Source organism: Streptomyces sp. WP-1 (genome assembly GCF_030450125.1).
GTDB lineage: Bacteria > Actinomycetota > Actinomycetes > Streptomycetales > Streptomycetaceae > Streptomyces > Streptomyces incarnatus.
The window spans coordinates 287,413-345,083 of sequence record NZ_CP123923.1 but is presented as its reverse complement, the minus strand read 5'-3'; the positions used below and the strand labels follow the sequence as shown (position 1 = coordinate 345,083).

The 57,671-nt window shown below is 74.8% G+C and carries 18 protein-coding genes (1 of these 18 running past the window's edge); 15 read left to right on the top strand and 3 right to left on the bottom strand.

What is annotated here, in order from left to right; translation table 11 throughout:
* Positions 1 to 102: 102 nt before the first annotated feature.
* Complete coding sequence (locus tag QHG49_RS01065; protein ID WP_301486916.1) at positions 103 to 495, bottom strand: VOC family protein; 393 nt, start codon at positions 493 to 495, stop codon at positions 103 to 105.
* Positions 496 to 593: 98 nt separating this feature from the next.
* A complete protein-coding gene (locus tag QHG49_RS01060) occupies positions 594 to 1,433 on the bottom strand; it encodes an SDR family oxidoreductase (RefSeq protein ID WP_301486913.1) in 840 nt (279 codons plus the stop codon).
* Between the two features lie 93 nt (positions 1,434 to 1,526).
* Between QHG49_RS01060 and QHG49_RS01055 the strand changes: the two genes are divergently transcribed.
* A complete protein-coding gene (locus QHG49_RS01055; protein ID WP_159697729.1) occupies positions 1,527 to 1,910 on the top strand; it encodes a helix-turn-helix domain-containing protein in 384 nt (127 codons plus the stop codon).
* A gap of 118 nt (positions 1,911 to 2,028) precedes the next feature.
* Here the strand turns inward: QHG49_RS01055 and QHG49_RS01050 are convergent, their stop codons facing one another.
* Positions 2,029 to 3,633, bottom strand: a complete 1,605-nt coding sequence (locus tag QHG49_RS01050) for an FAD-binding oxidoreductase (protein ID WP_301486909.1) — start codon at positions 3,631 to 3,633, stop codon at positions 2,029 to 2,031.
* Positions 3,634 to 3,707: 74 nt separating this feature from the next.
* On the opposite strand from QHG49_RS01050, the gene QHG49_RS01045 reads away from it, so the two are divergent.
* From QHG49_RS01045 to QHG49_RS00980, 14 genes are all read left to right on the top strand, one after another.
* Positions 3,708 to 4,346: a TetR/AcrR family transcriptional regulator gene (locus QHG49_RS01045; protein WP_301486907.1), complete on the top strand. Its 639-nt coding sequence runs from the start codon at positions 3,708 to 3,710 to the stop codon at positions 4,344 to 4,346.
* A 504-nt stretch (positions 4,347 to 4,850) separates the two neighbouring features.
* Positions 4,851 to 5,084, top strand: coding sequence for a hypothetical protein (locus tag QHG49_RS01040; RefSeq protein WP_301486905.1), 234 nt, complete (start codon positions 4,851 to 4,853; stop codon positions 5,082 to 5,084).
* Positions 5,085 to 5,219: 135 nt separating this feature from the next.
* Positions 5,220 to 6,218 carry a LacI family DNA-binding transcriptional regulator gene (locus tag QHG49_RS01035; protein ID WP_186337912.1) on the top strand — a complete coding sequence of 333 codons (999 nt, stop codon included), beginning with the start codon at positions 5,220 to 5,222 and terminating at the stop codon, positions 6,216 to 6,218.
* A 131-nt stretch (positions 6,219 to 6,349) separates the two neighbouring features.
* Complete coding sequence (locus QHG49_RS01030) at positions 6,350 to 7,699, top strand: ABC transporter substrate-binding protein (RefSeq protein ID WP_301486900.1); 1,350 nt, start codon at positions 6,350 to 6,352, stop codon at positions 7,697 to 7,699.
* A gap of 5 nt (positions 7,700 to 7,704) precedes the next feature.
* Positions 7,705 to 8,658 carry a carbohydrate ABC transporter permease gene (locus tag QHG49_RS01025; RefSeq protein WP_301486898.1) on the top strand — a complete coding sequence of 318 codons (954 nt, stop codon included), beginning with the start codon at positions 7,705 to 7,707 and terminating at the stop codon, positions 8,656 to 8,658.
* A complete protein-coding gene (locus tag QHG49_RS01020) occupies positions 8,655 to 9,533 on the top strand; it encodes a carbohydrate ABC transporter permease (protein WP_301486896.1) in 879 nt (292 codons plus the stop codon). Before QHG49_RS01025 ends, QHG49_RS01020 begins: the two co-directional genes overlap by 4 nt.
* A gap of 49 nt (positions 9,534 to 9,582) precedes the next feature.
* The gene (locus QHG49_RS01015; protein ID WP_301486894.1) at positions 9,583 to 11,190 is read left to right on the top strand and encodes a glycoside hydrolase family 13 protein; all 1,608 of its coding nucleotides are present in this window, start codon (positions 9,583 to 9,585) and stop codon (positions 11,188 to 11,190) included.
* A 50-nt stretch (positions 11,191 to 11,240) separates the two neighbouring features.
* Positions 11,241 to 13,418 carry a discoidin domain-containing protein gene (locus QHG49_RS01010; RefSeq protein WP_301486892.1) on the top strand — a complete coding sequence of 726 codons (2,178 nt, stop codon included), beginning with the start codon at positions 11,241 to 11,243 and terminating at the stop codon, positions 13,416 to 13,418.
* Between the two features lie 1,153 nt (positions 13,419 to 14,571).
* Positions 14,572 to 15,780, top strand: a complete 1,209-nt coding sequence (locus tag QHG49_RS01005; protein ID WP_301486889.1) for a cytochrome P450 — start codon at positions 14,572 to 14,574, stop codon at positions 15,778 to 15,780.
* Positions 15,781 to 15,887: 107 nt separating this feature from the next.
* Positions 15,888 to 17,240: a serine hydrolase gene (locus tag QHG49_RS01000; RefSeq protein ID WP_301486887.1), complete on the top strand. Its 1,353-nt coding sequence runs from the start codon at positions 15,888 to 15,890 to the stop codon at positions 17,238 to 17,240.
* A gap of 559 nt (positions 17,241 to 17,799) precedes the next feature.
* Positions 17,800 to 36,534, top strand: a complete 18,735-nt coding sequence (locus tag QHG49_RS00995) for a non-ribosomal peptide synthetase (RefSeq protein ID WP_301486885.1) — start codon at positions 17,800 to 17,802, stop codon at positions 36,532 to 36,534.
* Between the two features lie 13 nt (positions 36,535 to 36,547).
* Entirely contained in the window at positions 36,548 to 56,446 is a 19,899-nt protein-coding gene (locus tag QHG49_RS00990; protein ID WP_301486883.1) for a non-ribosomal peptide synthase/polyketide synthase, read from the top strand.
* Positions 56,447 to 56,601: 155 nt separating this feature from the next.
* Positions 56,602 to 56,805 carry an MbtH family NRPS accessory protein gene (locus tag QHG49_RS00985; protein ID WP_046421857.1) on the top strand — a complete coding sequence of 68 codons (204 nt, stop codon included), beginning with the start codon at positions 56,602 to 56,604 and terminating at the stop codon, positions 56,803 to 56,805.
* 223 nt (positions 56,806 to 57,028) lie between these two features.
* Positions 57,029 to 57,671, top strand: the 5' portion of a protein-coding gene (locus tag QHG49_RS00980; protein ID WP_301486876.1) for a GNAT family N-acetyltransferase. The gene runs 119 nt beyond the window's last position; 643 of the gene's 762 nt are visible here — the first part of the coding sequence; it begins with the start codon at positions 57,029 to 57,031; the stop codon falls past the right edge of the window.

Sequence of the window (57,671 nt, the reverse complement as noted above, 5' to 3'; positions counted from 1 at the left end):
ACCCGGGACGGTGCTTCGAGCCGGTCCGGCCCGGCGTCGTGGCCGACCCCCGTGACGGCCCGCGCGCGGGGCATGTGCCCGAGTGCGCGCGGGCCTTGGTGTTCAGCCCTGTTTGGGTGCGGTGATGGGCACCAGGCGCAGGGTGAAGGAGTGGCCGGCCGGGTCGGTGTAGCCGCGTTCCTCGTACGGCCCCGCCGGGTCCTTCGTCTCGATCGGGCGGCCGCCGAGCCCCACCACTCGCCGCTCGGCCGCGTCCAAGTCCTCGACGAGGAAGAGCAGATGGGACTGGAGGGAGTTCTCCGGGCGGGGCCAGCTGGGCGAAACGGCGTTCACGTCACGGCGGAAGCCCAGCCGCATGCCGTCGGCGCTGCGGATCTCCACGAGGTTGGCGGAGGCGTGCGTCTGCTCGGCCTCCAGGAACTCCTTGTAGAACACGGCCAGTTTCTCGGGCTCGGCGCAGTCGAGGACCACGACGCCCGCCTTCACCAATGTCATGCTTCCTCCCGGGGGGTGACCTCTTCTGCGGATATCCCCAGCCGCTCGATTCAGTCGGCGCGCGGTGGTGCGAGCCGTCGGCAACGGCCGTGCCCGCCTCAGCGGAAAGCGGCGATGTTACGGGCGACCCAGTCCGCGAAGGGCCTCGGGGCGCGGCCGAGGACTCGCTCGACGTCCGGACTGATGCGCAGTTCGGCGGGGTTCGGGGCGCCGATGATGTCCAGGGTGTCGTCGGCGAGTTCCGCCGGCACGAAGCGGGTCATCGCGGCCTTGGCCTCCTCGCGGGTGAGTTCGTGGAACCGGACCGGCGAGCCCAGCTCTGCGGCGATGACTTCCGCCTGCCGACGGGGCGTGATCACCTCGGGCCCGGTCAGTTCGAAGACCCCGCCGGTGTGCCGGTCGTCCAGCAGGCAGGCCGCCGCGACCTCGGCGATGTCCGCCGGGTCGACGACCGGGACCCCGACGTCGCCGAAGGGCGCGGCGACCACCCTCCGCGTGCGGACGGACTCCGCCCAGGCGAAGGCGTTGGAGGCGAAGCCGCCCGGTCGCAGGACGGCCCAGTCGACGCCGGACTCCTTCAACGCGTCCTCCAGCGCGCGCATCGCGATCCGCGACGGGCCGAGCGGCCTGGTCGCCACGCCCTGCGAGGACAGCAGGACGATCCGGCGGACCCCGCTCGCCGCGGCCAGAGCGATGATGTCGGCGGGCCTGGCCTCGGGGGCGTGCAGGTCGCCGGACAGCAGGAGGAACAGTGCCTTCGCCCCGTCCAGTACGGGGGCGAGGCCCTGCGGCTCGGCCAGGTCGGCCGGTACGTGCCGGACCCCCTCCGGCACCGCCGCCGTGTGCCGCGACACCGCCGTCACCCGTTCGCCCGCCTCGGCCAGGGCCTGTGTCAGAGCCCGGCCCACGTTCCCGGTAGCCCCGGTCACCACGATCATGTTCAGCTCCTAGTCCGTTGTGCGCTAAGGCCGTTGACGCTAGGAGCCAGGGCTTACTTTCCGTAAGAACATACCCAGAGGTAAGCTCCGGACATGGGGGAAGGCGCGCAGCTGAAACAGGCCGGGACGGGCAAGCGGTATGACGTGTTTCACACCGACTGCCCCGCGCGTGACATGGTCGACCATGTCACCAGCAGGTGGGGCATCTGGGTGCTGATCTCCTTGCGGAGCAACGCCCTTCGGTTCTACGAGCTGCGGGACAGCATCCAGGGCATCAGCGAGAAGATGCTCGCCCAGACCTTGCGCGCGCTGGTCCAGGACGGCCTGGTCTGGCGAGAGGTCGAGCCGACGACGCCGCCCCAGGTCACCTACGGGCTCACCGAGTTCGGCCAGGACATCGGCGAGCCGCTGACGGACCTGTTCGACCGGATCACGAAGCGGCTCCCGGCGGATCGACGCCCGCCGCGCGGTAGCTGATCGCGGCAGGGTCGCTGGGCGGGCGTCACTTTGGCCACGGCTCCCTAGCCGGTGGCGGCTGCCGGGCCGCGCCATGGCCGGCGGCCGCCGGCCTCCCGGGGACACCACGGGCGTCCGGTCAGTCGAGCAGAACGCCCGGGTTGAGGATGCGGTGGGGGTCCAGGGCGTCCTTGGCGGCGCGCAGCGCCAGTGCGAAGGGATCCGGGCGCTGGCGGTCGTAGCCGGGGCGGTGGTCGCGGCCGACGGCGTGGTGGTGCGTGATGGTGGCGCGGTGGCGGTGCAGGACATCGGTCGCGACGGCCTTGATGTCGTCCCAGACCTCGACCTCGTCGCCGGGACGGCCGGCGACGGCCACGGTGAAGTAGGGGGCGGCGCCGTCCGGATAGACGTGGGTGAGGCGGCAGTTGATGGTGGCGGGGTGGCCGGTGGCCTTCGTGGCGGCGGCGCCGACCTCGGTGCGGACGGCGTCGATCAGGGCGGGGATCCGGTCCCAGGTGGCGGCGGTCTCGAACGTCTCGACGACGGCCCCCATGCGGGCCAGACCGTCGCGCAGGTACGGCATCCGCAGGAACGCCGAGCGCCAGGCGCCCACCGCCGCGTCCGGCGGGGCGTCCCGGTCCGCCGCAGTGGCCTCGCCGCGACCGCCGTGGGCACGGGCCAGCTCCACGGCGGCCGCGAGCCGGCCGTCGACGGGGGCGGTGGCGGACTCGAAGCCCAGGACCAGGACGGCCGAGCCGTCGTGGGAGGCGCCGGACAGCAGGGCCTCGCCCGGGTCGAGCAGACGGCAGTTGGCCGGGGCCAAGTCGGACCGGGCGACGGCCCGCACCGCGTCCAGCGCGCGCTGGAAGTCGGCGAAGGCCACGGAGGCGGAGGCCTTGTGCCGGGGGCGCTCCTGGAGGCGCATCCACGCCTCCGTGATGACGCCGAGCGTGCCCTCGGAACCGAGGAAGAACCGGTCCGGCGACGGTCCGGCGCCGGATGCGGGCAGTCGCCAGGACGTGCCGGTCCCGGCGGGCGTGATCACCCGCAGGGACTGCACGAAGTCGTCGATGCGGGTGTGGCCGGTGGCGTAGTGGCCGCCCGCCCGGGTGGCCAGCCAGCCGCCGAGCGTGGAGAACTCGAAGCTCTGCGGGAAGTGGCGCAACGTCAGCCCGTGGGGCCGCAGTTGGGCCTCCAGCGCGGGGCCGAGGGCACCGGCCTGGATACGGGCCGAGCGGCCGGCGGTGTCGATCTCCAGGACCCGGTCCATCGAGGTCAGGTCGAGGGAGAGTACGGCGCGATGGGTGTCGCCCCGGTACTCCACGCCGCCGACCACCGAGGAGCCGCCGCCGAAGGGGATGACGGCCACGCCGTGCTCGCCGGCCCAGTGCAGCAGGTCCGCCACGTCCCGGTCGCGGGCCGGACGGGCGACGAGATCGGGGATCCGGCCGGGGCGGCCGCGCAGGGCGCGGATGACATCGCGGTACGCCTTGCCCATGGCGTGGGCGGCGCGCGCCCGCGGGTCGGCCGTGACCAGGTGGGCCAGGGCGGCCGGGGGCGTCGCGGCGGGGCGGCCGATGGGCAGGTCAGCGACGCGGGGGACCGGCAGCGGGCGGGCGAGCGTGCCCGGCAACAAGGCCCCGGTCGCGACGCATTCGGCGTCGTCGGGGTGGGCGTCGGCATAGCCCCAGCCCCACCAGGAGCGGGTGCGGGAGCTGTGCGGGTCGGTCGCGGTGGCAGGCATGGGCGCGCTCCAACGGGGTCCGGGGGACAGGAATTTACCCGACGGTAAATTACCTTAGGGTAAGCTCAGGTCCCATGACAACGCTCTCCTCCAGGGCCGGTACCAAGGGCGTGCCGAGGGCCGCGCGCGAACGACAGGTTTTGGCCGCGGCCACCGAGGAGTTCGGCCGGCACGGGTACGAGGCCACCACCGTGGCCGCCGTCGCCGCCCGGGTCGGCGTCACCAAGCCGCTCGTGCACCAGTACTTCGGCAGCAAGCAGGACCTCTACCTCGCCTGCCTCGACCCGGTCGGCGACCTGCTGCTGGGCGCGATCCGCGCCGCCATGGCCGCACAGGGCACCGGCGCGCCGTCCACGCCCCTGCGTGTGCTGCACGCCCTGTTCACGGCTCTCGACGGGCGGCGCGAGGCATGGTTCGTCCTCTACGATCCTTCGCTGCCGCCCGGCAGTGAGGCCGCCCGCCGCGCGGCCAGCTACCGCGACGCCGTCGACGACCTCGCCGCGACCGGCACCGCCGACCTCCTGCGCGCCGCCGGGACCAGCGACCCGCTCGACGCCGACGCCCTCAAGTACGCCTGGCGCGGCCTGTGCACCGCGCTGGTCCGCTGGTGGATCAACCACCCCGACCAGTCGGCCGAGGCCATGACCGAGCGCTGCGCGCGGCTCTTGGGCGCCGCCCGCACCGCCTTCGCGGACGGCGACGACAGCGCGTGAACCGGGCCGACGCCCGCACCGCTCGGCTCAACTCCTGCGGTCGGTCACGGGGTGTCGGAGTCGGACGGTACCTTCGGGGCAGCACTGCGCCGACGGTCCTCGTCCCGGCCACGTGGACCGGTCCGTGACGGCTGTCGATAGGGTGGCCGGATGTATGCACAGGGGCGGGGACTCAAGGTCACAGCGGTGCCGGCGATGGTCGTGCCGGCACTGACGGGGTTCTCGTCGGGCCATGGTCACGGGAGCCGGGGCCGGCACGGTGATGACGGCGGCGGTTGCGGCAATTCCCGCCGGGACCACGACAGTTCGTCGGCGTCGTCGCCGGGCGGCGGCGCGTCCGACAACGGCTCGTCCGCCGCCACCGACTCGGACGGGTCCGCGAGGAGTGCCGGTGGCGTCGGCGGATCGTCCCGGCCACGGTCCACCGGCCCCGCCACCCCCACGGAGTCCGCCACTCCCCGGCCTCTCAAGAACGGCACCGCGGTGCTTGTACGGTGCGCGAGCGTGGCGGATCCCCACGCGATCATCGAGGTCAGGAATCCGAACGGACGCGACGCCGTCTTCTCCGTGAACATGACCTTCAAGAACGGGCGCGGCCTCGCCCTCGTGGACTCGGGCGGCCAGGTGCCGGTCCCCGCGAAGGGCAGGACGACCTACCGGATATCCGCCATCGGCGGTGGGCGCGTCGAAAAGATCGCGCACTGCGAGGTCGAACCCGTAGCCGTCGCCGACTGGTGACCGCCCGTCAGGGGCCCGCTCCGCAGTCCTGTCCTGTTCGGCCGGCCGCGAGTCCCGTCAGGCCGGCCGCGCGCCCGGTCGCCTCCCCGCAACCTTACGCAAGCCGCTTACGTAAGCCGCGCTATTCTTGCGCGCATGACGCGACGACTTGCGGAAGTGGCGAAGAAGGTCGGGGTCAGCGAGGCCACGGTCAGCCGGGTGCTCAACGGCAGGCCCGGGGTCTCCGACGCCACCCGGCAGGCGGTGCTGACGGCCCTCGACGTCCTGGGCTACGAGCGCCCCACCCAGCTGCGCGGTGAACGCGCCCGGCTCGTGGGGCTGGTGCTGCCGGAGTTGCAGAACCCCATCTTCCCCGCGTTCGCCGAGGTCATCGGCGGTGCGCTCGCCCAGCTCGGGCTCACCCCGGTGCTGTGCACCCAGACCAAGGGTGGCGTCTCGGAGGCGGACTACGTCGAACTGCTGCTCCAGCAGCAGGTGTCCGGCGTCGTCTTCGCCGGCGGTCTCTACGCCCAGGCCGACGCCCCGCACGACCACTACCGGCGGCTCGCCGACCGCAACATCCCCGTCGTCCTGGTCAACGCGGCCATCGACCACCTCGGCTTCCCGGGCGTGTCCTGCGACGACGCGGTCGCCGTCGAACAGGCCTGGCGGCACCTCGCCTCGCTCGGCCACGAGCGCATCGGGCTGGTCCTCGGCCCCGGCGACCACATGCCCTCCGCCCGCAAACTGGCCGCCGCGCACGCCCTGACCGGCGGCCTTGCGGACGAGCGGGTCGCGCGGGCCATCTTCTCCATCGAGGGCGGCCACGCCGCCGCCTCGCGGCTGATCGACCGGGGCGTCACCGGCATCATCTGCGCCAGCGACCCCCTCGCCCTCGGCGCGATCCGGGCCGCCCGGCGCAAGGGCCGCGACGTCCCGGGCCGGATCTCCGTCGTCGGCTACGACGACTCGGCGTTCATGAACTGCACCGAGCCCCCGCTCACCACCGTCCGCCAGCCCATCGAGGCCATGGGCCGCGCGGCCGTGGAACTGCTGAACGCGCAGATCGGCGGCACCGCCGTACCCGCCGAGGAGCTTCTGTTCGAACCCGAACTGGTGGTGCGCGGATCGACCGGGCAGGCCCCGCACGACTGAGGCGCAGGTACATCCGGGCAGCTGTCAAATAATTACAGAAGTCGCGCGACATCTTGCGGACCCTTGTCGGCGGTGCTTGAGTGTGCCGCGCCCGCAGCTCCCGCCATGAGTGCCACCGAGGGGTCCAACGAATGACCAGTACCGGGTTCCGCCGCACCTTCGTCGCGATCGGCCTCTGCTCCTCCCTCGCCCTCGCCGCCACCGCCTGCGGGTCGGGCGGCGGCTCGGCGAGCGGCAAGACACGCATCACCGTCAACTGCGAGCCGCCGAAGAGCTCCAGAACCGACCGGAAGTTCTTCGACGCGGACGTCGCCTCCTTCGAGCGGCAGAACCCGGACATCGACGTCGTCACCCACGACGCCTTCCCCTGCGAGGACCCCAAGACCTTCGACGCCAAGCTCGCCGGCGGCCAGATGGAGGACGTGTTCTACACGTACTTCACCGACGCCGGGCATGTCGTGGACATCAACCAGGCCGCCGATCTCACGCCGTACCTCAAAGGGATGAAGAGCTACGGCACCCTCCAGAAGCAGCTGCGGGACATCTACACGGTGAACGGGAAGGTCTACGGCATACCGCGCACCGGATACAGCATGGGGCTGATCTACAACCGCGCCCTGTTCGAGAGGGCCGGCCTCGACCCCGACCAGCCCCCCACCACCTGGGACGAGGTCCGCGCCGACGCCAAGAAGATCGCCGCCCTCGGCGACGGCACCGTCGGGTACGCCGACTACAGCGCCCAGAACCAGGGCGGCTGGCACTTCACTGCCGAGCTGTACTCCCAGGGCGGCGACGTCGTCAGCGCCGCCGGCAAGAAGGCGACCGTCGACACCCCCGCGGGCCACGCCGTCCTGGAGAACCTGCACGACATGCGGTGGGACGACGACTCCATGGGCAGCAAGCAGCTCCTCGTCATCAACGACGCGCAGCAGATGATGGGCGCCGGGAAGCTCGGCATGTACCTCGCCGCCCCCGACAACATCCCGATCCTCGTCAAGGAGAAGGGTGCCGACTACGACGACATCGCCATCGGCCCGATGCCCGGCGGCCAGGGCACCCTGATCGGCGGCGACGGCTACATGTTCAACAAGCACGACACGCCCGCCCAGATCCGCGCCGGCCTCAAGTGGCTGGAGTACATGTACCTCACCCCCGGCAAGGGCTTCCTCGGCGACTACGCCCGCGCGAAGCGGAACAACGCCCCCGTCGGCCTGCCCGAGCCGCGCCTGTTCACCGGCGCCGCCGACGCCGAGGACCAGAAGATCAAGAAGGCCAACGCCAACGTCCCGGTGGAGAACTACCAGAGCTTTCTCGACGGCAACGCCAAGCTCCGGATGAAGATCGAGCCGCCGGACGCGCAGCAGATCTACTCCGTCCTCGACGGCACCGTCTCCGCCGTGCTCACCAAGAAGGACGCCGACATCGACGGCCTCCTGAAGGACGCGTCCGGCAAGATCGACAGCATTCTGGCCCGGAGCTGACCGCCATGACGAAGACGGCCGAGCGGCAGCGGACGGCCACCGCCGTCCTCCCGGTCCCGGCGCCGGCCCCGGCAGGGGACCGGGGCCGGCGCCGCCTGATCGACCAGCTGCGCGCCTACGCCTTCCTCCTCGGCGGGCTGCTCTGCTTCGTGCTGTTCTCCTGGTACCCGGCGATCCGCGCCGTCGTGATCGCCTTCCAGAAGTACACCCCCGGCTCCCCGCCCCGGTGGGTCGGCACCGCCAACTTCACCCGCGTCTGGCACGACCCGGACTTCGCCGCCGCCTGGCGCAACACCTTCTCCTTCACCGTGCTCGCCCTGCTCATCGGCTTCGCCGTCCCCTTCCTGCTGGCCCTCGTCCTCAATGAACTGCGGCACGCCAAGGCCTTCTTCAGGGTCGTGGTCTACCTGCCGGTGATGATCCCGCCGGTGGTCAGCGCCCTGCTGTGGAAGTGGTTCTACGACCCCGGGGCCGGACTCGCCAACGAGGCGCTGCGCTTCGCCCACCTGCCCACCTCGAACTGGTCCAACGGCACCGACACCGCACTCGTCTCCCTGGTGATCGTGGCGACCTGGGCCAACATGGGCGGCACCGTCCTCGTCTATCTGGCCGCCCTCCAGTCCATCCCCGGCGAGCTGTACGAGGCCGCCGAACTCGACGGCGCGAACCTCCTCCAGCGCATCCGGCACGTCACGGTCCCGCAGACCCGCTTCGTGATCATGATGCTGATGCTCCTTCAGATCATCGCCACCATGCAGGTGTTCACCGAGCCGTTCGTCATCACCGGCGGCGGCCCCGAGAGCGCCACCGTCACCGTGCTCTACCTCATCTACAAATACGCCTTCCTCTACAACGACTTCGGCGGCGCCTGCGCCCTCAGCGTCATGCTCCTGCTGCTGCTCGGTGTCTTCTCCGCCGGCTACCTGCGGCTCACCCGGAGCGAGGGGGACACCGCATGACCGCCACCCGCACCCTGATCTCCCCGGCCACCCTCGCCCGCCCACGCGGCCGAGCGATCTACTGGACGGTGTTCACCGCCGTCGTCGTCCTCTTCGCGCTCGCCTTCCTCTTCCCGGTGTACTGGATGGTCACCGGCGCGATGAAGTCCCCCGACGAGGTGGCCCGGACCCCGCCGACACTCCTGCCCGAGCACTGGCACACCGGTGCCTACAGCGACGCCTGGGACCTGATGCAGCTGCCGCAGCACCTGTGGAACACCGTCGTCCAGGCGGCCGGCGCCTGGGCCCTCCAGCTGGTGTTCTGCACGGCCGCCGCCTACGCCCTGTCCAAGCTGCGGCCCGCCTTCGGCAAGGTGATCCTCGGCGGCATCCTCGCCACCCTCATGGTGCCGGCCCAGGCGCTCGTCGTACCCAAGTACCTCACCGTCGCCGATCTGCCGCTGCTGCACACCAGCCTGCTCAACGACCCCCTCGCCATCTGGCTCCCGGCGGTCGCCAACGCCTTCAACCTCTATCTGCTCAAGCGGTTCTTCGACCAGCTGCCCCGCGATGTCCTGGAGGCCGCCGAGATCGACGGGGCGGGCAAGCTGCGCACCCTGTGGTCCGTCGTGCTGCCCATGTCCCGGCCGGTGCTCGGCGTCGTGTCCATCTTCGCGCTGGTCGCCGTCTGGCAGGACTTCCTGTGGCCGCTGATGGTCTTCTCCGACACCGACAAACAGCCGATCAGCGTGGCCCTGGTCCAGCTGTCGCAGAACATCCAGCTCACCGTGCTCCTCGCCGCGATGGTGATCGCCGGCATCCCCATGGTGGCGCTGTTCCTCGTCTTCCAGCGGCACATCATCGCCGGGATCAGCGCGGGCAGCACCAAGGGCTGACGCCGACCGCACGTCCGCCGACCGCCCGTCTACAGAAAGGCAGAGCCCAGTGGGACAGCCCACCCATGCCTTCAGCGACCACGAGTGGTGGCGCTCCGCCGTCATCTACCAGGTCTACGTCCGCAGCTTCGCCGACGGCGACGGCGACGGCACCGGAGACCTCGCGGGCGTCCGCTCCCGGCTGCCCTACCTGGCCGAACTCGGCGTGGACGCACTGTGGTTCAACCCCTGGTACCGGTCACCGATGAAGGACGGCGGCTACGACGTCGCCGACTACCGCGCCGTCGACCCGGCGTTCGGCACCCTCGCCGAGGCGGAGAAACTCATCGACGAGGCCCGCTCACTGGGCATCCGGACCATCATCGACATCGTCCCCAACCACGTCTCCGACCAGCACCCGTGGTTCCGGGCCGCCCTCGCCGCGGGCCCCGGCAGCCCCGAGCGGGACCTGTTCCACTTCCGGCCCGGACGCGGCGCCCACGGTGAACTCCCGCCGAACGACTGGCCGTCACAGTTCGCCGGCACCACCGAACCGGTGTGGACCCGGCTGCCCGACGGCGACTGGTACCTGCACCTGTTCACCCCCGAGCAGCCCGACCTCAACTGGGCCCACCCGGCCGTCCGCCAGGAACACGAGGACATCCTCCGCTTCTGGTTCGACCGGGGGGTCGCCGGTGTCCGCATCGACTCCGCGGCCCTGCTCGCCAAGGACCCCGGCCTCCCGGACCTCGCCACGCGCCCGCAGCCGCACCCGTTCGTCGACCGCGACGAACTCCACGACATCTACCGCTCCTGGCGCGCCGTCGCCGACGCCTACGGCGGTGTCTTCGTCGGCGAGGTCTGGCTCCCCGACGCCGAACGCTTCGCCCGCTATCTGCGCCCCGACGAACTCCACACCGCCTTCAACTTCTCCTTCCTGTCCTGCCCCTGGCACCCCGGGCGGCTGCGCGCCGCCATCGACACCACGCTCGCCGAGCACGCCCCGGTCGGGGCCCCCGCCACCTGGGTGCTGTGCAACCACGACGTCACCCGCACGGTCACCCGCTACGGCCGCGAGGACACCGCCTTCGACTTCGCCACCAAGGCCTTCGGCACCCCGACCGACCCGGCGCTCGGCACCCGCAGGGCACGGGCCGCCGCCCTGCTGTCCCTCGCGCTGCCCGGTTCGGTGTACCTGTACCAGGGCGAGGAACTGGGGCTGCCGGAGGCGGAGATCCCGGCCGGGCACATCCAGGATCCGATGTACCACCGCTCGGGCGGCGCCGACCCTGGCCGCGACGGCTGCCGGGTGCCGCTGCCGTGGGCCGCCGGAACGCCGTACGCGGGCTTCGGCTCACGGGGCGAGCCGTGGCTGCCGCAGCCCGACGGCTGGCCGTCGTACGCGGCCGATCTCCAGGAGGACGACCCCGGCTCCATGCTGACCCTCTACCGCAGGGCGATCGCCCTGCGCCCCCGCTTCGGCACCGGCCCCCTCACCTGGCTCCCCGCCCCGGGCGGCGTCCTCGCCTTCGCCCGCGCGGGCGGCGCGATCTGCGCGGTCAACTTCTCCGCCACCCCCGCCGACCTCCCCGCGCACTCCGAACTCCTGCTCGGCAGCGGACCCTTGGACGAATCCGGCCAGCTGCCGCAGGACACCGCGGTCTGGCTGGACGCCTGAGCCGCGGCGCACCGCTGTCCCGCGCACCCCCACCACGAAGGGAACAGCTCATGCACAGCAGCACCGTCAGATATGTCAGGAGCATGCCAGTAATCGGGGCGGTCGTGGCCCTCGCCGCCGGCATGCTCGTCGCCCTGGCGCCCGCCGCGCACGCGGCCGCGGGCGCCACCCTGCCCTTCACCTCGGTCGAGGCCGAGTCGGCCACCACCACCGGCACGAAGATCGGGCCGGACTACACCCAGGGCACGCTCGCCTCGGAGGCGTCCGGCCGCCAGGCCGTCCAGCTGTCCTCCGGCCAGCGGGTGGAGTTCACCGTGCCGCGCGCGGCCAACGCGGTGAACGTCTCCTACAGCGTCCCGGACGGCCAGTCCGGCTCGCTCGACGTGTACGTCAACGGCACCAAGCTGGCCAAGACCCTTCCGGTGACGTCCAAGTACTCCTACGTCGACACCGGTTGGATCGCCGGCAGCAGGACGCACCACTTCTTCGACGACGCCCGGCTGCTGCTGGGGCAGAACGTCCAGGCCGGTGACAAGGTCGCGTTCGTCGCGACCGGTACCCAAGTCACCGTGGACGTCGCCGACTTCGAGCAGGTCGCGGCGGCCACCGCCCAGCCGGCCGGTTCGGTGTCCGTCGTCTCCAAGGGCGCCGACCCCAGCGGCAACGGCGACTCCACCCAGGCCTTCCGGGACGCCGTCTCCGCCGCCCAGGGCGGAACCGTGTGGATCCCGCCGGGCGACTACAAGCTCACCTCCTCCCTCAACGGCGTGCACAACGTGACCCTTCAGGGGGCGGGCGGCTGGTACTCGGTCGTGCACACCTCCCGCTTCATCGACCAGTCCAGCTCCGCGGGCAACGTCCACATCAAGGACTTCGCGGTGATCGGCGAGGTCACCGAACGCGTCGACTCCAACCCGGACAACTTCGTCAACGGCTCCCTCGGACCGGGCTCGTCCGTCTCCGGCATGTGGATCCAGCACCTGAAGTGCGGCCTGTGGCTGACCGGCACCAACGACAACCTGGTCGTGGAGAACAACCGCATCCTCGACACCACCGCCGACGGCATCAACCTCAACGGCACCGCCAAGGGGGTCCGGGTCAGCAACAACTTCCTGCGCAACCAGGGCGACGACTCCCTCGCCATGTGGTCGCTGTACGGCCCGGACACGGGCTCCAGCTTCGAGAACAACACCGTCTCCCAGCCCAACCTGGCCAACGGCATCGCCATCTACGGCGGCACCGACATCACCGTGCGGAACAACCTGGTCTCCGACACCAACGCCCTGGGCAGCGGCATCGCCATCTCCAACCAGAAGTTCCTGGACCCGTTCTCGCCGCTGTCCGGCACCATCACGGTCGACGGCAACACACTGGTGCGCACCGGCGCGCTGAACCCCAACTGGAACCACCCGATGGGCGCGCTGCGCGTCGACTCGTACGACAGCGCCATCAACGCCACCGTGAACATCACCGATACGACGATCACCGACAGCCCGTACAGCGCCTTCGAGTTCGTCTCCGGCGGCGGGCAGGGCTATCCGGTGCGGAACGTCGACGTGACCGGCGCGACGGTGCGGAACACCGGCACGGTCGTGGTGCAGGGGGAGGCGCAGGGGGCGGCCACGTTCAAGAACGTCACCGCCACCGGTGTCGGCTCGGCCGGGGTGTACAACTGCCCGTACCCGGCGAACTCCGGGCCCTTCGCCCTCACCGACGGCGGTGGCAACTCCGGCTGGTCCAGCACCTGGTCGGACTGCTCCAGCTGGCCCCAGCCCGGCCAGGGCAACCCGGCGCCCGATCCCGGCCGCAACCTGGCCAAGGGCCGGCCGGCCACCGCGACCGGTTCCCAGGACGTCTACACGCCGGGCAAGGCGGTCGACGGTGACGCCAACTCGTACTGGGAGTCCACCAACAACGCCTTCCCGCAGTCCCTGACGGTCGACCTCGGTTCGTCGTACGCGGTGCGCCGGCTGGTGCTGAAGCTGCCGCCGTCCCCGGCGTGGGGCGCCCGCACCCAGACCGTCACCGTGCTCGGCAGCACCGACGGCTCCGCCTACTCCACCGTGGTCGGCTCCCAGGGCTACCGCTTCGACCCGGCCACCGGCAACACCGCCACGGTCTCCCTGCCGAGCGGCACGAACCTGCGGTACCTGCGGCTGACCGTCAGCGCCAACACGGGCTGGCCGGCCGGGCAGTTCAGCGAGGTGGAGGCATACCTCACGTCCTGACGTCCCGCTCCGAACGGGGCGGCTCGCCGGAGCCGTCTCCAGGTGCCGGTGCCCGGGGGGAAACCCCGGGCACCGGCATCACCCGCGACCGGACCGCGGAGCCCCCGCGTGTCGGACGGCGCGCGGTCGGACACGCCGGGGGAGTGCGGGTGGTGAGTGGGATCACGAAGTGCGCCCCCGACGCGCCATGTTGGCTGAAATCGAGCGTTCCGGCCGGAACCTTTGCTTCCTCCGTCCGGAGGCTGTCAAGAGATGCGGCAGGGGCGCGCGGGGTGGGGTGGCGTGTCGGACAGATGTGGGAGGTGCCTCCGGCATATCTCGCGTCATCTCCGAAGAGGCGTGCGAGGGATCCTCTCTGTCAGATAATCAGCCCAGATCAGGGCCGGATTCGGCCGGCGGGCCCCGGCGTGTCGCGCGGCGCCGGGTCGCGGAGCCGGAGCGGCGCGCGGCGCTCCGACCTGGGTCCGGACGGAGAATTTTTCGCCGGGCCGGTTTGCGGTCGGGGCGTCCGGGCACCCGCGCGGGCGACGATCCGGCCGCGATTCCGTGGGCGCGCACGGCCCGTCGGAGATTGCCCCACGGTGACGCAAAAACACCGGCAGAGTACTCTCCGTTCAACTTCAGGGGGTTGCTTACGTGTGACTCACCGTGAAGACTGTGGCCGAGATCCATCGAAACGAAGGCGTGACGGGCTGCGCATCATGCCATTCGTGGGGCGGCATGCTCCGCGATTGCGTATCGTCACATCGCGTTCCGAGTAGTCGGGGCCCTCGGGCCCTGCTGTCCGTATACGAACCGGGAGGGTCCCGCGCCGTCACCGCGCGGGAGGTTTCGCCAAGGGGGATGGGCTATGTCGGGTTGGTGCGCCGTACGACCGGGCTCGCCGCGGGGCCGCGGCCGGCCGCGCAGCCGCCGCGTCCTGCGCCGTATGTGTTGACGGTCCCCGGTCCATACCGGCGGCGGGCCGACGGCATCTGACCGTCCCGCCGCTCCACGGCAAGTCATCAGCACGCCACACGGGTCACGCGCCGCTTCCGTCCGGACGGTCGCGCGGCGGTGCCCGGGATCTTCGGCCGGCCGGCCCGTGCCGGTTCGCGCCCTTTCCCCGTGTGTGTGGCTCCCCTGTGCCCGCACGCGCTAGCAAGGAGACAAGGTGATCAGCAGGCAACCGACGGACGGCCGGCTCCTCCTGGAGGAACTGCCCGACCGCTGGCGGGATCTACGCGAGGCCGGCCCGGTACGGCACGACGAGGTCCTGGGCACCTGGCAGGTGCTCGACCACGAGAACGTCGCCGCCGTGCTCGCCGACCCGGCGACGTACTCCTCGGACCTCTCCGCCCTCAGCCCCACCCAGCCCGACTTCGAGACCTTCACCCAGGGCAACTTCGTCGCCATGGACCCCCCGGAGCACCGCAAGCTGCGCACCCTGGTCAGCCAGGCGTTCACCCCCCGGGTCGTCCAGGGGCTCGAACCCCGGATCGAGGCCATCTGCGCCCGGCTGCTGGACGACGTCGCCGACCAGGACCGGTTCGACCTCGTCGACGCGCTGGCCTATCCGCTGCCGATCATCGTGATCGCCGAACTGCTCGGCATCCCCGCCGAGGAACACCGGCTCTTCCAGGAGTGGGCGAGCGTCCTGTTCGGCGGCGACCAGCTCGGCGAGGCGCCGGACATGGCCGACCTGGAACGGGCGCTGGAGGCCATCGCCCCGACCGTGCGCGAGATGAACAGCTACATGCTGGACTACATACGCGCCCGGCGCGCCACCCCCGGTGACGACCTGACCAGCAGACTCATCGGCGCCGAGGTGGACGGAGTGCGCCTGCGCGACCAGGAGATGGTCGGCTTCGTGGCGCTGCTGCTGGTCGCCGGGCACATCACCACCACCGCGCTGCTGGGCAACGCCGTCGTCACCTTCGACCGCTACCCCGAGACCGACGCGGCGCTGCGCGCCGATCCGCTGCGCATCCCGGCCGCCGTCGAGGAGGTGCTGCGCTGGCTGCCCCCCTTCCCCGAACTGGGCCGCCGGGTGACCAGGCCCGTCGTCCTCGGCGGCCACGAGATCCCCGCCGACACCCTGCTCATGGCACATCTGGGCGCCGCCAACCGGGACCCCGCCCGCTTCGACGCGCCCGACGTCTTCGACGTGACCCGCTCACCCAATCCCCATCTGACCTTCGGACACGGCATCCACTTCTGTTTCGGCGCGCCGCTGGCCCGGCTGGAGGCACGGATCGCTCTGCGTATGTTGCATGAACGATTCCGCATGCTGGTGATCCCGTCTCACAAGGACATCACCTACCAGAACCCGGCCGTGATCGTCGGCGTGCGGCATCTGCCCGTCGAGGTCACCGAAGCGTAAGCCCCGGCGCACACGAAGCGCCCCGGCCGGCCCCCGTACCGCTCACACCCGGGCCGGACCGGAAGAACACCCGCACATGAGACCCATCCAACGGGAGTCCCCTTCTCATGCCGTACACCATCCCCGCCGCTCCGCCCGTCTCCCGGACGCCCTCGCTGTTACGCCGGGAACTGCGGGACCGCCTCGACGCGCTCGCCCGGACCCACCGGGTGCCCGGCGCCCAACTGGTCCTCGACATTGGTACGGACCTCATATCCATACACACCGGCACCGCCGACGTCTCCGCCGCCACCCTCCTCACCCAGGAGACGGCAGTCCCCCTGGGCTCGCTCACCAAGCCCTTCACCGCGGCCCTCGTCATGCTGCTGGCCGACGACGGTGACCTGGACCTCGACGAGCCCGCCGCCGTACACCTCCAGGAGCTGCGCTCCGTCCCCGAGGTGACCATCCGCCAGCTGCTCAGCCACACCGGCGGGCTGCCCACCGGGCCGGACTCCGACACCGCCGCTGCCACCAGCGCCGCCCGCTATCTCGCATCGGTGTGCACCGCCCGTGACCTGCTCTTCCCGCCGGGCACCGACTTCTCCTACTCCAACGCCGGTTACGTCGCCGCCGGACGGCTGGTGGAGGCCGTCACCGGGATGCCGTGGGCCGAGGCGGTCCGGTCGCTGCTGCTCGAACCGCTCGGTGTCGTACCGGCGTTCATCGGCGAGGCGGCGCCCGGCCGGCCCGTGGCCGCGGGACACGCGGTCAACACCGCCACCGGACAGGCCCTCGCGGCCCGGCAGAACCTGGCACCGCTGGAGGCGCCGGCCGGCGCGCTGCTCGCGAGCGCCGCGGACCTGGCCGCGTTCGGCAACGCGCTGATCGGCCGCAGCGACCTGCTGCCGCCCGCCGTCGCCAAGGACATGCGCCGCCCCGAGCCCGCCGCCCGGCCCGGCACCCTGGCGGACGGCTGGAGCCCCGGACTCGCCCTGTACCAGCAGGGCGACCGCGCCTGGTTCGGCCACGACGGCAACGCCCAGGGCACGTCCTGCCATCTGCGCACCGACCCGGAGGGCGGGGTGGTGGTCGCCTTCACGGGCAATGCCGGTGGCGCGACCGCGCTGTGGCGCGACCTCACCGGGGAGATCGCCCGGCTGACCGGCATCCGGGTGCCCGCCGGCGGACGCCCCGTGGACGGCGGACGACGCGCCGCGCTGCCCGACTGCGTGGGCACGTACCGCAACGGCGGCACGACCTACCGGGTCACGGCCGGTCCGGACGGCGAGCCCGCCCTGTCCGTGGACGGCGACCTGGCGCTCCCGCTGGTCTGCTACGCCGACCTGTCGTGCGACCTGCGCGATCCGGCCACCGGAAGCCTGGAGCCCGGCGGCCGTTTCCACCGCGATCCGGTCACCGGGAGCATCGACCGAATACAGATATCCGGCCGCACGGCGCGCCGCACCGACGACGGCTGACAGCCGGGGCCGACGGGGCGGCCCGGACCGCGTGTCGGTCTCGGCTCCGGACCCCGAGCGGGCCGGGCCGGTCACCGGTCCCGACCCGCCGGTCCGGTCCTGTTCGGGGCCCGGTCCCCGGTCATGACCCGGGTGGGTCCGGTCCGGTCGGGGTGCCGATGTCCGGTTCCGGCCCGGGTAGGGCAGATGTCCGGCCCGGACCCCGTCGCCCCGACCGCCCGGCACCGCCCTGTCATCCGCTCAAGCCGGGGCGCCCGCACCCGGTACGCGCGGTCCGCCCGACGGCGCGTACCCGGCCCGCGTCCCGCCGTGCCACCCGGTGCGGCGGGCCGGCCGTCGCCCTGCCGGCGGACGCGTGTCAGTCGTCAACGCACCGGTGTCGCCTCACCGTTCGCCACACCCCGGGACCGGTCACCCCGACCGGCCCCGGCAGCCCGTTCGTCCAGCACCGTCGTCCCCGCCCGGTGCGCCCCCCGTTCCAGCGCGCCGCCCCCGCGGTGGGCCCGGGTCGCCCTCATGGCCCGTGCCCCATCGTCCCGCTCTCCAAAGGACTACACCCATGACGGACCCGCACGACAAGCCCGCATCGGCGCCCTCCCTGCCGCACCCCGGCCCCGCCGGTGCGGTCGAGAGCGGCACGACCGGGGCGCACCCGATGCTCGGCGCGCTGTTCGCCGCCTGGGTGGACCGCACCCCGGACGCGCCGGCCCTCACGGACGGCCGCCGGACCTGGACCTACCGCCAACTGGCCGATCGGGCCGACCGGTTGGCCGCACACCTGATACGCCGGGGCGCCGGGCCCGACCGGGTGGTCGCCCTGGTCCTGCCGCGCTCCATGGAACTCATCGCCGCCGAACTGGCCGTCGCCCGAGCCGGTGCCGCCTTCCTGCCCGTGGACCCCGCCTACCCCGCCGAGCGCCGGGCCCTGATGCTCGCCGACGCCGCACCCGCCGTCACCCTCGACGACGCGGGCCGGGTCGGCGCGCTGCTCGACACCGACGGCGCGGCGCCCGCGGGGGAGCGCGACGGTGAGCCGACCGCCGGGGTCCTCGCCGGGGCCGACAGTGCGGCGTACGTCATCTACACCTCCGGTTCCACCGGCACCCCCAAGGGCGTGACGGTCACCCACCGCGGCATCGGCGGCTTCGTCACCGCCGCGGCCGAGCGGTACGCCGTGGGTCCCGGCGACCGTGTGCTCCAGTTCTCCTCGCCGAGCTTCGACGCCTCCGTGCTGGAGCTGTTCATCTCGGTGCTGTCCGGCGCCACCCTCGTCGTACCGCCGCACGGCCCCTGGCTGGGCGACGAACTCGCCGGTGTCCTGGACGAGCACCGCATCACCCACGCCCTCATCCCGCCGGCCGCCCTCGCCACCCTGCCACGGCCCGAGACCGGCACGGGGCGTCATCTGCGCACGCTGATCGTGGGCGCCGAGGCCTGCCCGGGCGGGCTCGTCGACACCTGGGCACCCGGCCGCCGCATGATCAACTCCTATGGTCCGACCGAGGCCACCATCGTCGCCACCTGGACCGGACCGCTCACCGCGGGCCGGGGCACCCCGACGATCGGCGACGCCCTGCCGCACACCCGGGCGTACGTGCTCGACGCCGCGATGCGGCCCGTACCGCCCGGCACGGACGGCGAGTTGTTCGTCGGCGGCGACGCGGTGGCCCGCGGCTACCTCGGCCGCCCCGGACTGACCGCCACCCGCTTCGTGCCCGACCCCTTCGGCCCGGCCGGGGCCCGGCTGTACCGCACCGGGGACCGGGTGCGCCGAACCCCCGAGGGTGAACTGGAGTTCCTGGGCCGCCTCGACCGGCAGGTGAAGATCCGCGGCTTCCGGATCGAGCCCGGCGAGATCGAGGCCGCCCTGCGCCGGGCCGGGGCCGTCGGCGAGGCCGTGGTCGTCGTACGCGAGGACGAGCCGGGGCACCAGCGCCTCGTCGGCTACGTCACCCCGGCCGGGCCGGTGCCCGCCACCGCCCCGGACCCGGCGGGCCCCGCGCCCCGGGCGGATCGCCCCCTGGACCCCGCGGCGCTGCGGGCCGCCGTGGCCGCGCGGTTGCCCGCGCACATGGTGCCGGCCGCCGTCGTGGTGCTGGACCGGATGCCGCTCACCCCGCAGAACAAGATCGACCGGCGGGCCCTGCCCGCGCCGGAGCGCACGGCCGCGGCCGGCCACCTGGCACCGCGCACCGACGAGGAACGGGCACTCGCGGCGATCTGGGCGGACGTCCTGGGCGTGGCCGAGGTCGGCGTGACGGACGACTTCTTCGACCTCGGCGGCGAATCCATCCTCGCCGCCCGCGCCCTGTCCCGGATCCGCGACGAACTGGGTGTCCGGCTGACCGTGCGGGACATCTTCTCGGCGCGCACCGTCGCCGCGCTCGCCCCGCTCCTCGCCGACCCCTCGGCCGCCGCGCCCACCGAGCCGATAGCCCCGGCCCCGCACGCGGACGGTCTGCCGCTGTCCAGCGCGCAACGGCGGCTGTGGTACCTGGACGAACTCAGCGCGGGCGGCACCGAGTACAACACCGGTGTCTCCCTGCGGCTGCGCGGCGCCCTGGACCCGGACGCGCTGCGCCGCTCCCTGCACCGCCTCGCCGCCCGGCACGCCGCCCTGCGCACCACCTTCGCCACCGCGGACGGGCAGGCCCTCCAGCGGATCGCGGCGGAACCGGACCTGCCCCTGCGCACGGCCGACGTCGGCGACCTGCCCGCGGAGCGCCGCGCCGAAGCCGCCGAGGACCTGCTCACCGAGGAACTGGGCCGGCCCCACGACCTGGCGGCCGGGCCGCTCACCCGCGCCCTGCTGGTCCGGCTCACCGACGAGGACCACCTGCTCCTGCTCGCCCAGCACCACATCGTCACCGACGGCTGGTCGGTGGGCATCCTGACCCGCGAACTCGCCGCCCTCTACCACGCCGAGACCACCGGCGAACCGGACGGCCTCCCGCAACCGGGCGTGCAGTACCCGGACTTCGCGGTGTGGGAACGGCGGCAGCGGACCTCCGGCGCGGACGCGGCCGACCTCGCCTACTGGAAGCGGCACCTCGCCGGACTCCAGCACCTGGACCTGCCCGCCGACCGGACGCGCCCGGCCGTGCGCACCACCGCCGGAGCCGCCCACCGGCACGCGCTGCCCGCCGAACTGGTGTCCCGGCTGCGGCAGCTGGCCACGGGACGCGGCACCACCGTGTTCACCCTGTACGCGGGCGCCGCCGCGCTGCTGTTCGCCCGCTACTCGGGCCAGCGGGACGTCGCGTTCGGCACCGTCACCACCGGACGCGGCCGGCGTGACCTGGAGGACGTGGCGGGCTTCTTCGCCAACACCGTGGTGCTGCGCGGCGAAGTGGACGAACGGGCCACCGTCGACCGGTTCGTGGAGACCATGCGCACGACGGTGCTGGACGCCTTCGCCCACGACGGGGTGCCGTTCGACCGGGTCGTGGAGGAACTGGCCCCGCCCCGCGACCCCAGCCGCACCCCGCTGGTCCAGGTGCTCGTCGTGCAGCAGACCGCGCTGCCCGTCCCGCCGTCCGCCGGTGCGCTGCGCCTGGCGGAGCACCCGCTGCCCCGCCCGGCCGCCCGCTTCGACCTGGTCCTGGAGTTCACCCCGGACGCGGACGGCGGCTGCGTGCTGACCGCCGAGTTCAACACGGACCTGTTCGAGGCGGCGACCGTGGCCCGCCTGACCGCACACCTGCACCATCTGCTGGAGGGCATGGCCGACGGCCCCGGCCGCCCGCTCGCCGAGCTGTCCATGCTCTCGGCCGAGGAGCAGCGCACGCTGGTGGACACCTGGAACCCGCCCGCCCGCCGCTCCGCGAGCACCGGACACGGCACGCTGCCCGAGCTGTTCCACGCGCAGGCGGCCCGCACCCCGGACCGTACCGCCGTCGCCTGCGGCGCCACCCGGCTCGACTACGCCGAGGTCGCCCGGCGCGCCAACCGGCTGGCCCGGCTGCTCGTCGCGCGCGGCGCGGGACCCGAGACCCTGGTCGCGCTCTGCCTGCCGCGCTCCGCCGACCTCGTACCCGTGCTGTGGGCCGTGCTCACCTCGGGCGCCGCCTACCTCCCCGTCGACCCCGGCTATCCGGTCGAGCGCATCCGGCTGATGCTCGGCGACGCCCGGCCCGCCCTGGTCCTCGCCACCCGCGAGACCGCCGCCGCCCTGCCCGACGACTGCGCGCCGCTGCTGCTGGACGAGTGCGACGACGCCGCACGGGCCGACGGCACGGTGTGGGCCGATACGGATCTCACCGACGCCGACCGGCTGCGGCCGCTGCTCCCGGACCATCCCGCGTACGTCATCTACACCTCCGGTTCCACCGGCCGGCCCAAGGGCGTGGTGGTGACCCACCGCAGCGTCGCCGCCCTGTCCGCCTGGGCGGGCGAGCGGTTCGCGGACGCCGGACTCGGCCATGTGATCGCCTCCACCTCCCTCAACTTCGACGTCTCGGTCTTCGAGCTGCTGTGCCCCCTGACGGCCGGCGGCACGGTCGAGGTGGTCGCCGATCTCCCCGCCCTCGCCGACGGCTCGGGCCCCCGGCACGCCGGGCTGCTCAGCGGGGTGCCCTCCGTCGTCTCCCGCCTGATCGCGGGCGGTACGGCGCCGCTGGCCGCGGACACCGTCGTCCTCGCCGGTGAGGCCCTCCCCGCGCAGACCGTGCAGGATCTGCGCGCCGCCATGCCCGCGGCCCGTATCGCCAACATCTACGGCCCCACCGAGGCCACCGTCTACGCCACCGCCTGGTTCGCCGGCGACCGGCTGCCCGACCAGGCCCCGCCCATCGGCGAACCGGTCGCGCTCACCCGGGCCTACGTCCTCGACGGCTGCCTGCGGCCCCAGCCGGCCGGCGTCACCGGCGAGCTGTACCTCGGCGGCGCCGGTCTGGCCCGCGGCTATCTGCGCCGCCCCGGACTGACCGCCGCCCGGTTCGTCGCCGACCCGTTCGGCGCGCCGGGGGAGCGCATGTACCGCACCGGCGACCTGGTGCGCCGCGCCGCCGACGGCGGGCTCGAATACGTGGGCCGGATCGACCAGCAGGTCAAGGTGCGCGGCTTCCGCATCGAACTGGGCGAGGTGGAGGAGGCGCTGCGCGGCTGCGCGGGCGTCGCCGAGGCCGCCGCCACCGCCGTCACCGGCGAGGGCGAGAACCACCGGCGCCTGGTCGGCTACGTCGTCCCGGCCGCCGGCGAGCCGGTGGAACCGGAGGCCGTACGCCGGGAACTCGGCCGCACCCTGCCCGACTACATGGTCCCCTCGACGGTCGTCGTACTGGACGGCCTGCCGCTCAGCCCGAACGGCAAGGTCGACCGCGCCAAGCTCCCCGATCCGGGCCCCGCCGTGCGCGCCGTACGGCATGTCGCGCCCCGCACGCCCACCGAGCGCGCCCTCGCCGCGATCTGGGCGGAGGTGCTGCGCGCGGAACGCATCGGCGTGGACGACAACTTCTTCGAGCTCGGCGGCGACTCGATCCTCAGCATCCAGGTCGTGGCCCGCGCCCGGCAGGACGGCCTGCCGCTGACCTCGCGGGACATCTACCAGCACCAGACGGTCGCCGCCCTGGCCCGCTGCGCGGATGCCGCGGGGCGGCTCGGCGAGGCCGCCCCCGCGCCGGAGGAGGCCACCGGCACGGCCCCGCTGACGCCCATCCAGCACTGGCTGTTCGGCTCCGCCGTGCGCGACGCCGGGCACTTCTCCCAGGCGCTGTCCCTCCAGATGCCCGACGACCTGGACGCGGCCGCGCTGGAGGACGCGCTGAACGACCTCGCCGGGCACCATGACGCCCTGCGCTCCCGGTTCGCCGACACCGGCGGGCAGGGGCGCGAGGCCGTCTGGTTCATCGACGAGCGGACGCCCCGGATCCGGCTGGCCCGGCACACCGGCCCGGACACGGACACCCCCCACTTCGGGCCCTTCGACCTCGCCCGGGGGCCGCTGCTGCGCGCCGTGCTGCACGACAGCGGATCCGGCCGTCCGGCCGTACTGCATCTCGCGGTCCACCACCTGGTGGTCGACGGCGTGTCCTGGCGCGTGCTGCTGGAGGACCTCGACCGCGCCTACCGGGCCCGCCGCACCGGCGCCGACGGCGCGGCGGCACTGCCCGCGAAGTCCTCACCGCTGCGGCAGTGGGCCCGCCGGCTGGCCGCCCACGCGGCGGACGGCGGCTTCGAGGACGAGCGGGAGTACTGGACCCGCGCGGTCCCGGACACCGAACCGCTCGTACCGGCGGGTCCGGAGCAGGGCGCCAACACCTACGCCGCCCAGCGGGCGTTCACCGTACGGCTGGCCCCCGAGGACACCTCGGTCCTGCTGCACACCCTGCCCGACACCTACCGCACCCAGGTCAACGACGTCCTGCTCAGCGCCCTCGGCCGGGCCCTGTGCGGCTGGAGCGGCAGGGACCGGGTGGTGGTGGACGTCGAGGGACACGGCCGCGAGGAACTCTTCCCCGAGCTGGACATCAGCCGCACGGTCGGCTGGTTCACCACCCGCTACCCGGTCGCCCTCACCGTCGCCGGTGCGGACGGCTGGGACGCCGTACTCAAGCGCGTCAAGGAGCAGTTGCGCGCGATACCCCGGCACGGCCTGGGCCATGACGCGCTGCGCCACCTGGCCGGACCCGGCGGCGATCCCGGCACGCCACCGGCGCAGATCAGCTTCAACTACCTGGGCCGGATGGGGGCGTCGGCCGCGCCCGACGGGCTGTACCGGGGCACCGTCCGGCCGCTGGAGCTGGACGCCGACCCGGCGGCCGAGCGCCCGCACGCCCTGGAGGTCGTCGGCCAACTCGTGGACGACCAGCTGGAGTTCACCTGGTTCTACTCGGACCGGCTGCACGCCGAGGACACGATCGGGGAGCTGGCCGCGGGCTTCTCCGACGCGCTCGCGGACCTCGCCCGGTTCGCCGCCGGGGCCGGGGCCGCCGGGCGCACCCCCTCCGACTTCCCGCTGGCCCGGCTCGACCAGGACGCCGTGGACCGCCTCACCGGCACCGACCCGGCGGCCGTCGCGGACATCCTGCCGCTCACCCCGACCCAGGCGGGCATGCTCTTCCACGGCCTGTCCCAGGACGACCGGGGCGTCTACTTCCAGCAGCTCACCTTCGTCCTCGACGGCGTGCCCGACCCGGCGGCCCTCGCCGCCGCCTGGCAGGAGGTGACCGACCGCGCCGAGGTGCTGCGCGGCGGCGTCGTCTGGCAGGACGTGCCCGAGCCGCTGCTCGTGGTGCGGCGGCACGCGCCCGTGCCCGTCACCCACCTGGACTGGCGGGACCTGACGGAGCAGGAGCGGCGCACCCGGCTCGACGACGTCCTGGACCGCGACCGCGCCGAGGGCATCGACCTCGGGCGGGCCCCGCTCCAGCGGCTGCTCCTCGCCCGGGTCTCCGACACCGCGGTGCGCGTGGTGTGGTCCTTCCACCACCTGCTCCTCGACGGCTGGAGCCTGTTCCAGGTCCTCTCGGACGTCTTCGCCCTGCACGGCGGCGACGGCCCCGACGCCCTCCCGGACCGCCCGCCGTACCGGGACTACGTCGCCTGGCTGCGCGCCCGCGACACCGCGGAGGCCGAACGGCACTGGCGGCGCCGGCTCGCCCACCTGACCGAGGCCACCCCGCTGCCGTACGACCGCGAGCCGCGCGAGAGCCACCGCGCCGAGTCCACCCACGCCGTACGGGCCACCCTGCCCGAGGCCGCGGGCCGGGCGCTGGAAGAGCTGGCCCGGACCTCCGGACTGACCCTCAACACCCTGGTGCAGGGCGCCTGGGCGCTGCTGCTGGCCCGGCTGTCCGGCCGGGACGAGGTGGTGTTCGGCACCACCGTGTCCGGCCGCCCGCCCGAGCTGCCCGGCGCCGACGCCATGACCGGCCTGTTCATCACCACCCTGCCGACCCGGGCCGCCGTACCCGGCCACGGGAACCTGCTCGACTGGCTGCGCGCCCTCCAGCAGGACCAGAGCGAGGACCGGCGGTTCGACCACGTACCGCTCACCCGGCTGCGCGCCCTCACCGGACTCCCGGAGCGCGTCGGCCTGTTCGACAGCATCGTCGTCTTCGAGAACTACCCGGTGGACGACGACCTCGCCGCCGCCCACGGACTGCGCCTGAGCGGCCTGGAGGGCATCGAGACCACCAACTACCCGCTGAGCCTGACCGCTTACCCCGGCGAGGAACTGACCCTGCGCGTGGGCTACGACCCCGACCTGTTCGACGCGGGGACCGCCGAGCGGCTGGCCGAGTACCTGACCGTGCTGCTCACCGGGATGCCCGACGGCGCCACGCGCCCGCCCGCCCGGCTCCCGCTGCTCGCCCCGGACCGCCGCGAACAGGTGCTGCGCGCCTGGAACGACACCACCACCGACCGGCCCGCCACGACCGTCGCGGACCTCTTCGCCGCCCAGGTGCGCCGCACCCCCGACGCCGTGGCCCTGGAAGCCGCCGGCGAACACCTCACCTACGGCGAACTCGACGCCCGCGCCGCCCGGTTGGCCGCCCGGCTGACCGGCCTCGGCGTACGGCCCGAACGCCCCGTCGGCGTGCTGATGGACCGGTCCGTGGCACTGGTCGTCGCCCAGCTGGCCCTCGTCCGCACCGGCGGGGTGTACGTGCCGCTGGACGGCAGGGCGCCCGCCGAACGGCTGCGCCGGATGCTGGCCGAGGCCGGCGCCGGCCTGCTGCTCACCGACGCCGCCTGGGAGGAGACCGCCCGGGAGGTGCTGCCCGGCGACGGTGTGCTGCGCGCCGACGGCGCCCCGGACGCGGACGGCCCCGTACCCGCTCCCTCCCTCCCCGCGGTCCACCCCGACAACGCCCAGTACCTGATGTTCACTTCGGGCTCCACCGGCACCCCCAAGGGCGTCGCGGTGCGCCAGCGGGACGTCGCCGCCCTCGCCCTGGACCGGGCCTTCGAAGGCCACGACCGGGTCCTCGTGCACTCGCCGCACGCCTTCGACGCCGCCACCTACGAGGTGTGGGTGCCGCTGCTGCGCGGCGGCACCGCCGTGCTCGCCCCGCCCGCCGACCTGGACACCGCCCTCGTCCGCAGGGCCGTCACGCAGTGGCGGGTGAGCTGCCTGTGGCTGACCGCGGGACTGTTCCGGCTCCTCGCCCAGGAGGACCCCGGCTGCCTGCGCGGCGCGCGCGAGGTGTGGACGGGCGGCGAGGCGGTGCCGGGCGCGGTCGTGCGCCGGGTGCTGGACGCCTGCCCCGGCCTGACCGTCGTGGACGGCTACGGCCCCACCGAGACGACCACCTTCGCCACCCGCCGCGCCTTCCGCGCCGGTGACGCACTGCCCGCCGTACTGCCCATCGGCCGCCCGCTGGACGACACCCGCGTCTACGTCCTGGACGCCGCCCTCCGGCCGCAGCCGCCGGGCATCCCCGGCGAGCTGTACGTCGCGGGCGCCGGACTGGCCCGGGGCTACGCGGGCCGGCCCGGCGCGACCGCCGCCCGCTATCTCGCCGACCCCTTCGGCCCGGCCGGGGAACGGATGTACCGCACCGGCGACATCGTGCGCTGGAGCGCCGACGGCGAACTGCACTTCGTCGGCCGCGCGGACGACCAGATCAAGATCCGCGGCTTCCGCGTCGAACCCGCCGAGATCGAGGCCCGGCTCACCGCCCACCCCGCCGTCGCCGAGGCCGTCGTCTCCCTCTACCAGGACGCCGGACGCAAGCGGCTCGCCGCCCACCTCGTCCCGGCCCCCGGCGCCGAGGTGCCGGCCGCCGCCGAGCTGCGCGCCCACCTCGCGGACGGCCTGCCCGACTACATGCTGCCCGCCGCCTTCGTCACCGTCTGTGAGCTGCCGCTGACCGTCAACGGCAAGGTCGACCGGCGGCGGCTGCCCGCACCCGACTGGGGAGCCGGCGCCGAGTCGGCCCACCGGGCCCCGAGCACCGACACCGAACGGCTGCTCGCCGGGATCTGGGCGGAGCTGCTGGGCGTGGAACGGGTCGGCGTCGACGACAACTTCTTCATGCTGGGCGGCGACTCGATCCTCAGCATCCAGGTCGTCTCCCGCGCCCGTGCCGCCGGACTCACCCTCACCCCGCGCGACCTCTTCCGGCACCCCACGGTCGCCGAACTGGCCGCCGCCGACGGCTCGTCCGCGCCCGCCGTCACCGGCACCGCGCCGGTCAGCGGGGCGGTGGACCTCACCCCGATCCAGCACTGGTTCCTCGACCCCCGGCCGCCGCACGCCGACTTCTTCGACCAGTCCGTCGTCATCGAGGCGGCGGGACCGGTGGACGAGGACGCGCTGCGCCACGCCCTCACCGCCCTGTGGGCGCAGCACGACGCCCTGCGCGCCCGGTTCACCGCCGACGCCGACGGCACCTGGCGGCAGGACGTCCCCGCCGCCGACGCCCCGGCGCCCGAACTGCTCCAGGTCCACGGCCCGGGGGCCGAGCAGTCCGTCACGGCGGCGGCCCACGCCGGACTCCGGCTGGCGACCGGACCGCTGTTCACCGCCCGCCTGTTCACGGCCGACGGCACCCGGCCCGCCCGGCTGCTCCTCGTCGCCCACCACCTGGTGGTCGACGGCGTCTCCTGGCGCATCCTGCTGGAGGACCTGGAGACCGCCTACCGGCAGGCCCTGGCCCGAGAGCCCGTACGACTGCCCGCCCGCACCACCTCCGTCGACGCGTGGGTCGGCCGGCTGCGCGAGCACGCCGACGCCTTCGCCGCCCGGCTGGACCACTGGGAGCGGGCCGCCCGGCACTGCGCCGACCCGCTGCCCGTGGACGGCACCGGCGGCAACACCATGGCCGACGTCCGCGAGGTCACCGTACGACTGGACCGTGACCACACCGACGCCCTGCTGCGCCGCGTCCCCGGTGTCTACCGCACCCGCGTCGACGACGTCCTGCTCACCGCGCTCGGCCGGGTCCTCGCCGACTGGACCGGCCACGGCACCGTCGCCGTCGGCCTGGAGGGCCACGGCCGCGAGGACCAGCTGTTCGAGGACGTCGACCTGTCCCGCACCGTCGGCTGGTTCACCTCGCTCTTCCCGGTCGCCCTGACCGTCCCCGACGGCGACTGGGGCACCGCCCTGAAGACCGTCAAGGAGCAGCTGCGCGCCGTGCCCGACCGGGGCCTCGGCTACGGCGTCCTGCGCCACCTCGTCCGCGAGCCCCGGCTCACCGGCGCGCCCGAGCCCGCCATCAGCTTCAACTACCTGGGCCGCTTCGACTGGTCCGGGCCCGGGGGCACCCTGGTCGGGGCGGTGCCCGGCGGCCTGGGCGGCGCCGAGGCGCCCGGCACCGAACGCCCGCACCTGCTGGACGTGGTGGCCCGGGTCGAGGACGACCGGCTGGAGATCACCTGGTACTACAGCGCCGGACGGCACCACGAGGAGACCGTCACCGCGCTCGCCGAGGGCGTGCTGCGGGCGCTGGGCGACATCGTCGCGCACTGCGCCCGGCCCGAGGCGGGCGGCCGTACCCCCTCGGACTTCCCGCTGGCCCGCCTGGACCAGACCGCCGTCGACCGCGTCGCCGGGACCGGCCGGGACGTCGCGGACATCTACCCGCTCACCCCGATGCAGGCCGGGATGCTCTTCCACAGCCTGCTCGACCCGGCCGGACGCACCTACGTCAACCAGGTGCAGCTGGTGCTGAACGGGGTCACCGACCCGGGGGCGCTCGCCGAGGCGTGGCAGCACACCGCGGACGCCAACCCGGTGCTGTGCACCCACCTGGTGTGGCAGGAGACCCCGGAACCGCTCCAGGTCGTCCGGCACCGCGCCACCGTGCCCGTCACCCAGCACGACTGGTCCGGCCGGCCCGCCGACCAGTGCACGGACGACCTGGAACGACTGCTCGCCGAGGACCGGGAGCAGGGCATCGACCTGGGCGCCGCGCCCCTGATGCGGCTGACCCTGATCCGGCTGGCCCCCGACCGGGTCCGCCTGGTGTGGACGTTCCACCACGTCCTGCTCGACGGCTGGAGCGCCGCCCAGGTCTTCGACGAGGTCTGCGAGCGCTACGCCGCGCTGACCTCCGGGCGCCGCCCGCGGCCGACCGAGCGCAGGCCGTTCGCCGAGTATCTGCGCTGGCTCGCCGGACAGGACACCGAACGGGCCGAACGGCACTGGCGGGCCGCCCTCGCCGGCTTCCAGGCCCCCACCGAACTGCCCCGCGACCGGCGGCCCGCCGAGGCCCACCGCGCCTCCTCCTGCGGAACCGTGCGGATGACGCTGGCCCCGGACGTCTCGGCACGGCTGCGCGAGACCGCCCAGCGCTCCGGGCTCACCCTGAACACCGTCCTCCAGGGCGCCTGGGCGCTGCTGCTGGCCCGCTACGGCGGCGGCACCGACGTGGTGTTCGGCACCACCGTCTCCGGGCGGCCCGCCGAACTGCCCGGCGTCACCTCGATGGTGGGCCTGTTCATCAACACCCTGCCCACCCGGGCCCGCGTCGACGGGGAGCGCCCGCTGCTGGACTGGCTGCGCGAACTCCAGGCCGCGCAGTCCGAGGCCCGCCGCCACGACTTCGTCTCCCTCGCGCAGTTGCAGTCCTGGAGCGAAGTGCCCGGCGGCACCGGCCTGTTCGACTCCATCGTGGTCTTCGAGAACTACCCGTTCGACGAGAACGCGCTGGCCCGGCACGGCCTGTCCATGGAGCAGGAACGGGACCTGGAACCGACCAACTACGCGCTGAGCGTGGTCGTCGCGCCCGGCGAGACCCTGGCCGTGAACCTGGACTACGACCCGGACGCCTTCGACGCCGAGACCGTACGGGTGCTCGGCGAGAGCCTGCGCACCCTGCTGACCGGCATGGCCGACGACCCCGGCCGCACCCTCGCCGAACTGCCCCTGCTCGACGCGGCCGGGGCACGGACGCTGGTGGACCGCCTGAGCGGGCCCGTGGCCGCGCTGCCGCACGGCACCCTGCCGGAGGCGTTCCGACGGCAGGCCGAGCGCACCCCGGACGCCATCGCCGTCCGCCACGGCGACCAGTGCCTCACCTACGCCGAACTCGACGCCCGCGCCGACCGGCTGGCCCGCCGGCTCATCGCCGCCGGCGCCGGACCCGAGCGGTTCGTCGCCCTGTGCCTGCCGCGCACCGCCGACCTGATCGTGGCCCTCCTCGCGGTGCTCAAGAGCGGCGCCGCATACCTGCCGGTCGACCCCCAGTACCCGGCCGAGCGCGTCGCGTTCCTCTTCGAGGACGTACGGCCCGACGCCGTGATCACCGCCGAGGCGACCGCCGGACGGCTGCCCGAGGGACCGTTCACCCGCATCCTGCTGGACGAGGAACCGGACCCCCGGGTACCGGACACCCCGGTCGGCGACGGCGACCGCCGTACCGCCCTGCTGCCCGGCCACCCCGCCTACGTGATCCACACCTCCGGCTCGACCGGCCGCCCCAAGGGCGTCGTCGTCAGCCACGCCTCCGTCCTCGCCCTGACCGACTGGGCGGCGGCCGAGTTCAGCGGCCGGGGGCTCTCCCATGTGATCGCCTCCACCTCGCTCAACTTCGACGTGTCGGTCTTCGAGATCTTCTCCCCGCTGCTCTCCGGCGGCTGCGTCGAGGTCGTCCGCGACCTGCTGGCCCTCGCCGAACGCCCCGGGCCCTGGCGGGCCGGACTGCTCAGCGCGGTGCCCTCCGCCCTCGACCGGCTGCTCGCCGAGGACGCCGTACAGCTCACCGCCGACACCGTCGTCCTCGCGGGGGAGGGGCTGCCCGCCCGGACCGTGCGCCGGGTCCGCGACGCCGTCCCCGGCAGCGAGGTGCGCAACATCTACGGGCCCACCGAGGCCACCGTCTACGCCACCGCCTTCACCTGCGACCCGGCCGACCCCGACCGGGACCCGCCCATCGGCCGGCCCCTCGGCGGCGCCCGCGCCTATGTGCTGGACGAGCGGATGCGCCCGGTGCCCGTCGGCGCGCCCGGCGAGCTGTTCCTCGCCGGGACCGGTGTCGCCCGCGGCTATCTGCGCCGCCCCGGCCTGACCGCGTCCCGCTTCCTGCCCGACCCGTTCGGCCCCGCCGGCAGCCGCATGTACCGCACCGGCGACCGGGTCCGCTGGACGGCCGACGGCGACCTGGTCTACCTCGGGCGCGGCGACGACCAGGTGAAGGTGCGCGGCTTCCGCATCGAACTCGGCGAGGTGGAGGCCGCGCTGGCCCGCCACCCGGCCGTGGCGGCGGCAGCGGCCCGGGTGGTGGAGCAGGACGGCCACCGCCGCCTCATCGGCTACGCGGTACCCCGCGCGGCCGGTCTGCCGGACCCCGCCGAACTGCGCGCCTTCCTCGCCGGCAGCCTCCCCGACCACCTGGTCCCCGCCCTCGTCCTGCCGCTGGAGCGGCTGCCGCTCGGCGCCACCGGCAAGCTCGACCGGCGCGCCCTGCCCGCCCCCGAGCGGGCCGCACCGGGCGCCGGTACGGGAGCGGGCCGCCCGCCGCGCACCGAGGCGGAGCACACCCTCGCGGCCATCTGGTCCGATGTGCTGGGCGTGCCCGAAGTGGGAGCCGACGACAACTACTTCATGCTCGGCGGCGACTCCATCCTCGGCATCCAGATCGTCTCCGCCGCCCGCCGGGCCGGGCTCGCCCTGAACCCCCGGCACCTGTTCACCCACCAGACCCTCGCCGAACTCGCCGCCGCGGCCGAGCGGTTGCCGGACGGCGCCGCGTCCGCCGGTGCCGAGCAGGGCCCGGTGACCGGCGAGGTCCCGCTCACCCCCGTACAGCACTGGCTGCTCGACACGCTCACCGGGGACCCCGCGCACTTCAGCCAGACCGTCTCCTACGAACTGGCCGAGGACCCCGACGAGACGGTGCTGCGGGCCGCGCTGGCCGCCGTACTGGAGCACCACGACGCGCTGCGGCACCGCTTCGAGGCGGCCGGGGACGGCCGGTGGCGGCAGTACGGCACCGCGCCCGGCGACACCGTCCCGCACCTGGAGGTGCACCGGGACGCGGAGCCCCGCGAGGTGGCCGCCGCCCTCGGCGCCGGGTTCGACCTGGCCCACGGGCCGCTGCTGCGCGCCGCCCTGTGCCGGACGGGCGGCGCCGGACGGCCGGTGCTGCTGCTCGCCGCCCACCACCTCGTCGTGGACGCCGTGTCCTGGCGGCTGGTCCTGGAGGACCTGGAGAGCGCCTACCGTGCCCTGCGGGACGGGGAACGGCCCGGACTCGGCGCCAAGAGCACCTCGTTCCAGGCGTGGGCCAGGCGGCTCGCCGAGCACACCGAGGCGGGCGGCTTCGACGCCGAACTCGGCCACTGGCGGGGCGTCGACACCGGGACCACCCTGCCGGCCGACCACACCGGCGGCGCGAACACCGTCGCCGTCGAGGAGAGCCTGACCGCCGGACTCGACGCCGAGGAGACCCGCCGCCTGCTCCAGGACGTCCCGGACGTCTACCGCACCCGCGTCAACGACGTCCTGCTCACCGCGCTGGGCCGGGTCCTGGCCCGCTGGACCGGCCGGGACCGGGTGGCGGTCACCCTGGAGGGCCACGGCCGCGAGGAACTCTTCGCCGGCACGGACCTCGCCCGCACCACGGGCTGGTTCACGACCGTGTACCCGGTCGCCCTGGACGTGCCCCGGGACGCCGGTACCGGCGCCGTGCTGAAGTCCGTCAAGGAGAACCTGCGGGCCGTACCGAACGGTGGCCTCGGCTACGGCGCGCTGCGCCATCTGCACCCGACGGCGGGCGCCGGACTGCCCGGTCTGCCGCAGGTGTGCTTCAACTACCTCGGCCGGCAGGACCGCACCGCCGCACCCGGCGGCCTGCTGGGCGCGCCCCACGGCGACGGCCTCTCCGGCGGCATGGACCGCACGGCGGACCGCCCCCACCTGCTGGACGTCCTCGGCCGGGTCACCGGCGACCGGCTGGAGTTCACCTGGTCGTACTCCCGCGAGGTGCACCGGCCGCAGACCGTCGCCCGGCTCGCGGCCGAACTGGCCGACGAACTGCGCGCGATCGTCCGGCACTGCGCCGAACCCGGCGCGGGCGGCCGTACACCCTCCGACTTCCCGCTCGCGCCATTGGACCAGACCGCTGTCGACCGCCTGGTCGGCAGCGGGGCGGACGTCACGGACGTGTACCCGCTCACACCCACCCAGACCGGCATGGTGATGCACGGCCTGGACGAGGCCGAACACGGCCTGTACGTCGAGCAGATCACCTTCGTGGCCGACGGCGCCCGCGACCCGGGCACCCTGGCCGCCGCCTGGCAGCACGTCGTCGACCGCACCCCCGTGCTGCGCACCTCCGTCGCCCTGCACGGCGTGCCCGTACCGCTCCAGCTCGTCCACCGGGACGCGACCCTGCCGGTCACCGAGCACGACTGGAGCACACTGCCGAAGGACCGGCGGGAGGCGGAGCTGGAGCGGCTGCTCGCCGACGAACGGGCCCGGGGCCTCGCCCTGGAGCACGCCCCGCTGCTGCGGCTCGCCCTGGTCCGGCTCGGTCCGGACGCGGTACGGGTCGTGTGGACCTTCCACCACGTCCTGCTGGACGGCTGGAGCGTCTTCCACGTCCTGGCCGACGTGATGGCCGCGCACGAGGCCCTGGTCCGGGGCGAGCGGCCCCGGCTGCCCGAGCGCCGCCCGTTCGCCGACTACGCCGCCTGGCTGGCCGCCCGGGGCTCCGGCCCCGCCGAGGACCACTGGCGGGCCGTCCTGTCCGGCCTGCGCACACCGACCCCGCTGCCGTACGACCGCAGGCCCGCCCCCGGCACCACGGCCCGCTCGGGCACCTGGCTGTCGCAGCGGCTCGGCACCGAGGAGACCCGCAGGCTCCAGGAGTTCGCGCGCCGGCACCGGCTCACCCTGAACACCCTGGTGCAGGGCGTCTGGGCGCTGCTGCTGGCCCGGTGGAGCGGGGAGGCGGAGGTGTGCTTCGGCACCACCGTCTCCGGACGGCCCGCCGACCTGCCCGGCGCCGACACCATCACCGGCCTGTTCATCACCACGCTGCCCGCCCGGATCGCCGTCGACGGCGGCGCGCCCGCGGCCGGCTGGCTGCGCGCGGTGCAGGAGGCGCGGGCGGAGGACCGGCGCCACGACCACCTGCCCCTCAACGCACTGCGCTCCCTCACCGAACTGCCGTCCGGCACCGGCCTGTTCGACAGCCTGGTGGTCTTCGAGAACTATCCGGTCGGCGACGCGACCGCGGGCGCCCACGGGCTCGCCCTGCGCGACCTGGACGCCCGGGAGGCCACCAACTACCCGCTCACCGTGGTCGTCTCGCCCGGCGACCGGCTCGCCGTCGAACTCGGTTACGACCCGCGGTGCTTCGACGCGGACACCGCCGACTCGCTCGCCGCGCAGCTGCTGCACACCCTGCACACCCTGGCCGGCACGGACGGCGCCGTCCGCCTCGACGATGTCGACGTACTGCCGCCCGCCCAGCGCGAGCGGCTGCTGCGCGGGCCCTCCCGCCCGGCCTGCGGCGCGGTGCCCGCCGTCACCCTGCCCGCCCTCGTGGAGGCCGCCGTCGACCGCCGCCCGGACGCCCCGGCGCTCGCCGCGTCCGGCTCCCTGCTCACCTTCGCCGAGGCGGAGGCGCGGGCCAACCGGCTGGCGCACCGGCTCATCGCCCGGGGCGCCGGACCCGGCGACGTCGTCGCGCTGCTGCTGCCCCGCTCCGTGGACATGGTGCTGGCCCAGCTGGCGGTGACCAAGGCGGGTGCCGCGTTCCTGCCCGTGGACCCCGCCTACCCCGAGGAGCGGATCGCGCTGATGCTGCGCGACGCGGCCCCCGCCCTCACCCTCGACGCCAAGGAGATCGCCGGGCTGCTCGCCGCGCCGCCGGACGAGGTCCCCGGACACCGGCCCGGCGACGCCGACCGGACCCGCCCGCTGGACCTGGACGACCCGGCCTACGTCATCTACACCTCCGGCTCCACCGGCACCCCGAAGGGGGTCGTGGTCACCCATCGCGGGCTCGCCGCGTTCGCCGCCGCCGAGGCCGCCCACTACCAGGTGGCCGAGGGCGACCGGGTGCTGGCCTTCGCCACCCCCAGCTTCGACGCCTCCGTGCTGGAGCTGTGCATGTCCCTGCCGCACGGCGCCAGGCTCGTCGTCCCCCGGCCCGGACCGCTGCTCGGCGCCGAACTGGCCGACGTCCTGCGGGCCGAGCGCATCACCCACACCCTGCTGCCCCCGGCCGCGCTCGCCACCCTGCCCGCCGGCACGCCCGGCACCCTGCCGGACCTCAAGACCCTCATCGTCGGCGCCGAGGCGTGCGGCGCCGACCTCGTGGCCCGCTGGGCGCCGCACCACCGCATGGTCAACTCCTACGGCCCCACCGAGGCCACCGTCGTCGCCACCTGGTCGGCACCGCTGACGGCGGACGGCGGCGCACCCCCCATCGGGCGCCCGCTGCCCGCCACCGGCGCCTACGTCCTCGACGCCCGGCTGCGGCCGGTCCCCGACGGTGTCGCGGGCGAACTCTGGCTGTCCGGACCGGTGCTGGCCCGCGGCTACCTCGGCCGCCCGGGACTGACCGCCGCCCGGTTCCGCGCCGACCCGTTCGGGCCGCCCGGCAGCCGCATGTACCGCACCGGCGACCTGGTGCGCCGCGACAGCGGGGGCGAACTGCACTACCTGGGGCGCACCGACCACCAGCTCAAGCTGCGCGGCCACCGCATCGAGGCGGGCGAGGTGGAGGCGACCCTGGTACGCCACCCGGACGTGCTGGACGCCGTGGTGACCGTACGCGAGGACGAACCCGGCCTGCCGCGCCTGGTCGCCCACCTGCTCACGGCCCCCGGCGCCGAACCCCCGGCCCCGGCCGAACTGCGGGCGCTGGCCGCCCGGTTCCTGCCCGGCCACATGGTCCCGTCGGCGTTCGTGGCGCTGGAGCGCTTCCCGCTCACCGAGAACGGCAAGACCGACCGGGCGGCCCTGCCCGCACCGGCACCGGACACCGAGGAACGGGACCGGCCCGAGTACGTGGCACCGCGCACCCCCACCGAGGAGGCACTGGCGGACATCTGGGAGGAGACCCTGGGGACGTCCGTCGGCGCCGAGGACGACTACTTCCTGCTCGGCGGCGACTCCATGCGCGCCCTGCTCATCGCCTCCCGCGCCAACGACGCGTTCGCCATCACGCTGACCCCCCGGGACGTCCTGGTCTCCCGCACCGTCGCCGCCCTGGCGCTCCTGGTGGAGGAGCAGATCCTCAGCGAGTTCGAGGACGCCGCGTACGGCGACGACGACCACGGCACCGGATACGACGGCGCCGACGGCCAGGGCACCGGCCACGAGGACGCCGCGTTCGGCGGCCACGACGACGAAGACGCCGCGCTCGGCGGCAACGACCACGAACGGTGAGGATCCGACGACCATGACGTCTTCGACCCCTTCGAACCCCTCCGGCCCCGCCCGTCCCTCCCGGCGGGACCGCGCCGAGGCACTGCCCGAGCAGATGCGGGAGGCACTGCGCCGCCGACTCGCCGGGCGGGCCGGCGGCACCGCCCCGGCCGCCCGGCAGGGCATCCCGCGCGCCGACCGGGACCGCCCGCTGCCGCTGTCCTTCGCCCAGCAGCGCCTGTGGTTCCTGGACCGGCTCACGCCCGGCGACCCCCGCTACAACAGCGCGGTCGCGGTCCGCTTCACCGGCCCGCTGGACCGGGCGGCCCTGGAGGCCGCCCTGGCCGCCGTCGTGGCCCGGCACGAGGGGCTGCGCACCACCTTCGAGGAGACCGACGGCCGTCCGGCCCAGCGGGTGCACCCGGCGGGCCCGGTGCCGCTCCCGGTCCGGGACACCGCCGACCTGGACGCGGACCTGAGGGCGGAGTACGCCCGCCCCTTCGACCTGCGGCAGGGTCCGCTGCTGCGCGCCCTGCTGCTGCGCGAGTCCGCCACCGCGCATGTCCTGCTGCTGACGGCTCATCACATCGTCACCGACGGCTGGTCCATGGGCGTCGTCCTGGACGAGCTGTGCACCGCCTACGACGCCCTCGCCCGGGGTGCCGCACCGCAGCTGCCGCCGGTGGCCACGCAGTACCCGGACTTCGCCGTATGGCAGCGCGAACAGCTCTCGGGCGCCCGGCTCGACGACCAACTCGCGCACTGGAAGAAGCGGTTGACCGGCGCGGTGGCACCGGAACTGCCCCTGGACCGGCCCCGGCGCGGCGAGGAGGCGGGCACCGGCGCCGTCCACACCTTCACCGTCCCCGCCGCGCTCACCACCCGGCTGCGCGCCCTCGCCCGGGAGCAGCACAGCACCCTGCACACCGCCCTGGTCGCGGCGACGCAGGCCCTGCTGGCCCGCTGGTCGGGGCAGGACGACATCACCGTCGGCTCCCTGACCCCCGGCCGCTCCCGCACCGAACTGGAACGCACGGTCGGCTTCTTCGTGAACACCGTCGTGCTGCGCACCGCGGTGGACCGCTCCGGCTCGTTCCGGGCGCTGCTGGAGCGGGCCGCCGACACCGTCAACGACGCCTTCGCGCACGGCGACACGCCGTTCGAACGGGTCGTGGAGGCGGTCGGCGCACCCCGCGAGGCCGGCCGCAACCCGCTGTTCGACGTCCTCGTCCTGCTGCACCCCGACCCGCCCGCCGCGACCGCCCCGCACGGCCTCGCCACCAGCCCGGTCGACGTGCCCCGGCAGGCGGCCACCTTCGACCTCAGCGTGGAGTTCGTACCGGACGGCGAAGGCCTGACCGGACTGCTGGAGTACCGCACCGACCTGTTCGACGCGGCCACGGCCGAACGGCTGGCCGGACAGCTGCTGCGCCTGCTGGAGGGCGCCACCGCCACCCCGGACCGCCCGCTGGGCACCCTGCCGCTCCTGTCCGAGGCCGGGATACGCCAGGTCCTCGCCTTCGGGAACCCCGGCCCGCACCAGCCCGAGCCCGACGCCCTCCACGCGGAGCTGTTCGAACGCCGTGCCGCCCGCACCCCGGGCGCCCTCGCCCTCGTCGCGGGCGGCGAACGGCTCGACTACGGCACGCTCAACGCCCGCGCCAACCGGCTCGCCCACCACCTCATCGCACGCGGCGCCGGACCGGAGCGGCTGGTCGCGCTGCGGCTGCCGCGCACCGCCGACATGATCACCGCGATCCTCGCCGTCTGGAAGTCCGGCGCCGGCTACCTCCCGCTCGACACCGCCCTGCCCGAGGAACGCGTCCGGTACCTGCTGGACGACGCCCGTCCGGCCCTGGTGCTGGACGAGGCCGCCCTGCGCGCCGTACCCGCGACCGCCCCGGACACCGACCCGACCGACGCCGACCGGCGCGCCCCGCTGGACCCGGACCACACCGCGTACGTCATCCACACCTCCGGCTCCACCGGCCGCCCCAAGGGCGTCGCCGTGTCCCACCGCTCGGCGGCGCACCTGCTCGCGGCGCACCGGGCGGGCTTCGTCGCCGAGGCGGGCGGCGGCCCGCTCAGGGTCGCGCTCACCGCCTCGTTCTCCTTCGACACCTCCCTGGAGGGCGTGCTGCTGATGGCCGACGGCCATCCCCTGCACCTGGTCGACGAGGTGACCCGGATGGACCCGGCCGCCCTGGTCGAGTACGTCGTCGAGCACCGCGTGGACTTCCTCGACGTCACCCCCTCCTACCTGCGGCAACTGCTGCCCGCCGGGCTGCTCACCGACCCCCGGCACCACCCCCGCGTCCTCATGCTCGGCGGTGAGGCGGTCGGACCCGCGCTGTGGCGGGAGCTGGCCGCCCACCCGGACGTGGCCGCCCACAACTTCTACGGCCCCACCGAGTGCACCGTGGACGCGCTGTCCTGCCGCATCGACGGCGGGGACCGCCCGCTGGTGGGCCGACCGCTGCTCGGTGTGCGGGCCTATGTGCTGGACGACCGGCTCCAGCCGGTACCGCCCGGGGTCGGCGGCGAACTGTACCTCGCGGGCGGCCAGCTGGCCCGGGGCTACACCGGCCGCCCCGGTCTGACCGCCACCCGGTTCCTGCCCGACCCGTACGGCCCGGCCGGCACCCGCATGTACCGCACCGGCGACCTGGCCCGCTGGACCGCCGACGGCCGCCTCGACTACCTCGGGCGCGCCGACGACCAGGTCAAGGTGCGCGGCCACCGCATCGAGCCCGGCGAGATCGAGGCCGCGCTGCTCGCGCTGGACGGCCTCACCGCCGCCGCGGTCGTCGCCGTGCCCGACGCGCACGGGCACACCCGCCTCGCGGCCTACGTCGTGCCCGCGCCCGGCGCCCCCCGGCCCGTCCCCGCCGAACTGCGGGCCGCCCTGCGCCGCGTCCTGCCCGACGCCTGGGTGCCGTCCTCCTTCACCGCCCTGGACACACTGCCGCTGACCACCAGCGGCAAGCTGGACCGCCGTGCCCTGCCCGCACCGGAAACCCCGGACGTGGAGAGGGAGTTCGTCGCCCCCCGCACCCCCGAGGAGGAGACCCTCGCGGCCGTCTGGGCCGAGGTGCTGGGGGTGGACCGCGTCGGGGTCACGGACAACTTCTTCGAACTGGGCGGCGACTCGATCCTGAGCATCCAGGCCGTCTCCCGGGCCCGTGCCGCCGGGCTGCGGATCGGCTCGCAGGACGTCTTCCGGCACCAGACCGTCGCCGATCTGGCCGCCGCCGCGAGCCTGCGCACCGCCGCCGTGCCGGCGCCCCGCCGCCCGCGGCAGGAGGGACCCGCCCCGCTCACCCCGGTCCAGGAGTGGTTCTTCGCCACACACGGCCCGCTGCGGCACTTCAGCATGTCGATGCTGCTCGACCTGCCGTACGACCTCGACGAGCGGGCGCTGGAACAGGCGCTGGCCGCCCTGGTCGCCCGGCACCCGGCCCTGCGCACCCGCTTCGTCCGCTCCGGTGACACCTGGCTCCAGCACCCCGGCGCCGGCCCGGACACCCCGCCACTGACCCGCCACGCCCCCGGCACCCCGCCCGCCGAGGCCGCCGAGCAGGCCCGCGCGGCCCTCGACCCGGCCACCGGCACCCTGCTGCGCGCGGCCCTGCTCACCGGCGGGCAGCGTCCGCGGCTCTTCCTCACCGCCCACCACCTGGCCGTCGACAGCGTCTCCTGGCGGGTGCTGCTCACCGGCCTGGCGGAGGCCTACCGGCAGGCGGCGGCGGGGGAGGAGTCCCGGCCCGAGCCCGAGCACACCGCGTTCGCCGACTGGGCACGCGAACTGGCCGACCTGGTACGCGCCGGCGACCTCGACGACGACCTGCCCTACTGGACACAGGAGGTGGCGCAGCCCCGCAGCCCGCTCCCCGTCGACCTGCCCGGCACCCCGCTCGCCGGATCCGTGCGCACCGTCCGCACCCGCGTGGACCGCGCCACCACCGAGGCGCTGCTGCGCCGCGTCCCGGGGGTGTACCGCACCCAGGTCAACGACGTCCTGCTGAGCGCGCTCGGCCGGGTGCTGGCCGACTGGACGGGCACCGACCGGGTGACCGTCGCGCTGGAGGGCCACGGCCGCGAGGAGGACCTGGCCGAGGGCACCGACCTGTCCCGCACGGTGGGCTGGTTCACCACCCAGTACCCGGTCACCCTGACCCCGGCCGCACCGGACGACTGGGGGAGCACCCTCAAGGCCGTCAAGGAGCGGCTGCGGGCCGTGCCCCGGCGCGGCCTCGGCTACCAGGCGCTCGCGCACCTCGGCTCGCCCCGCCCGGAGGCCCGCGCCCTCGGCGAACTCCCGCTGCCCCAGGTCTGCTTCACCTACCACGGCCAGTGGGAGGCGCCCGGCGGCGGCGACTTCGCGCCCGCCGCCGACGTGCCCGGCCGGGACACCGACCCCGATGAGCCGCTCGACCACCTGCTGGACGTGTCCGCGCTGGTCGCCGACGGCGAGCTGGAGATCACCTGGCACTACAGCGACCAGGTGCACCGGGCCGACACCGTACGGCGGCTGGCCGACGGCATGGTGGGGGCCCTCGGCGCCCTCGCCGAGCACTGCGCGCGCCCCGGCGCGGGCGGCCGTACCCCCTCCGACTTCCCGCTGGCCCGCCTCGACCAGGCCGCGGTGGACCGCATCGCCGGCGACGGCCGGGACACCGAGGACCTGCTGCCGCTCACCCCGCTCCAGGAGGGCATGCTCTTCCACCGGCTGGTCGGCGGACCCGACGACGTCTACGTCGACCAGGCCGCGCTGCTCCTGGAAGGCGTCACCGACCCCGGTGCGCTCGCCCTGGCCTGGCAGCGGGTCACCGACCGCACCCCCGCCCTGCGCACCTCCGTGGTGTGGGAGGGCGTGCCGGTCCCGCTCCAGGTCGTGCACCGCCAGGTCACCGTGCCCGTCGAGCAGGTGGACTGGCGCGAGCTGGACCCGGCGGAGCGGGACGCGCGCTGGGACCGGCTGCGCGCCGACGACCTCGCGCGGGGGCTGGACCTCACCGCCGCCCCGCTGATGCGGCTCACCCTCGTCCGGCTGCCCGGGGACCGGCTGCACCTGCTGTGGACCTCCCACCACCTCATCCTGGACGGCTGGAGCCTGGCCCAGGTCCTCACCGAGGTGTTCGCCGAGTACACGGCGCTGACCACCGGCACCGCGCCCCGGCCCCCGGCCCGCCGGCCGTTCGGCGACTATGTGCGCTGGCTCGCCGGGCAGGACGGCGCGGCGGCCCGCGCGCACTGGCGGGACGTCCTCGCCGGGTTCGCCACCCCCACCCCGCTGCCCGCCGACCGGACCCGGCGCCCGGGACACGAGACCCGCTCCGGCGGCCTGCACACGGCCGGTCTGTCCGACGAGGTCTCCGCGCGGCTGGCCCGCACCGCCCGCGCCGCCGGGCTCACCCTCGGCACCGTGGTGCAGGGCGCCTGGGCGCTGCTGCTGTCCCGCTACAGCGCCGAGCCGGACGTGCTGTTCGGCACCACCGTCTCCGGGCGCCCCGACGACCTGCCCGGCGTCGAGTCGATGGTCGGCATGTTCATCAACACCCTGCCCACCCGCGTCCGCGTCGACGGCCGCCGTACCGCCACCGCCTGGCTCAGGGAACTCCAGGAAGCACAGGCCGACGCACGGCGGTTCGCGGCGGTGTCCCTCGCCGAGCTGACCGCGCTGAGCGACGTGCCGTCCGGCAGCCCCCTGTTCGACAGCATGGTCGCCTTCGAGAACTACCCCTTCGACGAGGCCCGTTCGGACGGCACCGGGATACGCCTGGCGGACGTCTCCGCCCGCGACGCCACCAACTACGCGCTCGTGCTGCGCGCCTACCAGGGCGACCGGTTCGGCTTCGACCTCGCCTACGACCCGCAGCTCTTCGAACCCGCGACCGTACGGGACGTCGCCGACCGGCTGTGCCTGCTGCTCACCGAGCTGGCCGAGGACCCGGAGCGGCCGGTGCGCGACCTCGCCTGGATCACCGCCGAGGAACGGCGGCGCCTCCCGGCCGAGTGGAACGGCACCGAGGAGGGCCGGCCCACCGACACCCTGGACGGCCTCTTCACCGCCCAGGCCGCCCGCACGCCCGGCGCCGAGGCCGTCAGCTGCGGCACCGACCGGCTCGACTACGCCACCCTCGACGCGCGCTCCGGACAGCTCGCCCACCGGCTCGCCGAACTCGGCGCCGGACCCGAGACGTTCGTGGCCCTGGCACTGCCCCGCTCCACCGACCTCGTGGTGGCCGTCCTCGCCGTGCTGAAGACCGGCGCCGCGTACCTGCCCATCGACCCCCGGCTGCCCGCCGAACGGGTACGGCACCTGCTCGCCGACGCCGCCCCGGTGGCGCTCGTGACCACCGGCGGGGCCGAGGGCGGCCCCGTCGTACCCCTGCTGCCGCTGGACGACCCCGGGGTCCGCGCCGACCTGGCCCGCCGCCCGGCCACCGGCCCGGCCCGCCGCGCCCTGCCCGACAGCCCCGCCTACGCCATCTACACCTCCGGCTCCACCGGCCGGCCCAAGGGCGTCGTCGTCCCGCACGCCAACGTGGTCCGCCTGTTCGGCCGCACCCGGCACTGGTTCGACTTCGGCCCCGACGACGTGTGGACGCTGTTCCACTCCTACGCCTTCGACTTCTCCGTGTGGGAGCTGTGGGGCCCGCTGCTGCACGGCGGCCGGCTGGTGATCGTCCCCGAGGACACCGCGCGCTCCCCGGAGGACTTCCTGCGGCTGCTCGCCGACGAACGGGTCACCGTCCTCAACCAGACCCCCTCCGCGTTCTACCCGCTGGTCCGGGCGGACGCCGAACTCCCCGACGTCAGCGCCCGGTTGGCCCTGCGCACGGTGATCTTCGGCGGTGAGGCACTGGACGTGGACCGGCTCGCCGACTGGTACCTGCGCCACCCGGACACCGCGCCGCGCCTGGTGAACATGTACGGCATCACCGAGACCACCGTGCACGTCACCTACGCCCCGCTGGACCGCTTCACCGCCCGCACCGGGGCCGCGAGCCCCATCGGCACCGGCATCCCGGACCTGCGGGTGCATGTGCTGGACGACCTGCTGCGGCCCGTGCCCCCCGGCGCCGTCGGCGAGCTGTTCGTCGCGGGCGAGGGCCTGGCGCGCGGCTACCTGAACCGGCCCGGCCTCACCGCGACCCGGTTCCTCGCCGACCCGTTCGGACGGCCCGGCACCCGCATGTACCGCACCGGGGACCGGGCCCGCCGCCGGGCCGACGGCTCCCTGGAGTACCTCGGCCGCGCCGACCAGCAGGTGAAGATCCGCGGCTACCGCATCGAACCCGGCGAGATCGAGGCCGCCCTGCACACCCACCCGGGCGTGGGCGCCGCCGCCGTCGGCGTGTACGAGGACGCCACCGGGACCCGCCGCCTGGTCGCCCACGTCGTCGGCACCGGCTCCGGCGACCGCACCGCGCCACCGCCGCCCGCCGCCGAACTGCGCGCCCACCTGGAGGCGTTGCTGCCCGCGCACATGGTGCCGGCGGCCTACGTACCGATGGCCGCGCTGCCGCTCACCGTGAACGGCAAGCTCGACCGGCGCGCCCTGCCCGCCCCCGGCCCCGACGGCTTCGCCGCCGACCGCGAGCGGACCCCGCTGCGCACCCCCGCCGAACGGCTGGTCGCCGCCGCCTGGACGGACGTCCTGGACACCGACGAGGTCGGCGCCGACGACGACTTCTTCGCCCTCGGCGGCGACTCCATCCTCGCCGTGCGGGTCACCTCCCGGCTGCGCGCCGCCTTCGGCACCGACGTCTCGCCCCGGCTGCTGTTCACCCACTCCACGCTGTCCGACCTCGCGACCGCGCTCGGCGAACCGGCGGGGGCCGCGCACACCGCCGACGTCATCCCGGCCCTCCCCGCGGACACCCCCGCGCCGCTGTCGTACGCGCAGCAACGCCTGTGGTTCCTCGACCGGTTCGAACCCGGCAGCACCGAGTACACCACCCTGTCCGCGCTGCGGCTGCGCGGCCCGCTGGACACCGCCGCCCTCGGCGCCGCCCTGGACGGCCTGGTCGCCCGGCACGAGACCCTGCGCACCACGTTCGCCGAACACGACGGGCAGGCCCGGCAGATCGTCCAACCGGCGCGGCCCGTCGACCTGCCGGTGACCGAACTCCCGGACATCACGGCCCTGGACGGCTTCCTGGAGCGGGTGGCCGCCACCCCCTTCGACCTGACCACCGGACCGCTGCTGCGCGCCCGCCTGGCCCGGCTGGCCGCCGACGACCACGTCCTCGTCCTGGCCGTGCACCACATCGTCACCGACGGCTGGTCCATCGGCGTGCTCGGCCGTGACCTGAGCGAGCTGTACGCGGCGGCCCTCGCGGACCGTCGCCCCGAACTGCCCGCGCTGCCCGTCCGTTACGCCGACCACGCCGCCTGGCAGCGGGCCCGCGCCGACCGGGCCGAGACCGAACTCGCCCACTGGCGAGAAGCCCTGGACGGTGTCACCCCGCTGGAACTGCCCACCGACCGGCCGCGCCCGGCGGTCCGCACCCGCGACGGCGACCTGGTGACCTTCACCCTGCCCGCCGCGCTGACCGGGCGGCTGCGCGAGCGCGGCCGGGAGGCCGACGCCACCCTGTACATGACGCTGGTGGCGGCCTGCCAGATCCTGCTCGCGCGCTGGGCCGGACAGGAGGACATCACCGTCGGCACCGTGACCGCGGGACGCGACCGGCCCGAACTGCACGACGTGGTCGGCATGTTCGTCAACACCCTGGTGCTGCGCTCCCGGGTCCGTCCCGAACTGCCCTTCCGTGAGCTGCTGTCCGAGGTCCGCACGACCGTCCTGGACGCGTTCGCCCACCAGGAGGTGCCCTTCGAGCGGGTGGTGGACGCCGTCCAGCCCGAGCGGGACACCAGCCGCACCCCGCTGTTCCAGGTCATGGTCGCCCTGCACAACCTCGACGCCGAGCCGCCCCGGCTGCCCGGTCTGACCGCCGAGCCGGTCACCCCGCCGGTCCGCAACGCCACCTTCGACCTGGCCTTCGACTTCGTCGAGACCGACAGTGGTCTGACCGGCTATCTGGAGTACAACACCGGGCTCTTCGACCGCGACACCGCCGAGCGCCTGGCCGGCCGGCTGCGCGTCCTGCTGGAGGCCGCCACCGAGGCCCCGGAGCGGGCCGTCGGCGCGCTGCCCCTGATGACCGACGACGAACGGCGGCAGGTGCTCCGCCACGGCGAGGGCGTCCGGCTGCCCGAGCCGGACACCACCTTCCCCGCCCTGTTCGAGGCCCGGGCCGCCCGCACCCCGCACCACACCGCCCTGGTCGCCCGCGACACCACCCTCGACTTCGCCACGCTCGACGAGCGCGCCAACCGGCTCGCCCACCACCTCATCGCCCAGGGCGCCGGCCCCGAGGACATCGTCGCCGTACGCCTCCCGCGCACCTCCGAGCAGGTGATCGCGCTGCTCGCGGTCGCCAAGGCGGGCGCCGCCCTGCTCAGCCTCGATCCCGAACTCCCGAAGGAACGGGCGGACTTCCTGCTGGCCGACGCCCGTCCGCACACCCTGCTCGCCGACCTCGCCGAAGTGCCCTGGGACCGGCTGCCCGCCCACGACCCGACCGACGCCGACCGCGTCCGGCCCCTGCTGCCCGGGCACACCGCCTACGTCATCTACACCTCCGGCTCCACCGGCCGGCCCAAGGGCGTCGCCGTCGAACACCGGCAGCTGGTCAACCTGTGCCACGACCACGAGAGGGGCCTGCTCGCCCCGCACACCGGCGACGGCCGCCGGCTGCGCGCCGCGCTCAGCGCCTCCTTCTCCTTCGACACCTCCTGGGAAGGGCCGCTGCTGCTCGCCCTCGGCCACGAGGTGCACCTCATCGACGAGGACGTACGCCTGGACCCAGAGGCGTTCTGCGCCCAGGTCGCCGACCGCCGGCTCGACCTGGTGAACGTCACCCCCTCCTTCCTGCGGGAGCTGACCTCCGCCGGCCTGCTGGCCCCCGGCCGCCACCACCCGGGCCTGCTGCTCGTCGGCGGCGAGGCCGTCACCCCGGCCGACTGGCGCGAACTCGCGCGGGTGGAGCGGGAGTCGGGGATCGCCGTGTACAACATGTACGGCCCCACCGAATGCACCGTCGACGCCGTCTACGGCCGCGTCGCCGACCGCCCCGACCGGCCCGTCATCGGCCGCCCCGGCGGCAACCTGCGCGCCTATGTGCTCGACGGCGCCCTGCGCCCGGTGCCGCCCGGGGTACCCGGCGAGCTGTACCTGGCCGGGGCCCAGGTCGCCCGCGGCTACCTGAACCGGCCCGGCCTCACCGCCGCCCGCTTCGTCGCCGACCCGTTCGGGGCGCCGGGCGAGCGGATGTACCGCACCGGGGACCGGGCCCGCTGGGACCGGGACGGGCTGCTGGAGTTCCTCGGCCGGGTGGACGAGCAGGTCAAGATCCGCGGGTTCCGCATCGAGCCCGGCGAGGTGGAGGCCGCCCTCCTCGGCCACCCGGACATCACCGACGCCGCCGTCGCCGCACGCGAACACGCGGGGCGCTTCATCCTCGTCGGCTACGTGGTGCCGGCCGGCGACCGCGTCCCGTCCGCCGACGACCTGCGCCTCGCGCTGCGCCGCACCCTGCCCGACCACATGGTGCCCACCGCGTTCGTCCCGCTGGCCCGCATCCCGCGCACCACCAGCGGCAAGACCGACCGGCGCGCCCTGCCCGCCCCGCCCGCGCAGCCCGACAGCACCACCCCCTACGTCGCCCCCCGGCCCGGCGCCGAGGAACGCCTGGCCGCGATCTGGGCCCAGGTCCTCGGCGTCGAACGGGTCGGCACCCGTGACAACTTCTTCGCGCTCGGCGGCGACTCCATCCTGAGCATCCAGATCGTCGCCCGCGCCCGGCAGGCCGGACTCGCCCTCACCACCAAGGACGTCTTCCGTCACCAGACCATCGCCGAACTGGCCCTGCGCACCGAGGAGTCGGCGCCCCGGTCCGTCGCCGCCGAGCAGACCGGCGAGGCACCGCTCACCCCGATCCAGCACTGGTACCTCGACGGCCGCGACCCCGGGGACCGGCTCCGCTTCACCATGACCCAGCGCCTCGAACTCGCCCCCGGCATAAGCGAGTCGGCCGTCCGTGAGGCCGTCGACGCCCTCGTGCGCCACCACGCGGCCCTGCGCACCCGGTTCCACCGCACCGCCGACGGCTGGCGCCAGGAAGCCCTGCCGCAGGCACCGGACGGCGTCTTCAGCCACCACGACACGGCCGCGCTCACCGGCGCCGCACTGGAGGCCGAGGTCCAGCGGCTCACCGACGAGGCGCAGTCCGCGCTCGACCCCGTCGAGGGCCGCGTCGTGCGCGCCCTGTTCTTCGACCGGGGCCCGGCACAGGCGCCCCAGCTCGTCATCACCGCCCACCACCTGGTGATCGACGGCGTCTCCTGGCGCATCCTGCTGGCCGACCTGGAGACCGCCCACCGGGCTGCCGCGGCCGGCCGGCCCGTCGAACTCCCCGCCACCGGAACCTCGTTCACCCAATGGGCCACCCGGCTCGACCGGCACACCCGCTCCGGTGCCCTGGACGCCGACCTGGCGTACTGGACACGCACCGCCGACGCCCCCGCCGCCCTGCCCGCGGGCCGCCCCGGCCCCAACACCCACGGCACCGCCGCCACCCTCACGGTCACCCTGGACGCCGCGACCACCGACGCCCTGCTGCGCAAGGTCCCGGACACCTACCGCACCCAGGTCAACGACGTGCTGCTCAGCGCCCTCGGCCGCACCCTGGCCCGCTGGTGCGGGCACGGCACCGTGCTGCTGGGCGTGGAGGGACACGGCCGGGAGGACCTGTTCGAGGACGCCGACCTGTCGCGGACCGTCGGCTGGTTCACCGCCGAGTACCCGCTCGCCCTCACCACCGACCCCGACGCCGGGTGGCACGACACCCTCCGCTCGGTCAAGGAGCAGCTGCGCGCGGTGCCGCTGCACGGACTGAGCCACGGCGCCCTGCGCCGCCTCGTCCCCGGCAGCCCGCTGACCGGCGCCCCGGCCCCGCAGATCGGCTTCAACTACCACGGCCAGTGGGACACCGGCAACGCCGACGGCGGCGGCCTGGTCCGCGGCGCCCTGCCCCCGGCCGGCCGCGACACCGACCCGGACGAACCCCGCCCCTACGTGCTGGACATCACCGGGGTCGTCCAGGACGGGCGCCTGGAGTTCGGCTGGACCTACCCGGCGGCCGTCCACGACGAGGACACCGTCCGCCGGCTCGCCGAGGAGACCCTCGCCGCGCTGCGGGACATCGTGGCCCACTGCGCCCAGCCCACGGCGGGCGGCCGCACACCCTCCGACTTCCCGCTCGCCGGGCTCGCCCAGGACCAGCTGGACCGGCTCATCGGCACCGGCCGGGACGTCGAGGACGTCCTGCCGCTCACCCCGCTCCAGGCCGGCATGCTCTTCCACGGCCTCGTGGACACCGAGCACGCCTACTTCGACCGCACGGCCGTACGGCTCGCCGGAGTGGCCGACCCGGGGGCCTTCGCCACCGCCTGGCAGCAGATCGCGGACCGCACCCCGGCCCTGCGCGGCTCCGTGCACTGGCACGGCCTGCCCCACCCCGTCCAGGTGGTCCACCGGCACGCCGAACTGCCCGTCACCCGGCTCGACTGGCGCGCCCTGACACCCGCACAGCGCGCGGCGGCCACCGAGCGGCTGCTCGCCGAGGACCGCGCGGCCGGCATGGACCTCACCACCGCACCCCTCACCCGGCTCACCCTGGCCGCCCTGCCCGGCGACGAGGTCCTGCTGGTGTGGTCCACCCACCACATCGTCCTGGACGGCTGGAGCACCGGGCAGCTGCTCACCGAGGTGTGCGAACGCTACGCCGCCCTCACCGGCGGCCCGGACCCGGCGCCCCCGGCCCGACGGCCGTTCGCGGACTTCCTGCACTGGCTCGCCGCCCAGGACGAGACGGCGGCCGAACGGCACTGGTCCGAGGCGCTGTCCGGCTTCACCGCCCGCACCCCGCTGCCGTACGACCGCACGCCCGCCGAGGCCCACCGCGCCCGGTCGGCCGCCGCCGTCCACCACGAGCTGGACGCGGACGTCTCGCGCAGGCTGCGGGAGAGCGCCGCACGCGCCGGACTCACCGTCAACACCGTCCTGGAGGGCGCCTGGGCCCTGCTGCTGGCCCGCTCCAGCGGCCAGGACGACGTGGTGTTCGGCACCACGGTCTCCGGCCGTCCGGCCGAACTGCCGGGCGTCGAAGGCATGATCGGCATGTTCATCAACACCGTGCCGACCCGGGTCCGGATCCCCTCCGGACCGGTCCTGCCGTGGCTGCGCGGCCTCCAGGAACGGCAGAGCGACGCCCGCCGCTTCGACTTCCTCGCCCTGCCCCGCATCCAGGCCATGAGCGAAGTCCCGCCCGGCGAGTTCCTGTTCGACAGCATGCTGGTCTTCGAGAACTACCCCGTGGACGAGTCGGCGACGGCCCGTACCGGCGTCCGGGTCGAGGAGGTGCGCGCCGACGACGCCACCACCTTCCCCTGGTGCCTGCGCGCCCACCTCGCCGAACGGCTCGGTTTCGACCTCGCCTACGACCCCGCCCTGTTCGACCCCGCCACCGCCGAGCGCGCCGCGGACCGCCTGGCCGCGCTGCTGACCGCCCTCGCCGACGGCTTCGACACCGGCCTGGACGGGCTCGACCTGCTCGTCCCGGCCGACCGCGCACTGCTCGCCGCCTGGAACACCACCGCCCGGCGGGCCGACCCGCGCAGCCCGGTCGACCTGTTCGCCGACCAGGCCCGGCGCACCCCCGACGCCGTCGCGGTCCAGGACGGCGACCGGGAACTGACCTACCGGCAGCTGCACGACCGGGCCGCCGCGCTGGCCGCCCGGCTGCTGGCGGACGGGCTCGCGGCCGAGGACCGGGTGGCGCTGCTCCTGGACCGCTCCGCCGAACTCGTCGTCGCCCAGCTCGCCGTGCTCATGGCCGGCGGCGCCTACCTGCCCGTCGACACCCGCGCCCCCGAGGAACGCCGCCGCACCCTGCTCGACGGGGCCGGCGCGACGGTCCGGCTCACCGCCGCCGACGTGGCCGCCGCCCGGACCGGCAGCGCCGCACAGCACCTCCCGGCCGCCGACCCCGACCGGCTGGCCTACGTGATGTTCACCTCCGGCTCCACCGGCCTGCCCAAGGCGGTCGCGGTACGGCACCGGGACGTGGCCGCGCTCGCCACCGACAGCCGGTTCGCCGACGGCGTGTGCGACCGGGTGCTGCTGCACTCGCCGGTGGCCTTCGACGCCGCCACCTTCGAGGTGTGGGCGCCACTCCTCAACGGCGGCCGGGTGATCGTCGCGCCGGACGGCAGCGTGGACGCCGCCCTGCTGCGCCGGTACGCCGACGGCGGCGGGCTGACCGCGCTGTGGCTGACCGCCGGACTGTTCCGGCTGCTCGCCCAGGACGCCCCCGACTGCTTCCGGGGCCTGCGGCAGGTGTGGACCGGCGGTGACGTGGTGCCCGCCCCGGCCGTGCGCCGGGTCCTCACCGCCTGCCCCGGCCTGACCGTCGTGGACGGCTACGGCCCCACCGAGACGACGACCTTCGCCACGTCCTTCGCGCTCGCCGACCCGGCGACGGTCCCCGACACCCTGCCCATCGGCCACCCGCTCGACGACATGCGCGTCCACGTCCTCGACGCCCGGCTACGGCCCGTACCGCCGGGCTGCGCGGGCGAGCTGTACCTCGCCGGGGAAGGCGTCGCCCGCGGCTACCTCGGCCGCCCCGGCGACACCGCCGCCCGCTTCCTCCCCGACCCGTTCGGGGCGCCCGGCGAGCGGATGTACCGCACCGGCGACCTGGCCCGCAGGCGGCCGGACGGCACCGTCGAGTTCCTCGGCCGCGCCGACGACCAGGTCAAGATCCGCGGCTTCCGGGTGGAGCCCGGCGAGGCCGAGGCCGCGCTCGCCGCCCACCCGGACATCACCGACATCACCGTGGTGGCCCGCGAGGACCGGCCCGGCGCCAAGCGGCTCGTGGCGTACGTCGTCGGACCCGCCGCCGACGGCATCGAGGAACTGCGGGCCTTCGCCGTCCGCACCCTGCCCGACTACCTCGTCCCCACCGCCTTCGTCCCGCTCGACGCCCTCCCGCTGAGCCGCAACGGCAAGGTCGACCGCGCCGCCCTGCCCGCGCCCGACACCCAGCCCGGGCGTGCACGGGTGGCGCCCCGCACCGAGGCCGAGCGCCGCACCGCGGACGTCTTCGGCGAGGTGCTGGGCAGCGAACCGCCCGGTGCCGAGGACGACTTCTTCCAGCTGGGCGGCGACTCGATCCTCAGCATCCGGCTCGCCTCCCGCCTCGCGGAGGTCTTCGACACCGAGGTGACACCCCGCGCGGTGTTCACCCACCCCACACCGGCGGCGCTGGCCCGGCTGCTCGGCGACCGGCAGGGCTCCGGCCGCCCGGCCATCGTCCCGGTCGCCCGGGACGCGGTCGCCCCGATGTCCCACGCCCAGCAACGCCTGTGGTTCCTCCACGAGTTCGAGCCCGCGGGCGCCGAGTACGTCACCGCGCTCGCCCTGCGGCTGCGCGGCACCCCGGACACCGCGGCGCTCCGCGCGGCCCTCGCCGCCGTGGTCGCCCGGCACGAGGCACTGCGCACCACCTTCGACAGCGTCGACGGGCACGGCATCCAGCGTGTGCACCCGCCGCGCGAGGTCCCGCTGCCGGAGCACGACCTGACCGGTCTCGCCCCGGCCGACCGGGAACCCGGGCTGCGCCGCCTGCTCGCCGCCGAACGCGCCCGGCCGTTCGACCTGCGCGAGGGCCCGCTGCTGCGGGCCGGCCTGGTCCGGCTCGCCGACGACGACCACGTGCTCACCCTCGCCCTGCACCACATCGTCACCGACGGCTGGTCCACCTCCGTCCTGCTCGGCGACCTCGCCCACTACTACCGGGCCGAACTCGGCGTCGCCCAGGCGCCGTTGCCGCCGCTCCCGGTGCAGTACGCCGACTACGCCCACTGGCAGCGCACCACCGGGGACACCGGCGCCGACGAACACCTCGCCTACTGGAAGGCGCACCTGGCCGACACCGCCCCCCTGGAGCTGCCCACCGACCGGCCCCGGCCGCCGGTGCGCACCAGCGCCGGCGCCACCGCCCGGCTGGTGGTGCCCGCCCGGACCGTACGCGGCCTGACCCGGCTCGCCCGCGACCACGGCACCACCCTGTTCACCACGCTCGTCGCCGCCGCCCAGGCCTACCTGGCCCGGCTCTCCGGTGCCGAGGACATCGCCGTCGGCACCGTCACCTCCGGCCGCGACCGGCCCGAGACCCAGGCCCTCGTCGGGTTCTTCGTGAACACCCTGGTGCTGCGCTCCCGGGCCGAGGCGGGGACCCCCTTCTCCGGGTTCCTCACCGCCGTACGGGGGACCGTCCTGGACGCCTTCGCCCACCAGGACGTGCCCTTCGAACGGGTCGTCGACGAGGTGCAGCCGGTCCGGGACACCAGCCGCAGCCCGCTCTTCCAGGTCATGGTCGTCCTCCAGAACACCCCGGCCGCCGGCCTCGACCTGCCCGGACTGGACGTCACCGACGTCGAACCCGACTCGGACCAGGCCGCGTTCGACCTCACCCTGGAGTTCGCCGAGAGCGACTCGGGGGAACTGCACGGCCTGCTCACCTACAACACCGACCTGTTCGACCCGGCCACGGCCGAGCGGATGGCCGGTCAGCTCGGCACCCTGCTGCACGCCGTCGCCACCGACCCGCACCGCCCGCTGGGCGCCCTGCCGCTGTCCTCCGACGGCGAGCTGAAGGCACTGCTCGACCAGGGCCGCGGCGACTTCCCGCCGGTGCCCGAGCGCACCCTGCCGGACCTGTTCGAACAGCAGGCGGCCCGCACCCCGGACGCGGTCGCGCTGGTGGACGGCGACCGCGAGCTGAGCTACGCCGAGGTGGACCGGGCGGCCAACCGGCTGGCCCACCGGCTCATCCGGGACGGCGTCGGACCCGAGCGGGTGGTCGCCCTGGCGCTGCCCCGCTCGGCGGCGACCGTCGTGGCCCAGCTCGCCGTCGCCAAGGCCGGCGGCGCCTTCCTGCCCGTCGACCCGAACTACCCCGAGCAGCGACGGGAGTTCATGATCCGGGACGCGGGCGCCCACCTGGTCCTCGACGACCCCGCCGGGGTATGGGCGGCCGACGGACCGGAGTCCGCGCCCACGGACGCCGACCGCGCCCGCCCGCTGACCCCCGCCCGCCCCGCCTACGTCATCTACACCTCCGGCTCCACCGGCACACCCAAGGGCGTCGTCGTCACCCACCGGGGCCTGGCCTCCTTCGCCGCCGCGGCCGCCGAACGGTACGAGGCGGGCCCCGGCGACCGGGTGCTCCAGTTCGCCTCGCCCAGCTTCGACGCCTCCGTGCTGGAACTGTGCGTGTCCCTGCTCAGCGGGGCCGCGCTGGTGACCGGCGAGGAGGGACCGCTGGTCGGCGAGCGGCTGGCCGAGGTCCTCGCCGTACGACGCGTCAGCCACACGCTGATCCCGCCGGCCGCGCTCGCCACCGTCCCGCCCGAGACCGCCGCCGCCCTGCCCCACCTGCGCACCCTCATCGTGGGCGCGGAGGCCTGCCCCGCCGACCTCGTCGCCGCCTGGGCGCCGGGCCGCCGCATGATCAACTCGTACGGGCCCACCGAGGCGACCGTCGTCGCCACCTGGACCGGACCGCTCGCCCCCGGCACCGGCGCGCCGCCCATCGGCCGCCCCTCCGGCAGCACCCGCGTCCATGTCCTCGACGCCGCCCTGCGCCCCGTACCGCCCGGCGTGACCGGCGAGCTGTACATCGCGGGACCCGGCCTCGCCCGCGGCTACCTCGGCCGGCCGGGACTCACCGCCCAGCGGTTCGTGGCCGACCCGTTCGGCGGCCCGGGGGAGCGGATGTACCGCACCGGGGACCTGGTCCGCTGGACCGCCGACGGCCTGCTCAGGTTCGCCGGACGCGCCGACGACCAGGTCAAGCTGCGCGGCTTCCGCATCGAGCCCGGCGAGATCGAGAGCGCGCTGCGCACCAGCCCCCTGGTGCGGGACGCCGTGGTGGTCGTACGCCCGGGGGAGATGCCCGGCGCACCGGACCGGCTCGTCGGCTACGTCGTACCGGCGCCCCCGTCCACCCCCGAGCACTCCGGCGCCGCGCTGTCCGTCAGCGAGCTGCGGCTGCACCTCGCCGGGCTGCTGCCGCCGCACATGGTGCCGTCGGTGTTCGTACCGCTGGAGCGGCTGCCGCTCACCCCCAACGGCAAGACCGACCGGAACGCCCTGCCCGCCCCCGGCCCGGCGCAGGCCGCCGACGGACCGCGCACCGCGCCCCGCACCGACACCGAACGCCGGGTCGCCCGCATCTGGGCCGACGTCCTCGGCATCGAGGAGGTCGGCGCCGACGACAACTTCTTCGCGCTCGGCGGCGACTCCATCCTCAGCATGCAGGTCGTCTCCCGGCTGCGCCGCGACGGACTGCACGTCGCCACCCGCGACCTGTTCACGCACCAGACCGTCGCCGAACTCGCCGCCGTGGTCCGCACCGCGCCCCGGCCGTCCGACGACGGCCCGGTCACCGGCGAGGTGCCGCTCACCCCGATCCAGGAGTGGTTCCTCACCAAGCCCCGCGCGGCCCACCACCACTTCAACCAGTCGGCGCTCCTCGAACTCGACGGCGCCCCCGACCCCGAGGCGCTGCGCGCCGCGCTCGACGCCCTGCTGGACCACCACGACGCCCTGCGCATGCGGTTCACCCGGGACGAACACGGCTGGCGGCAGTTCAACCCGCCGCCCGCCCCCGGCCAGGACATCCTCGTCCGGCACGACCTGAGCGGACTGTCCGCCGAGGACGCCGACGCGGCCATGGCGAAGGCCGCCGACGAACTGCACGCCGGCTTCGACCTGGCCCACGGCCCGCAACTGCGCGCCGCCCTGTTCACCGGCGACCCGGACCGGCCCGTGTTCCTGCTGCTGGTCGCCCACCACCTCGTGGTGGACGCCGTCTCCTGGCGCGTCCTGCGCGACGACCTGGAGACCGCCTACCGGCAGGCCCGCGCGGGCGACCCCGTCGGCCTGGGGGAGCGCGGCACCAGCTTCCGGGACTGGTCCACCCGGCTGTCCGCGTACGTCGCCGAGGGCGGCCTCGACCACGAACTGCCCCACTGGGAAGAGGCCGTACGCTCCGAACCCGCCTCCGTGCCGCCCGCGCCCGGGGCCGACGCGGGGCCGGCCGCCACCGTGAGCGTGGAACTCGGCGAGGAGGACACCACCGCCCTGCTCCGCGCCGCGCCCACCGCCTACCGCACCCGCGTCAACGACGTGCTGCTCGCGGCCCTCGCCCTCGCGCTGGCCCGCTGGACCGGGCACGACCGCGTCCGCCTCGACCTGGAGGGGCACGGCCGCGAGGACCTGCTCGACGGCGTCGACCTGTCCCGCACCGTCGGCTGGTTCACCACCGTCTATCCCGTCGCCCTCCAGGTGTCCGACCCCGGCGACCTCGGCCCCGACCGCGACTGGCGGTCCCTGGTGAAGTCGGTACGGCGCCAGCTGCGCGCCGTGCCCGGCAACGGGATCGGCTTCGGCGCGCTGCGCACCTTCGGTCCGCCCGAGGTCCGTGAACGCCTCGGCGACCACGCCCACAGCCAGGTGGTGTTCAACTACCTCGGCCAGTGGGACGCCCGCCCCGAGACCGGTGACGGCGGCCTGGTCCGCGCCGAACACGGCTCCTTCGGGCAGGACCACGATCCCCGGGACCCCGGCTCGCACCCGGTGGAAGTGGTGGGCGCCGTCCAGCACGGCCGGCTCGCCTTCACCTGGCACCACCGGCCCGGCCTCCACGACACGGCGAGCGTGCGCCGGGTGGCGGAGGACTTCGCCGAGGCCCTGCGCCAACTCGCCCGGCACGCCAGGGGAGGCCGATGACGGCGTTCCCCCACGAGGCACCGTCCCGGCGCACCGCCCGGTACGGGCCTCGCGCGCCCCGCGCCCCGACGGCCGCCTGCCGCTCGCTGCCCGCCGCCCGCGGCCTTCGGCCGACCGGCCCGAACCGAACACGACCGCACACGAAGGAGACCGACATGGACGAGAACACCCGCTACCAGGTGCTGCGCAACGACGAGGAGCAGTACTCCCTCTGGCCCGTCGACATCGAGGTGCCCGCCGGCTGGCAGCCCGCCGGCAAGGAGGGCACCGAGGCCGAGTGCTCCGCGTACGTCGACGAGGTGTGGACCGACATGCGGCCCAAGAGCCTGCGCGAGCGCATGGAGAACGCGGGCGCCTGACCGGCCGTACCCCCACCACCCGCCGGGCCGGCCGCACCACCCGCACCGGCCCGGCGGCGCACCGCACCCCCACACCTCCCCCCACCCCGCGTCCCACCCCCACACCCCACCCCCACACCCCACCCCCACACCCCACCCCCACACCCCACCCCCACGGACCGCCGCACCGGCGCCCCACCGCCCTCGGCCCTCACCCCACCGCATCACTCCCGAGGAGCCCGTCATGACCCCCGAACTGCGCACCGAACGCCTGGAGTTCCTCCCCTACCGGCCAGAGCACGAGGACGTCTTCGTCGAGCTGCTGCGCGACGAGGAGGTGTGCCGCTGGATGGGCCAGGACCTCGTGCCCGAACCGCAGATCCGCGAGGTGTTCCGCGCCATCCTCACCGACATCTACCCCGAGGGGCGGTTCGACGTCTGGGGCCTGTGGCTGGCGGGCCGCTACGTCGGCCACGCCGAGGTCAAACCGACGGGCAACGTCGAGGGCCACGAACTCGTCACCGCCCTCGCCCCCGGCTACTGGGGCCGGGGACTGGGCGGCGAGGTGATCCGCGGCCTGCTCCGGCACGCCGCCGAGAACCTCGGCCTCACCGAGGCGTACGGCATGGTCGGCGCCGAGAACACCGCCAGCCTGGCCATGTGCCGCCGCGTGGGCTTCCGCCACCTGCGCGACGTCATCGGCGACGACGGCTCGGTGACCAAGCTGCTGATCATCCCGACGGCGGCGGGTTGGGCGGACAGCGCGGAGCGTACGGCCGCCGAGGCCGGCGCACAGACCCCGGCGACCGGCACCGGCGCGACGGACGGCCCGGTGCCCGTGGGGGCGCCGGGCGCCAAGGATGTCGTCGGCGTGGCGAGTGGGGAGG

What these genes read in the sequence shown, in the direction of transcription:
- QHG49_RS01065 (WP_301486916.1), bottom strand. Translation starts at nt 495, where the DNA reads ATGACATTGGTGAAGGCGGGCGTCGTGGTCCTCGACTGCGCCGAGCCC.
- QHG49_RS01060 (WP_301486913.1), bottom strand. Translation starts at nt 1,433, where the DNA reads ATGATCGTGGTGACCGGGGCTACCGGGAACGTGGGCCGGGCTCTGACA.
- QHG49_RS01055 (WP_159697729.1), top strand. Translation starts at nt 1,527, where the DNA reads ATGGGGGAAGGCGCGCAGCTGAAACAGGCCGGGACGGGCAAGCGGTAT.
- QHG49_RS01050 (WP_301486909.1), bottom strand. Translation starts at nt 3,633, where the DNA reads ATGCCTGCCACCGCGACCGACCCGCACAGCTCCCGCACCCGCTCCTGG.
- QHG49_RS01045 (WP_301486907.1), top strand. Translation starts at nt 3,708, where the DNA reads ATGACAACGCTCTCCTCCAGGGCCGGTACCAAGGGCGTGCCGAGGGCC.
- QHG49_RS01035 (WP_186337912.1), top strand. Translation starts at nt 5,220, where the DNA reads ATGACGCGACGACTTGCGGAAGTGGCGAAGAAGGTCGGGGTCAGCGAG.
- QHG49_RS01030 (WP_301486900.1), top strand. Translation starts at nt 6,350, where the DNA reads ATGACCAGTACCGGGTTCCGCCGCACCTTCGTCGCGATCGGCCTCTGC.
- QHG49_RS01025 (WP_301486898.1), top strand. Translation starts at nt 7,705, where the DNA reads ATGACGAAGACGGCCGAGCGGCAGCGGACGGCCACCGCCGTCCTCCCG.
- QHG49_RS01020 (WP_301486896.1), top strand. Translation starts at nt 8,655, where the DNA reads ATGACCGCCACCCGCACCCTGATCTCCCCGGCCACCCTCGCCCGCCCA.
- QHG49_RS01010 (WP_301486892.1), top strand. Translation starts at nt 11,241, where the DNA reads ATGCACAGCAGCACCGTCAGATATGTCAGGAGCATGCCAGTAATCGGG.
- QHG49_RS01000 (WP_301486887.1), top strand. Translation starts at nt 15,888, where the DNA reads ATGCCGTACACCATCCCCGCCGCTCCGCCCGTCTCCCGGACGCCCTCG.
- QHG49_RS00995 (WP_301486885.1), top strand. Translation starts at nt 17,800, where the DNA reads ATGACGGACCCGCACGACAAGCCCGCATCGGCGCCCTCCCTGCCGCAC.
- QHG49_RS00990 (WP_301486883.1), top strand. Translation starts at nt 36,548, where the DNA reads ATGACGTCTTCGACCCCTTCGAACCCCTCCGGCCCCGCCCGTCCCTCC.
- QHG49_RS00985 (WP_046421857.1), top strand. Translation starts at nt 56,602, where the DNA reads ATGGACGAGAACACCCGCTACCAGGTGCTGCGCAACGACGAGGAGCAG.